Source organism: Klebsiella sp. C283, assembly GCF_048822555.1.
In the GTDB taxonomy this organism is placed as follows: Bacteria; Pseudomonadota; Gammaproteobacteria; order Enterobacterales; family Enterobacteriaceae; genus Klebsiella; species Klebsiella quasipneumoniae.
The window spans coordinates 1-55,769 of sequence record NZ_JBMEZS010000012.1 but is presented as its reverse complement, the minus strand read 5'-3'; the positions used below and the strand labels follow the sequence as shown (position 1 = coordinate 55,769).

Sequence of the window (55,769 nt, the reverse complement as noted above, 5' to 3'; positions counted from 1 at the left end):
CGTTAAACTGGCTGCGAGTGATATCGCCCTGCCAGCCGCCGACCTCAACGTGCGCCACCTCGGCATCGCTAAGGGCGATTTTCGCCGCGATGGCGGCATCCAGCAGCTCACGCTGCAGGCGGTTGTCGCTACGGTCGCTGAAGCCCGCCTGCTCGCGCAGGTAGTCCGCCAGCAGATGATCGAAATCATCGCCGCCGAGGGCCGAGTCGCCGCCGGTGGCCAGCACTTCAAACACCCCGCGGCTTAAGCGCAGAATAGAAATATCAAAGGTGCCGCCGCCGAGATCGTAGACCGCAATCACCCCTTCCTGGCCGGAATCAAGGCCATAGGCGATAGCCGCCGCGGTCGGTTCATTAAGCAGGCGCAGCACGTGCAGACCCGCCAGGCGCGCCGCGTCTTTGGTCCCCTGACGCTGGGCGTCATCAAAGTAAGCGGGGACGGTGATGACCACGCCGTCGAGCTCGCCGGCCAGCGCTTCAGTGGCCCGGGCGGCCAGCGCTTTCAGGATATCGGCGGAGACGCGAATCGGGTTCAGCAGGCCGCCGGCGGTCTGGATCATCGGCAGGCCGTTTTCACTGGCCTGCAGCTGATACGGCAGATGCGGATAGCGGTGTTGGATATCGGCGAGGGAGCGCCCCATCATCCGTTTCACGGAGCTGATGGTATTGGCGGGATCCTGGGCGGCGTTCAGCCGGGCGTCATAGCCGACGGTCAGCCCCGATGCGTGGTAATTCACCACCGACGGCAGCAGATAGCGGCCTTGATGATCGGGCAGAGTCTCGGCCTGGCCGCTACGCACGGTAGCCACCAGAGAATTGGTGGTGCCCAGGTCGATACCGGCCGCCAGACGACGCTGGTGCGGCGCGGCGCTCAGGCCGGGCTCACTAATTTGTAATAAGGCCATAATTGCTTCCGAAAATTAAAAATCGAGCAGTTTTTCTTCGAGTTCTTCAGCACTGCTGCGCAGTTTATCGAGGAAACGGAGCTTACGAACCGTGTCCGCCGCCGCCTCCCAGCTCTCATTATGCAATTGGTCAACCATCAGCTGATGGCGGGTATCAAACAGCGCTTTCACTCGTTTGATAAAGCCTTCCAGCCGCGCTTCGTCTTTCGCCTGGCCGATCTCATCCAGCTCTTCGCGCAGTTCCAGCTGTTCCATCAGGAACGCGGTATCGCGAACGGTATGCTGCTCGCTGGCCAGATCGAAGCCATGCAGCGAGAGGAGGTATTCTGCGCGGGTCAGGGGATGGCGCAGCGTCTGCCAGGCCTGGTTAATGGTGGCGGAATACTGAACCGCCGCAAGCTGTTCCGCAGCGGGCGCGCTGGCAAATTTATCCGGATGGTACTGGCGCTGCAGATCCTGATACCGGACAGCCAGTTGTTCAAGCGAGAGGGTATAGCTGGCTGGTAACCCGAAGAGGGTGAAATAGTCCATAGTAACCTCAGGGTCATGCATCTAAACGAAAACCCCACGCGCGGCGTGACCGCGGTGGGGTTGGGGAGTACCGATTATACGTTAAAGCTTTCGCCGCAGCCGCACTCATCTTTGACGTTAGGGTTAGTGAACTTGAACCCTTCGTTAAGGCCTTCTTTGACGAAGTCCAGCTGCGTGCCGTCGAGGAATTGCAGACTTTTGCCGTCGATCACGACCTTCACGCCTTTGTCTTCAAACACGGTGTCTTCAGCCGCCGGCTCGTCAACAAACTCCAGTACATAGGCCATACCTGAGCAGCCGGAGGTTCTCACGCCCAGGCGCAGACCAAACCCTTTTCCGCGGTTTGCCAGGAAGGCATTGACTCGCGCTGCTGCACTGTCGCTAAGAGTAATCGACATAACAAAACCTCAACTAATTATTTTGCTTCACGTTTGCTTTTGTAATCCGCAATCGCGGCTTTAATCGCGTCTTCCGCCAGAATAGAGCAGTGAATTTTCACCGGCGGCAGCTCCAGTTCATCGGCGATATCGGTGTTCTTGATCGCCTGCGCTTCGTCCAGGGATTTGCCCTTCACCCACTCGGTAACCAGAGAGCTGGAAGCGATAGCGGAACCGCAGCCGTAGGTCTTGAAGCGCGCGTCTTCAATGATACCTTCATTGTTGACTTTAATCTGCAACTTCATCACGTCGCCGCAGGCCGGCGCGCCGACCATGCCGCTGCCGACGTTCTCGTCGCTGTTGTCAAAAGAGCCGACGTTGCGCGGGTTCTCGTAATGATCGATAACTTTTTCGCTGTAAGCCATGATGAATTCTCCTTATTGGTGCCGAATTAGTGATGTGACCATTCAATACTGTTCAGATCCACGCCCTGTTTGAACATTTCCCACAGTGGAGAAAGCTCGCGCAGACGGCCAATGGATTTACGAATCAGGTTGATGGCGTAGTCAATCTCTTCTTCGGTAGTGAAACGACCTAAAGAGAAACGAATAGAACTGTGCGCCAGTTCATCAGTCATGCCTAACGCGCGCAGCACGTAGGATGGCTCAAGGCTCGCGGAAGTACAGGCTGAACCGGAGGAAACCGCCAGGTCTTTCAGCGCCATAATCAGCGACTCGCCTTCAACATAGTTGAAGCTGACGTTAAGAATGTTCGGCGCGCCCTGCTCGAGGTCGCCGTTGAGGTACACTTCTTCCATATCCTTCACGCCGTTCCACAGACGGTTGCGCAGCGTGCGCAGACGCGCCATCTCGCTTTCCATCTCTTCTTTGGCGATACGGTAAGCTTCACCCATGCCGACGATCTGGTGAACAGGCAGAGTACCGGAACGCATACCGCGCTCGTGGCCGCCGCCGTGGATTTGCGCTTCGATACGAATACGCGGCTTACGACGCACGTACAGCGCGCCGATGCCTTTCGGACCGTAGATTTTGTGACCGGAGAAGGACATCAGGTCAACTTTCAGCTGGCTCAGATCGATAGGCAGCTTGCCCACGCTCTGGGTGGCGTCTACGTGGTAAATGATACCGCGGGCGCGACACATCTCGCCGATGGTAGCGATATCCTGCACCACGCCGATTTCGTTATTCACATGCATGATGGAAACCAGGATGGTGTCGTCACGCATCGCCGCTTCCAGCTCTTTCAGATCGATAATCCCGTTGCTCTGCGGCGCCAGGTAGGTCACTTCGAAGCCTTCGCGCTCCAGCTGACGGCAGGTATCCAGAACCGCTTTATGCTCGGTTTTGCTGGTGATGATGTGCTTGCCTTTTTTCTGATAAAAGTTGGCTGCACCCTTGATCGCCAGGTTGTCGGATTCAGTCGCACCAGAGGTAAAGACGATTTCGCGCGGGTCGGCACCGACCAGCTCGGCAATCTGATTGCGGGCGATATCAACCGCCTCTTCAGCCTGCCAGCCAAAACGGTGGGAACGGGAGGCCGGGTTACCAAAGGTCCCGTCCATGGTCAGGAACTGCATCATTTTCTCGGCAACACGCGGGTCCACCGGCGTGGTTGCGGAGTAATCGAGGTAAATCGGTAATTTCATTGCTCTTAAACTCCGTACATCACTCAATGCAAGGAATCAGGCAACCGGCTTGATGTACGACCGAGTACACGGAATGTCGGAGCATCCCGGCCTGATTCTGAAAGCTCTTTATAATCGTTGTCCCGCCGTTTCGCGCTGCCTCGCCCTGTCAGCCGCAGCCCGAAACGGGACGGGTCACTCAGGCGCGCAGTTTAACGTCGATCGCGTCCTGGGTGCGCGCATTGCGCTGGGTTTCGTGCTGATGCTGACGACCGGAAACATCGAGGATCTCCTGGTTATTCACCAGTTCTCCGAGGGTGATATTGTTCAGGAAGCCGGTCAGGCGTTCGCTCAGATCGCGCCACAGCGCGTGAGTCAGGCATTTATCGCCGCCCTGACAGCCGCCCTTGCCCTGGCAACGGGTAGCGTCAACGGATTCGTCCACGGCGCTAATGACTTCGCCGACGGCGATACTGCCGGCATCTTTACCTAACAGATAACCGCCGCCTGGGCCACGAACGCTGGAAACCAGGCCATTTTTACGCAGGCGAGAGAACAGCTGTTCCAGATAGGAAAGCGAAATTCCCTGACGCTCTGAAATATCTGCCAACGGCACCGGGCCCGTTTCAGAGTTGAGCGCAACGTCAAGCATCGCGGTCACGGCATAACGCCCTTTAGATGTCAGTCTCATGTCTTACTTAACCTCAAACTCGCCCCTGGCCGGGCTTTTTATTAATATGGGTATTGCATAGCAGGGCCAAGTCTGACATTCCCGAGTAATTTGGTCAACTATTTACTTGACTGTTTTAGTCAGGTATTTGGCTTTCCGTGCCGTTTTCCTTCCGCGTTGCCGGGCGCCCTCACCCCGGCCCTCTCCCACCAGGAGATAGCAAGGGCCGCGTGATTTGCATGCCGGATAAGCGCAGCGCCATCCGGCATCAACGCGGTTACTTGCCTTTATTCTGCTGGTCAATCGAGGCCAGCATGCCGCGCAGGATGTTCAGCTCCTGGCTTTCCGGGCGCGCACGAGTGAACAGACGACGCAGTTTGTTCATCACCTGCCCCGGATGATTCGGGCGAATAAAGCCCGTCGCCAGCAGCGTCTGCTCAAGATGACCGTAGAAACGCTCCAGGTCATCCACCAGCGGGTACGGCGCTTCTTCGTGCTCAACCGCTGGCTGCGCTTGCTCCTGCGCAGCCAGCCAGGCCATCCGCACTTCGTAGGCGATAACCTGCACCGCCATCGCCAGGTTCAGCGAGCTGTACTCCGGGTTGGCGGCGATGGCCACATGGTAGTGACACTTCTGCAGTTCGTCGTTGGTCAGGCCAACGCGCTCGCGGCCAAACACCAGCGCCACCGGCGCATGCTGGCCTTCGGCGATGCTTTTCAGGCCGCATTCGCGGGGATCGAGCATCGGCCACGGCAGCGTGCGGGAGCGCGCGCTGGTGCCAACCACCAGGCTACAGCCCGCCAGCGCTTCATCAAGGGTATCGACGATCTGCGCGTTGCCAATGACGTCGCTGGCGCCCGCGGCCAGCGCAATGGCCTGGGAATCAGGTTTCACCAGCGGATTGACCAGCCACAGGTTGGTTAAGCCCATGGTTTTCATCGCGCGGGCAACGGAGCCCATATTGCCGGTGTGGGAGGTTTCTACCAGTACGATTCGAATATTTTGCAGCATTATGGTTCTTCGGCTAAAGATTATTCGGGCATGCTACCATAAAACGGAGACATAAGCAGAATTCGCTGTTATTATATGCGCCGTTTTTTCCCGTTCTTTAACATCCAGTGAGAGAGACCGATGCATCCGATGCTGAACATCGCCGTGCGCGCCGCGCGCAAGGCGGGTAATTTAATTGCCAAACACTACGAAACGCCAGACACCGTAGAAACCAGCCAGAAAGGCAGCAATGATTTTGTGACCAACGTCGATAAAGCCGCCGAAGCGATTATTATCGAAACCATTCGCAAATCTTACCCGCAGCACACCATTATCACCGAAGAAAGCGGTGAACACGCTGGTGAAGAGCAGGATGTTCAATGGGTTATCGATCCACTGGATGGCACCACCAACTTCGTTAAACGTCTGCCGCACTTCTCTGTTTCCATCGCCGTACGCATCAAAGGCCGTACTGAAGTCGCGGTGGTTTACGATCCGATGCGTAACGAACTGTTCACCGCGACCCGCGGCCAGGGAGCGCAACTGAACGGCTACCGTCTGCGCGGCAGCAACGCTCGCGACCTCGACGGCACCATCATCGCGACCGGTTTCCCGTTCAAGGCGAAGCAGCACGCCACCACTTACATGAATATTCTCGGCAACATGTTCACCGAATGCGCCGATTTCCGCCGCACCGGCTCCGCCGCGCTGGATCTGGCCTACGTTGCCGCCGGCCGCGTTGACGGTTACTTTGAAATTGCCCTGAAACCATGGGATTTCGCCGCAGGCGAGCTGATCGCCCGTGAAGCAGGCGCTATCGTTTGCGACTTCACCGGCGGTCATAACTATATGCTGACGGGCAACATCGTTGCCGGTAACCCGCGTGTGGTGAAAGCGATGCTGGCGAATATGCGCGAGCAGCTGAGCGACGCGCTGAAGCGTTAATCTCTTGCAGATGTAAAAAGGAAGCCGCGGCTTCCTTTTTTTATGTTCTAAAACGGCCGCAAACCGCCGCCTGGCGCGATCGCGCTACTCCACATCACGACAGCGGCCACCAGCAGCGCCACGCCGCCGGCCAGCGCCAGCGTCAGCCAGCCCACCTGGCGCCACAGCGGCGGCGCCTGATGCCGACCCAGCTTCACCGCCAGCTGGCGAAAACTATGCACCAGCAGCGCCAGCGCCGTGATAGTCAATGAGGTCCCTGCCGCCATCGCCAGCGCCGCCGCCATCCCCCAGTTGAACACCCCGATCACCTTGCTGAACAGCAGGACCATGATCGCCCCCGAGCAGGGACGCATGCCCATCGACAGGACAATCACGGACCGAGCCCGCCAGTCGTCGCCGGCCTGCAGCTGCTCCGGGGCCGGGAGATGCTGATGCCCGCAGCCGCAATGTTCGTTATGAACATGATGCGGGGTAAACGCGGTAAACGTTGGCCGGCTCAGCAGCAGACGCAGCTTTTTCAGCGCCCGCCAGCAGAGCAGCAGACCTAACGCGCCCACCAGCAAATAGCTCCCCTTCTCCAGCCAGAAACTACTGAGATGCAGCTGGCGCGCCGGCAGCTGCAGCAGCGCCAGCACCACTACCACCAGCGCGATAGCCACCAGCCCCTGCAATAAAGAGGCGGCTAGCGTCAGGTTAATACTCGATTTCAACTTCGAAGGATGGGTGGCAAGCCAGGTGGTAATGACAATTTTGCCGTGGCCGGGCCCTAAGGCATGGAGCACCCCGTAAACGAAGCTGAACCCAAGCAGCGACAGCCCCGCCGCCGCCGGGTTCTCCGCCACCGCCTGCAGCAGGCGGCTGAGCTCCAGATTGAGCGCGCGCTGCCAGACCGCGCTCTGCATCAGCACCTGCGGCCAGGCCTGCCACAGCCAGAAGCCGCCCGTGACGCTCACGGCCAGCAGTAGCGCCAACGGCCACAGCGCTTTCCAGCGCGACGCGCGCGTGCGCGGGGTAAAAATTACTGACATGTCAGGGTCACCTTCTGGGCAAAATAGCTGCCCAGCGCCATATCCTCCGGCGGCGCATCCGCTTTATCCAGCGACTGGGCGTATGAGAGCATTTTGTCATTCGGTTTTGGCGTCATTACCGTTGCCTTACAGTCGGCCTGCAGCCCTGCGGGCAGGGAAAAATCGCTATCTTTGTCATAAAACATGTCGACATAGTAGGTTGGGTCGAAAGTGGAAAAGGTAAATGTCTGTCCGGCAACGGGTTGCGGCGTCGCCAGCGGCAGGGTGAAGGTCAGTACCGCCTGCAGGCCGTCGCGCTCAAGACCGTAGCCGTCGGGGCGATTTTCAAATTTCACCCGCTGGCCGTTGTGCCACAGCTCGCTGAAATAGTGCTGGCCGAGCACGTTGGCCATCACCTCCGCCGCCAGTTTTTTCCATACTTCGCTGCCCGGTTTCGCGTTTCCGGCGTCGTAGAGCAGATCCGATGAGGTAATTTCATCCATCGTCCAGCGCATTTTAAACCCGCTCAGCAGGCCGTCTTTGACCACCGGCTCGCTCTGCAAACTGATGAAGCTATGCGGATGCGCGGCGGCTGTCCATGATAAAACCATGAAAAATGCCGCGCTGGTGCATTGTTTCACTCTGTTCATCTGTTCCTCACGTGAAAAATTCTGTGAACTTCGCCAGCAATCCTGAGCTAAAGCGGGCGCACTTCCCTGCCCCCGCCGCTGTCATTGTCTATTCTTAGCGGAAACCCTAACTGGAACTTACCAGATGATGACCGTCATTGAACCACCATCTGCGCTTTCCAGTCCACAGCGCCGTAGTCAGGTGCTCCTGATGTTTTATCTGCCCGGACAGTCGGTAACGACTGAACGGCTTGGCAGAATCAACCTCGTTGATGAGACCACGGCCCGGCAGGATATTGAGGAGACCGGACGCGAAATTCAGCGTTACCACCGCCTGACCCTTCGGTCACAGGTGGACGGCAGCTATCGGATTGAAGGCGCCGCGCTCGACCAACGTTTATGCCTGCTGCATGCGCTGCGGCGGGGCCTGCGCCTGTGCCCGCAGTTCGTTAACCATCATTTTACCCCGGCGCTGAAAACGCAGCTTAAACAGGAAGGCATCGCCCGTACTCTGTACGATGATACTAACCTGCAGGCGCTGGTGAACCGCTGCGCGCGAGCGCTCAATCGCCAGTTCGACTGCCGGGACGTTCAGTTTCTGCGCCTGTACCTGCAGTACTGTCTGCTTGAGCATCACCGGGGATATTCACCCGACTTCAATGATGAACAGCAACGCTGGGCGCAGACCGCCGCCGAGTTCACGCTGGCGCAGGAGATTGTCCGCCACTGGCAGCGTCGGGTCGGCGCGACGCCGCATGTCGGAGAGCCTTTTTTCCTCTCGCTGCTGTTTATGATGCTCAAAACCCCCGATCCGCTTCGCGATGGTCACCCGCAGGATCGACGCCTGCGGCTGGCTATTTCCGGCCTGATCCACCGCTTCCAGATGCTCGCCGGCAGGTCGTTCAGTGACGAGCAGGGGCTGAGCGATCAGCTTTATATTCACTTGTCGCAGGCGTTGATCCGCAGCGTGTTTGCTATCGGCATCGATAACACGCTCACAGAGGAAGTGAGTCGGCTCTATCCTCGCTTACTGCGTACCACCCAGGCGGCATTGAGCGAATTCGAAGAGGCCTGGCACGTCCGTTTTAATGAGGAAGAGACCGGCTTAATTGCGGTGATCTTTGGCGCCTGGCTGATGCAGAAAAGCGACCTGCATGAGAAGCAGGTCCTGCTGCTGACCGATGATAATCCGGATATGGAGGCGGCCCTGGAGCAGCAGTTGCGCGAACTGACGCTGCTGCCGCTGAACATCAAATACCAGAGCGTAGAGCGCTTTCAGAAAGAGGGGGCGCCCAAAGGGGTGACGCTTATCGTCACCCCCTATGCGACGGCGCTGCCGCTGTTTTCACCGCCGCTGATCCACGCGGAGAACTGCTTCACTGAACGCCAGCAGCAGCATATCTGCGCGATGCTCGAAGACTAGGCCGCCACCGTTTTTGGCCGGATAGCCAGCGCCGGGATGGTCAGCAGCGCCATCACCCAGAACACGCCCTGGTGCAGGTGCTGGTAGAGGAAGCCGGCGAAGACGGTCATGATGGCAATACTGCCGCCCATCGCCACCGCGGAGTAGACGGCCTGCAGGCGGATCACTTCGCTGCCCTGGCGGGCGGCGATATAGCGCATCGCCGCCAGATGACACACCGTAAAGGTGCCGCAGTGAAGGATCTGCGCGAGGATAAGCCCCGGCAGCGCCGTGGTCCAGCCCATCAGCGTCCAGCGGACCAGCCCGCACAGGGCAGAGAGCAGCAGCAGATCCCGCGCGCTGAAGCGGCGGAACACCTTTTTACTCAGCGCGAAGATGACCACTTCCGCCACCACGCCTAGCGACCACAAATAGCCCACCGCCGAGGCCGAATAGCCTGCCTGCTGCCAGTAAATGGCGCTAAAGCCGTAGTAGGCGGCGTGCGCCCCCTGCAGCAGGCAAACGCAGGCGAGAAAGCGCCAGCTCTGGCGCACCAGCGTCAGCCAGGCCGCCAGCCCGGCCCCCTGCTGCTGGCGCGACGCCCCCTCGGGCATCACCGACGGTTTCAGCAGCATGCCGAGCAGCATCGAGGCGACGCCCAGGCTGAGCATCAGCAGGATCGCCCGGTAATCAAACAGGCTCACCAGCTTGCCGGTCAGCGCCGAACCAATCACAAAGGCGATGGAGCCCCATAGCCGCACCCGGCCATAGTCCATGGTGATTTGCTTTTGCCAGGTATTGGCCAGGGCATCCGTCAGCGGCACCAGCGGCGAAAAGAACAGATTGAAGCCCACAATGATCGCCAGCAGCCATGCGACATGGCTGCCGGCCCAGAAGGCCAGCGCGAAGAGCAAGGTTAACAGCGCCAGCACGCGCAGCGCGGCGATCAGCCGGGAGGGGTCGCTCACCCGCGGGGCGATCAGCAGGCTGCCGAGAAAACGGGCTACCAGACCGGCGCCGAGCAAGATGCCGATGGTTTCCGGGGTCAGTCCGTTACCGGCCAGCCAGACGCTCCAGAAGGGCAGAAAAATACCGTAGCTAAAAAAGTAGGTGAAGTAACTGAGCGCCAGCCAGCGCGTGGAGTGCAAGACCATGATTTCCTCCCGAATGGTGGCGACAGTCTGGCGATAAACCCCGGCGGACGCAAGTCAGGCAGAAAGCGGAAAAAGGCGGTTTATTCACCACGGTGCCTCGTTCTCCGGGCGATGCCCCTGGCGGAAAAAATGGCATTCCGGCGGATACCGCGGCTGAAACGCAGTGCCCGAGGCGTTGGAGTTAGCCATGGCGTAGGATGACAGGCCAGACAGGCTGACAGACATAACCCTGAAAGTTTGCGTTAAAATCGTGAAGTTCATCACAGCTCACGACCGACGTTCAGGCGCCGCCGCCCGTCAGCGGTCCGCTAAAGACAGGAGATTATCCTGCAGCCGCATGCTCTCTGGCCGTGGCGATAAAATCGGCCAGCGCCGGCTTGATGGTGCCTTTTTTCCATGCCATCAGCAGCGCAATGGTCGGGGCATTGCCGGCGATAGGACGAAAAACCACCCGGCCAGTATTAAAATGATTCATATAACCGGGTATCAAAGTCACCCCGAGCCCCATCCCCACCAGATTCATGGTCACCAGAATATTGGTCGCCACCTGGACAATACGCGGCTGGCTTTTTTGCTGTTCGAACCACGCCTGGACGATCGGCGCCAGCGCCCCAGAGTACGCCGGGTCAGTGCTGACAAAATCAACGCCGTCCAGCTGGCTGGCGCTCACCTTCTCTGCTTTCGCCAGCGGATGATCTACCGGCAGCACCACCACCAGCGGTTCGTGGAGCAACTCAAGATAGTCAATTTCCGGACTGTAGATCGGTTGGCGCATCAGTCCGATATCCAGTTCACCGCTGCGAATTTTATCTTCCTGCTCGGTGGTGATAAGACTGACCAGCTCAACCCGGGTATTCGGTTGTTTGCGGCGAAACAAGGGCAGAACGCCGGGCAGCAAATTGACTTCGGCCGACGGAACAAAACCAATCGCCAGGTGGTTATCGTGCTGGACGATTTTTCGCGCGCGCATTTTGGCACTCTCTGCCTGGTCGAGTATCGCCTTCGCATCCTGCAGAAAACACTCCCCCGCCGCCGTCAGCGTCACCTTGCGTTTGTCGCGCTCAAGCAACGACACGCCGACGCACTGTTCCAGATCGCGAATTTGACTGCTCAGCGAAGGCTGCGAGGTATGCAGTTTTTCTGCCGCGCGGGTGAAGTTTAGTTCCTGCGCCACCGCGACGAAATAGCGCAGGTGCCTCAATTCCATCAACCCCTCCTTGTTATCGATAAAACATCTCAGCTGGTAGAAATTAACTATTTCACACATTGATAACCCACAAGCAACATAAGGATGACACAAAAAAGAGAAGGTCAATACCTCTTACCCCACAGGATGAAAAAAATGACCATCAAAATGAAAACCGATGTCTACCAACTGGTCGACCCGCAAAACGGTCGCGTCACCCCACGGATCTATACCGACCCTGAGATCTATCAGCTTGAGCTGGAGCGGATCTTTGGCCGCTGCTGGCTGTTTCTGGCCCATGAAAGCCAGATCCCGCGGGCAGGGGATTTCTTTAACACGTACATGGGTGAAGATGCCGTGGTGGTGGTCCGCCAAAAGGACGGCAGCATTAAAGCCTTTTTAAATCAATGTCGTCACCGCGCGATGCGCGTGAGCTACGCCGACTGCGGCAATACCCGAGCCTTCACCTGCCCCTATCACGGCTGGTCTTATGGCATCGACGGCGAGCTGATCGACGTCCCGCTCGAGCCGCGCGCCTACCCGCAGGGGCTGTGCAAGTCCCACTGGGGGCTCAATGAAGTCCCGTGTGTGGAAAGTTACAAAGGCCTTATTTTCGCCAACTGGGATCCTACAGCCCCCACGCTGCGTGACTATCTGGGCGATATGGTCTGGTATCTTGACGGCGTCCTCGACCGTCGTGAAGGCGGGACCGAGATCGTTGGCGGCGTACAGAAGTGGACCATCGACTGCAACTGGAAATTCCCCGCCGAGCAGTTCGCCAGCGACCAGTATCACGCGCTGTTCAGCCACGCCTCGGCGGTGCAGGTGCTGGGCGCGAAAGATGATGGCAGTGAAAAGCGCCTGGGCGAAGGACAGACCGCCCGTCCGGTGTGGGAGACTGCCAAAGACGCGCTGCAGTTTGGTCAGGAGGGGCACGGCAGCGGCTTTTTCTTCACCGAACAGCCGGACGCTAACGTCTGGGTCGACGGCGAGGTCTCCCGCTATTACCGCGATACCTTTGCCGAAGCCGAGCAGCGGCTGGGCACCGTCCGCGCCCTGCGCCTCGCAGGTCACAATAACATCTTCCCGACCCTCTCGTGGCTAAACGGTACCGCCACGCTGCGCGTCTGGCACCCGCGAGGACCGGATCGGGTTGAGGTCTGGGCATTCTGTCTCACCGATAAAGCCGCCTCCGATGAGGTCAAAGCGGCGTTCGAAAACAGCGCCACGCGCGCCTTTGGTCCGGCTGGTTTCCTCGAGCAGGATGACTCGGAAAACTGGTGTGAAATTCAAAAACTGCTGAAAGGACACCGGGCGCGTCACACCAGCCTGTGCCTGGAGATGGGATTAGGCGAGGAAAAACGCCGCACAGACGGCATTCCCGGGATAACCAACTATATCTTTTCCGAAACTGCCGCCCGCGGTATGTACCAGCGCTGGGCCGATCTGTTAAGCAGCGAAACGTGGCAGGAAGTGCAGGAAAAAACCGCCGCTTACCAGCAGGAGGTGATGAAATGAGCGCCTTAGTCTCTGCTGAACTGCACTACCGCATCAGCCAGTTCCTCTACGAGGAGGCGCGTCTGCTGGACGACTGGCAGTTTCGCGACTGGCTGACGCAGCTGGACGACGAGATCCGCTACACCATGCGCACGACCGTCAACGCCCAGACCCGCGACCGTCGCAAAGGGGTCCAGCCACCGACCACCTGGATCTTTAATGACAACAAAGACCAGCTTGAGCGCCGGATTGCTCGCCTGGAGACCGGCATGGCATGGGCAGAGGAGCCGCCATCCCGCACCCGCCATCTGATTAACAACCTGCAGATCAGCGAAACCGGACAACCGGATCGCTTCGCCGTGCGCCTTAACTATCTGCTATATCGCGCACAAAAGGAGCGTGACGAGACCTGCTACGTCGGCACGCGGAGGGACACCGTCCGCCGTCTGCCTGGCGGCGAGTGGCGCCTGACGGCAAGAGAGATCGTGCTCGATCAGGCAGTGATCGCGTCCCACAACCTGAGCGTACTCTTCTGATGAATCGAATATTCGCCTGCTCCACCGTTGAGCTGCCGGAGGGGGAAGCCCTCCGCCTGGAGACCTCTCCCGTTATTGCCCTGTTCCATATTGGCGGAGCGTTTTATGCCGTTAACGATCGCTGCAGCCATGGCAACGCGTCGATGTCCGAAGGCTACCTGGAAGACGACGCGACGGTGGAATGTCCACTACACGCCGCCAGTTTCTGCCTGAAAACCGGCAAAGCGCTGTGTCTGCCCGCCACCGAGCCGCTGACCACCTATACGGTGCACGTGGAAGGCGGTGAGGTGTTTATTGATATTCCTGAGGAGGCCTGATGAGCGATTTACGCGATAACATGGTGTTGATTACCGGCGGCGGTTCCGGCCTGGGTCTGGCGCTGGTTGAGCGCTTTATTGACGAGGGGGCGAAGGTCGCGACCCTCGAACTGTCCGGCGCGAAAGTCGCCAGCCTGCGCCAGCGCTTTGGCGATCGGGTGCTGGCGGTGGAAGGTAGCGTAACCCGCTACGGTGATTATCAGCGCGCAGTGGATCAGATCCTCACCACCTATGGCCGTCTGGACTGTTTTATCGGCAACGCCGGCATCTGGGATCATAACGCCTCCCTGATGGACACCCCGGCGGAGGCGCTGGAGAATGGCTTCCATGAGCTGTTCAACGTCAACGTGCTGGGCTATCTGCTCGGCGCCAAGGCCTGCGCCCCGGCATTAATCGCCAGCGAAGGCAGCATTATTCTGACCCTCTCCAACGCGGCCTGGTATCCGGGCGGCGGCGGCCCGCTCTACACCGCCAGCAAACATGCGGCGACCGGCTTAATTCGCCAGCTGGCCTACGAGCTGGCGCCGAAGGTGCGGGTCAACGGCGTTGGCCCCTGCGGGATGGCGACCGATCTGCGCGGCCCGCAGGCGCTGGGGCAAAGCGACACCACGATAATGCACTCCCTAACGGCGGAGAAGATCGCCGCCATCCTGCCACTGCAGTTTTTCCCCGAACCGGTCGATTTCACCGGCCCGTACGTCATGCTGGCTTCCCGACGTAATAATCGGACGCTGAGCGGGGTGATGATCAATGCCGATGGCGGGCTGGGGATCCGCGGGATCCGCCATGTCGCCGCCGGACTAAACCTGTAAGGAGTGATGATGAGCGAACCGATGATTGCCATAATCGGCGGTGGACAGGCCGGGGCGATGGCCGCCGCGGCCCTCCGCCAGCAGGGTTACCAGGGTCCCCTGCACCTGTTTTCTAATGAACCCCATTTACCCTATGAGCGCCCGCCGCTGTCGAAAGCGATGCTGCTGGATGCAGATCCGCAGCGACAGCCGGTGCTCCCCGCCAGCTGGTGGCAGGACAACAACGTCCAGCTGCATCTCGGTGTGACGCTGCGCGATATCGATCGTCAGGCGCAGAGCCTGACGCTGGCAGACAATCGCGTCTTTCACTGGCGACAACTGCTGCTGGCGACCGGAGCCGCCGCCAGGCCGCTGCCGCTGCTTGACGCGCTGGGGGAACGTTGCCTGACCCTGCGACACGCCGGCGATGCTGCGCGTCTGCGCGCGGCGCTGCAGCCAGGGAGCGAGGTGGTTATCATCGGCGCAGGCACCATCGGCCTGGAGTTGGCCGCCAGCGCTATTCAGCGCGGCTGTCGCGTCACGGTGGTGGAGCAGGCATCGACGGTGATGGGTCGCAACGCCCCGCCGCCGGTCCGCGATTACCTGCTGGCCCACCATCGCCAGGCCGGGGTACGGGTGCTGTTGAACAGCGCCATCGAACAGGCGGAACAGGGAACTCACCTCACCCTCACTTTACAGAGTGGCGAAACCCTGCGCGCCGGGACGGTCGTATATGGCATTGGCATCGTGGCTAACGATGCTCTCGCGCGCCGCGCCGGGCTGGAGACCGACAATGGCATCGTCGTGGATGCCGACGGCAGGACCTCGGACCCGGCTATTTTTGCCGCCGGCGACGTCACGCTGACGCGGCAATCAGATGGTTCGCTGTCGCGTGTCGAGAGCTGGGAAAATGCTAATATCCAGGCGCAGATTGCCGCTGCGGCCATGCTTGGCAAACCACGCCCCGCCAGGGCGCCAGGCTGGTTCTGGACCGATCAGTACGAAGATAACCTGCAGTTTATTGGCGATATGCAGGGCGAAAAGTGGTGGTGTCGGGGAGCGCCCGCCGATCGCAAAGCGATCTGGTTCCAGCTGCGCGACGGCGTGTTAACCGGCGCGGTCACCCTCAATCACGGTCGCGAGATCCGCACGCTACGCAAGCTCATCCAGAGTGGTAAAGCGGTGAATGCCGAAACGCTATGCGATGAAAACGTCCCGTTAAAAATGCGGTAATTTCGTTGTTCAGCGGACCGGGGATGTTGCCAGGACTAACGTGGCGGGAAGCAAAAACGTGTATTACGTTTAAAGGACACTTCTCTCATAACGAGCTGATTATGAACACACTCCGCTATTTTGATTTTGGCGCATCCCGCTCTCTGCTACTGCTTATCGCCCGCATCGCCGTGGTAGTTCTGTTTATTCTTTTTGGCTACCCCAAACTGCTGGGCTTTGACGGTACGGTGCAGTACATGGCCGCCTCCGGCGCGCCGATGCCGACCCTGGCGGCGATTATCGCCGTCATTATGGAAGTGCCTGCCGCCATTTTAATTGTGCTGGGCTTTTTCACCCGCCCGCTGGCGGTCATCTTTATCTTCTACACCCTGGGCACCGCGGTGATTGGCCATCACTACTGGGATATGACTGGCGATGCGGTATTGCCGAACATGATTAACTTCTGGAAAAACGTCAGCATCGCCGGCGCTTTCCTGCTGCTGGCGGTAACCGGCCCCGGAGCGATTTCGCTCGACCGCCGCTAATCTCCAGACGCAAAAAAGGCCGCAAACGCGGCCTTTTTGATGTCAACGCTAACGCTTACGCATAAACCGGGAAGCGGGCGCAGATATCCAGGACTTTGCCTTTCACGCGCTCAATGACCGCGTCGTCATTGATATTGTCCAGCACATCACACATCCAGCCAGCCAGCTCTTTGACTTCCGCTTCTTTAAAGCCACGGCGAGTCACCGCCGGAGAACCGATACGGATACCGGAGGTTACGAACGGGCTCTTCGGATCGTTCGGCACGCTGTTTTTGTTGACGGTGATGTTGGCGCGGCCCAGGGCAGCGTCAGCTTCTTTACCGGTCAGGTTTTTATCCACCAGGTCCAGCAGGAACAGATGGTTCTCAGTACCGCCAGACACCACTTTGTAGCCGCGGTTCAGGAACACTTCCACCATTGCTTTGGCGTTTTTCGCAACCTGCTGCTGGTAAACTTTAAACTCTGGCTCCATCGCTTCTTTCAGCGCCACCGCTTTCGCTGCGATAACGTGCATCAGCGGGCCGCCCTGCGCGCTTGGGAATACCGCAGAGTTCAGTTTCTTGTACAGCTCTTCGCTACCGCCTTTCGCCAGGATCAGGCCGCCGCGCGGACCCGCCAGGGTTTTGTGGGTGGTGGTGGTCACGACGTGAGCATGCGGAACCGGGTTCGGATACACGCCAGCGGCAATCAGGCCTGCCACGTGCGCCATATCGACAAACAGGTATGCGCCGATGCTGTCAGCGATTTCACGCATTTTTGCCCAGTCAACGATACCGGAGTAAGCGGAGAAACCACCGATGATCATCTTCGGTTTATGTTCCTGAGCCTGCTTCGCCATGTCGTCATAGTCAATTTTGCCGGACTCATCAATACCGTAAGGGATGATGTTGTACAGTTTGCCGGAGAAGTTAACCGGAGAGCCGTGAGTCAGGTGCCCGCCCTGCGCCAGGTTCATCCCCAGCACGGTATCGCCCGGCTGCAGCAGCGCGGTGTAAACGGCAAAGTTAGCCTGGGAGCCGGAGTGCGGCTGGACGTTAGCATAGTCAGCGCCGAACAGCTCTTTCGCGCGGTCGATAGCCAGCTGCTCAACCACGTCGACATATTCGCAGCCGCCGTAGTAACGCTTGCCCGGATATCCTTCAGCATATTTGTTGGTCAGCTGAGAGCCCTGCGCTTGCATCACGCGCGGACTGGTGTAGTTTTCGGAGGCGATCAGTTCGATGTGCTCTTCCTGACGTACTTTTTCCTGCTCCATAGCCTGCCACAGTTCGGCATCATAATCGGCAATGTTCATTTCACGCTTTAACATCCGCATCTCCTGACTCAGCTAACAATAAAATTTCGGCCTAAAAAGGCGGTCCGATTGGACAACGGCCCACAGTATAACCGAATCATTCTGTGATAACAGGTCTTGACAAAGGATTTTACGCAAACGTTTGGCTCCGCATGACACAAGGCTTTGAGCAATAACGCCTCTCTCAGTATCAACGGATTTCTTTTCAGGATTGTGATGCAAATTCTTCATGTTGTAACTGCAACGGCGGAAAGTGTTAAAGAACCATTTACAACGCAGGGTTATTTCCTTAAGATGTATTTAAAATACATCATTAAAGTAACACACAAGGAAGCACGCTATGCTCGACGCTCAAACCATCGCTACGGTCAAAGCCACCATCCCCCTGCTGGTAGAGACTGGACCAAAATTAACCGCCCATTTCTACGATCGTATGTTTGCGCATAACCCGGAGCTCAAAGAGATCTTCAATATGAGCAACCAGCGCAACGGCGACCAGCGAGAAGCGTTGTTCAACGCCATTGCCGCCTACGCCAGCAATATCGATAACCTGCCCGCCCTGCTGCCGGCGGTGGAAAAAATCGCCCAGAAACACACCAGTTTCCAGATCAAACCGGAGCAGTACAACATCGTGGGCAGCCATCTGCTGGCGACCCTCGATGAAATGTTCAGCCCGGGTCAGGAAGTCCTTGATGCCTGGGGGAAAGCTTACGGCGTGCTGGCGAACGTCTTTATCGGCCGCGAAGCCGAGATCTATCAGCAAAACGCCAGTAAAACCGGCGGCTGGGAAGGGACCCGCGCGTTCCGCATCGTGAAGAAAACCCCGCGCAGCCAGCTTATCACCAGCTTTGAGCTCGAGCCGGTCGACGGCCAGCCGGTCGCCGATTACCAGCCTGGCCAGTATCTGGCCATCTGGCTGAAGCCGGAAGATTTCGAATATCAGGAAATTCGCCAGTACTCCCTGACCCGCAAAGCGGACGGCAAGGGCTACCGCATCGCGGTTAAACGCGAAGAAGGCGGCCAGGTTTCCAGCTGGCTGCATAACCATGCCAGCGAAGGCGATGTGGTCTATCTGGCGGCGCCGGCCGGGGACTTCTTCCTTAACGTTGAGCCGCAGACGCCGGTCACTCTGCTCTCCGGCGGCGTCGGGCAAACGCCGATGCTGGCGATGCTGGATGCGCTGGCGAAGAGCCGCCATCAGGGTCAGGTGAACTGGTTCCATGCGGCAGAGAACGGCGACGTGCACGCCTTCGCGGACGAAGTTAAAACACTGGGTGAAACTCTGCCGAAGTTTACATCTCACGTCTGGTACCGCAGCCCGAGCGAAGCGGACCGTGAATCCGACGCGTTTGATAGCGAAGGTTTGATGGATTTAACGGCCCTGGCCGGCAAGATCGGCGACCCGCAAATGCAGTTCTATCTCTGCGGCCCGGTGGCGTTTATGCAGTTTGCCGCGAAGCAGCTGGTAGATCTGGGCGTGAGCAGCGGCAACATTCATTACGAATGCTTCGGGCCGCATAAGGTGCTGTAAGCCCCGACGACGCGGGGATTTGTAGGCCGGGTAAGCGCAGCGCCACCCGGCAATACTGCAGCGAGCGGCGAGCGTTAAATCGCCGCGTCGTCTTCTTCGCCGGTACGGATACGAATCACGCGCGCGACATCAAAGACAAAGATTTTACCGTCACCGATTTTGCCGGTCTGCGCGGTACGGATGATGGTATCCACACAGGTATCGACGATATCGTCGGTCACCACGATTTCAATTTTCACTTTCGGCAGAAAATCGACCATATACTCCGCGCCGCGGTAGAGTTCGGTGTGCCCTTTCTGGCGGCCAAAGCCTTTCACTTCCGTTACCGTCATCCCGGTGATGCCGACTTCGGCCAGCGCTTCACGCACGTCATCCAGTTTGAAAGGTTTAATAATCGCATCAATCTTTTTCATGGTGTTCCTGTCTTAGTCGCGTAACCGGTTGCTTACCGTATCATAACTTGCGCTATGTTGCGGAGCTACTCTTTAAAGTCGTTGGCGTCGAGCTCATGGCGCGACAGCAGCTTATAGAATTCAGTGCGGTTGCGTCCAGCCATCCGCGCGGCGTGGGTGACGTTGCCCCTGGTAATCTGCAGCAGCTTGCGCAGGTAGTTCAGCTCAAACTGATTGCGCGCCTCCACGAAGGTCGGCAGGGCGGTGTTCTCGCCCTCCAGCGCCTGCTCCACCAGCGCATCGCCGATCACCGGCGACGAGGTCAGGGCCACGCACTGCTCAATCACGTTCACCAGCTGGCGCACATTGCCCGGCCAGTTGGCGGCCATCAGCCGCTTCATCGCATCGCTGGAAAACGCCCGTACGAACGGCTTATGGCGATCGGCGGACTGACGCAGCAGATGATTGGCCAACAGCGGAATATCTTCCGTGCGTTCGGAGAGCGGCGGGATCTTCAGGTTAACCACATTGAGGCGATAGAACAGATCTTCGCGAAACTCGCCGCGAGCCATCGCCTTCGGCAGGTCGCGGTGGGTGGCGGAGATGATCCGCACGTTGATCTCGATATCGCGGTTGCTGCCGAGCGGGCGTACCTTACGCTCCTGCAGGACGCGCAGCAGCTTCACCTGCAGGGCGACCGGCATATCGCCAATCTCATCGAGAAACAGCGTACCGCCTTCGGCGGCCTGGAATAACCCTTCTCGGTTGCTGACCGCGCCGGTAAAGGCGCCCCGCACATGGCCGAACAGTTCGGACTCGAGCAGCTGTTCCGGCAACGCGCCGCAGTTAATCGCCACGAACGGCTTGTCATGACGCGGGCTGGCGTTGTGGATCGCCTGGGCGACTATCTCCTTCCCGGTCCCGCTCTGGCCGTTAATCAGCACGCTAACGTCGGATTGCGCCACCATCCCGGCCTGCTCGAGCAGGCGCAGCATCAGCGGGCTGCGGGTGACAATGGCCTGACGCCAGGCTTCGTCGGTGGCTGGCGAGCGCTGCTCCAGCGCCTCATCAATGGCTTGATACAAGGCGTCTTTATCAACCGGCTTAGTCAGGAAGCTGAAGACGCCCTGCTGGGTGGCCGCCACCGCGTCGGGGATCGAGCCATGGGCGGTGAGAATGATCACCGGCATGCCGGGCTGCCCCTTCTGGATCTCACTGAACAGCTGCAGACCGTCCATTTCATCCATCCGCAGATCGCTAATCACCAGATCCACCTTCTCACGCCCCAGCACGCGCAGCGCTTCCGGGCCGCTCTCGGCGGTGACCACGCTATAGCCTTCGCTGACCAGGCGCATGCCCAGCAGCTTCAGCAGCCCCGGATCGTCATCCACCAGCAGCAAACGCGCCGGTTTACGGATCGTCATGGATCACCTCCGGCACTTTTTCGCTGCCGAAATTGCCGCCCGGCTTGCGGCTGGAGAGCTGGCGTTCAATATCCGTCAGATTCTCCAGCTTACGGGTGGTCAGCTCCAGCTGTTCGCGCAGCGACTGCTCCTGCTGGCGCAACGTCTCCAGCTCGCTATCGCTGGACTGCTGAAGCTTCGCGTAGCGGGCTCGCTCCTCCACCAGCTGCAGCTGACGGGCCTGCCCGTCGCGCCAGAGCTGATACAGCGGGCGGACCTGAACGGCGATTTGCGGGCTGAAGGTGTCGAGACGCGCCACCAGCTCGCGGCGCTCGTCAGGGGTAATTTTGGCATCGGCAAGCAGAATGCCGCGGCGGAACGCGTCCTGCCAGCTGTCGTCGGTATGGCGTTTCGCCTCCGCTCGCGCCTGCGCCGGCGCGAGACGATCGGCGCAGTCAATGCCCCGCAGCCAGTAGAGGGGGTTTTTGTCGCTGGCATCGCTGCTGTGCGCCCAGATATCGGCGCAGTCCACCGCGACAAAATCGGCCACCTGATGCTGCGCCTGCCCGGGGGCGGCGGCACCTTCCGCACTATGCGGCGAGAAGCCGGCGGAACACCCCGCCAGCGTCAGACAAGCAATGCCTGAGAGCAGCCATCCGCTAAGGGAACGGCGCCAGGCCAGGATTTGGGACATAGTTCCCCGATATCGATTCATTAGTTGGATTATTCCGGCGCTGAGGGAAGCGTAATGCGAAAACAGACCTGCCCGGCGGGGGCGTCAACCAGACTGAGCTCCCCTTGCATCTGACGGACGCAGTCGCGGGCGATGCTTAACCCCAGCCCACTGCCTTTCACGGCCCCTTTACGCTGGTGACTCCCCTGGTAAAAGGGCTCAAAAATCATATTCTTTTCCGCGGCCGGGATCGGTTCGCCGCTGTTGGCGACATCAATACGCACCTGCTCTCCGTGCCGGTAGCTATGGATACGAATGTTACCGGATTCAGCGCCATAGTGCACCGCATTGGAGTAGAGATTATCCATTACGCTTATCAATAGCGCAGGCTCTGCCAGACAATGCCGCGCCCGCAGCGCCAGCTCGGTATGCATCAGTTTAGCCCGCGCGGGCAAACTGTGCGCCGCCACGACGTTTTCCACCAGCTCCACCAGGTCCACTTCTTCCCGGGCTACCGGGCCGTCGGCCTGTTTGCGGTTGTAGTCCAGCAGCTGTTCAATCAGCTTTTGCAGGTTGCGGCTGCTGCTGTCGAGGATCTCGACGATCTCCTGCTGCTCCGGCGTCAGCGGCCCGGCGACACGGTCGGCCAACAGCTCGGTGCCTTCACGCATACTGGCCAGCGGGGTTTTCAGCTCATGCGACAGATGGCGAAGAAACTGATGCCGCTGCGACTCCAGCCATGCCAGGCGCTCGCTGAGCCAGATAATGCGCTTGCCCACCGAGCGCAGCTCGCGCGGGCCGGTAAACAATGCCGCGTCGTCCAGCGACTTCCCTGCCCCCAGCTGGTTGATCATTCTTTCGATGCCTTTCACCGGGCCGATGATCATGCGGGTAAAAAGCAGCACCAGCGCCAGGCTCAGCAGAAACAGCACCAGCGCCTGCCAGCCGAAAAACTGGCCGCGCTCGGCAATCTCCTGCTGCAGCTGCTGGCCGCGGGAATAGACCACCGCCCGGGTCGCCTGGACCATGTCGCTGTTATTACTGGCGAACACTTCCAGTCTGGCGGCGGCCTGGGCGTCGGGACCGCTGTTGTTACACTGCAGCTGCGCCAGATCGCTGACATCCTGGCGCAGCGCCTGCCAGAGCTTCTCGTCCGGCAGCACGCCGGCGTGCGCGTCCAGCATCTGGCTGTAGCGCTGCCGCTGGTTTTGATAGACGCGCGCCAGCGTCGGATCGTCCAGCACGCAGTACTGGCGATAGCTGCGCTCCATCTCCAGCGCGGCATTGATCATCGCCTCGCTGCGGCGGGCATCGACCAGCGTAGTGCGGTTGATATGCGCCGCCTGGGCGCTGAGGGCATTGAGGCTCTGCCAGGCCTGCCAGGCCAGCACCAGCAACGGCAGCAGGATCAGCACAAAGGAGAGCGTCACCAGCTGACGCAGCGAACGGGGAAAAAGAGAGAGTCGCTTCAAGGGTGTGGTCTCAATCATTAGCTCTGGTCGATGCTAACTGAGGAGCGCGGCGGAGAAAAGCGATACCCGTCGCCACGGCGCAGCAGAAACAACAAAGCCAGGCGCAAGGCCTGGCTTTGTTGAGAAATGAGGCGGTGCCTTACTCGACGTTTCGCCCGATGTCTGATAAAGCCAGGCTGTTATCAGGAGTTGGACGGCAGGCACCTGTTTGTGCGTCATTCGAAGTTTATGTAGCGCGTCCCGAAGGGGCTGACATAAGAAGGTGAATGAGCCACTAGTTAATATTATGCATGAACTATGCCATCTTTCAAAACATTTTATTAACACGTTGATATATATGACTTTCACCATAAAACCCAACCATTCCAGCGCTGTATACTTTTCATCCATGATGTCGCCGATTAACGACACTAAATATGCCCCAGGTTACTTATCATTTAAATCAATAACTTAAGTGTCGCCTTTTGGCGACACCGCAATATGTCAGTTGTCGGTGATTCCCGACACCCTGGCGTGCCGGCCGTCACAGATAAAAAAAAGCCCCCTGCCTGAGCAGGGGGCCGATACGTTCGCGAGACACGCTTCGGGAAGATTAACCCAGCTGTTTACGCGCGTTGCGGAAGATACGCATCCACGGGCTGTCTTCGCCCCAGTTTTCCGGGTGCCAGGAGTTGCTTACGGTGCGGAAGACGCGTTCCGGGTGCGGCATCATGATGGTCGCGCGCCCGCTTTCGCTGGTCACCGCGGTGATACCGTTCGGGGAACCGTTCGGGTTCGCCGGATAGGTTTCGGTCACTTTGCCGAAGTTGTCCACGAAGCGCAGCGCTACCAGACCTTTGCTCTCCAGCTGGGCCAGATGCGCGCTGTCGCGCACTTCCACCTGCCCTTCGCCGTGGGAGACCGCAATCGGCATCTGTGAGCCAACCATGCCTTCCAGCAGCAGAGACGGGCTTTGCGTCACTTCCACCAGGCTGAAGCGCGCTTCAAAGCGGTCAGACTGGTTGCGCACAAAGCGCGGCCACAGGTCGCTGCCCGGGATCAGCTCGCGCAGGTTGGACATCATCTGACAGCCGTTGCACACGCCGAGCGCCAGGGTCTGCGGACGATGGAAGAAGGTCGCGAACTCATCGCGCACGCGCTCGTTGAACAGAATCGACTTCGCCCAGCCTTCGCCTGCCCCCAGCACGTCGCCGTAGGAGAAGCCGCCGCAGGCCACCAGGGCATGGAAATCGCCCAGACCGGTGCGGCCCGCCAGCAGGTCGCTCATATGCACGTCGATGGCGTCAAAGCCGGCGCGATGGAAGGCTGCCGCCATTTCAACGTGAGAGTTCACCCCCTGCTCGCGCAGGACGGCCACTTTCGGACGCGCGCCGGTGGCAATGTAAGGCGCGGCGACGTCGTCATTAATATCAAACGAGAGCTTCACATTAAGGCCCGGATCGGCGTCGTTGGCTTTCGCCTCGTGCTCCTGATCGGCGCAGGCCGGGTTGTCGCGCAGACGCTGCATCTGCCAGGTGGTTTCCGCCCACCACATGCGCAGGGTGGTGCGGCTTTCGCTAAACACCGTCTGACCGCTGGCGGTCAGCACGAAGCGATCGCCCTCGACCGCTTTACCGAGGTAATGCACGCAGTCCGCCAGGCCGTTAACCGCCAGAATGGCTTCCACTGCCTCACGGTCTGCGGCGCGGACCTGAATCACCGCCCCCAGCTCTTCGTTGAACAGCGCCGCCAGACGGTCGTCGCCCAGCGCGGCGATATCCGCTTCCAGTCCACAGTGGCCGGTAAAGGCCATTTCCGCCAGGGTGACCAGCAGGCCGCCGTCGGAGCGGTCGTGGTAGGCCAGCAGTTTACGCTGCGCCACCAGGGCCTGCATCGCATCCCAGAAGCCTTTCAGCTGCGCGACATCGCGCACGTCAGCCGGCTTGTCGCCGAGCTGGCGATAGACCTGCGCCAGCGCCGTCGCGCCCAGCGCGTTGTGCCCTTTACCGAGGTCGATCAGCAGCAGGGCGTTATCTTCCGTCGAGATCTGCGGCGTGACGGTATGACGAACATCTTCGACACGAGCGAAGGCGGAGATCACCAGCGACAGCGGAGAGGTCATCTCACGCTGCTCGCTGCCTTCCTGCCAGCGGGTTTTCATCGACATTGAGTCTTTGCCGACCGGAATGGTCAGGCCCAGCGCCGGGCACAGCTCTTCGCCCACCGCTTTCACCGCCTCATACAGACCCGCGTCTTCGCCCGGGTGGCCGGCGGCGGCCATCCAGTTAGCCGACAGCTTCACGCGGTTCAGCTCGCCAATCTGCGTGGCGGCGATATTGGTCAGCGCTTCGCCAACCGCCAGACGGCCGGAGGCGGCGAAGTCCAGCAGAGCAACCGGGGCGCGCTCGCCCATCGCCATCGCTTCGCCGTAGTAGCTGTCGAGGCTGGCGGTGGTGACCGCGCAGTTGGCCACCGGGATCTGCCACGGGCCGACCATCTGGTCGCGGGCGACCATGCCGGTCACGGTGCGGTCGCCGATGGTCACGAGGAAGGTTTTCTCGGCCACCGTCGGCAGGTGCAGAACGCGATTAACCGCATCGGCGATGGTAATCGGTTGGCGATCCAGCGCGCTGCCCTGGGCTTTCAGGGTCTGCACGTCGCGGGTCATTTTCGGCGTTTTGCCAAGCAGGACGTCCAGCGGCAGATCGATCGGCTGATCGTTAAAGTGGCTGTCGCTCAGGCTCAGGTGCTGCTCGGCGGTGGCTTCGCCGATAACCGCATAAGGCGCGCGCTCGCGGCGGCACAGCTCGTCGAACAGCGGCAGTTGCTCCGGGGCGACCGCCAGGACATAACGTTCCTGCGATTCGTTACACCAGATCTCCAGCGGGCTCATGCCTGGCTCATCGCTCAGGATATCGCGCAGCTGGAATTTACCGCCGCGGCCGCCGTCGCTGACCAGCTCCGGCATGGCGTTGGAGAGACCGCCGGCGCCGACGTCGTGGATAAACAGGATCGGGTTGGCGTCGCCCAGCTGCCAGCAGCGGTCGATCACTTCCTGACAGCGACGCTCCATTTCCGGGTTGTCACGCTGGACGGAGGCGAAATCGAGGTCGGCATCGGACTGGCCGGAGGCCATGGAAGACGCCGCGCCGCCGCCGAGGCCGATGTTCATCGCCGGACCGCCCAGCACGATCAGCTTCGCGCCGACGGTAATCTCGCCCTTCTGCACGTGCTCGCCGCGGATGTTGCCGATACCGCCGGCCAGCATGATTGGTTTGTGGTAGCCGCGCAGCTCTTCACCGTTATGGCTGGTGACTTTCTCTTCATAGGTGCGGAAGTAGCCGTTCAGCGCCGGGCGACCAAATTCGTTGTTAAACGCCGCGCCGCCCAGCGGGCCTTCGGTCATGATGTCCAGGGCGGTGACGATGCGATCCGGCTTGCCGAAATCTTCTTCCCACGGCTGTTCGAAGCCCGGGATGCGCAGGTTGGAAACCGAGAAGCCCACCAGGCCCGCTTTCGGCTTCGCGCCGCGGCCGGTGGCGCCTTCATCGCGGATTTCGCCGCCGGAGCCGGTTGCCGCGCCCGGCCATGGGGAGATGGCCGTCGGGTGGTTATGGGTTTCCACCTTCATCAGAATGTGCGCCGGCTCCTGATGGAAGTCATAGCGTCCGGTCTGGTGGTCGGCAAAATAGCGCCCCACTTCAGACCCTTCCATCACCGCGGCGTTGTCTTTATAGGCCGACAGGACGTAGTCCGGCGTTTTTTCGAAGGTGTTTTTGATCATTTTGAACAGCGACTTCGGCTGCTGTTCGCCGTCGATGATCCAGTCGGCGTTGAAAATTTTGTGACGACAGTGCTCTGAGTTCGCCTGGGCGAACATATACAGCTCGATATCGTTCGGATTGCGTCCCAGACGGGTAAAGGCGTCCTGCAGGTAGTCAATTTCGTCATCTGCCAGCGCCAGCCCCAAACGGAGGTTGGCGTCAATCAGCGCCTGACGCCCTTCGCCCAACAGGTCAACGCTGGTCACCGGCGTCGGCTGATGGTGAGCGAACAGCTTTTCGCCCGCTTCCAGCGCGTCGAAGACGCTCTCCATCATGCGGTCGTGCAGTTCCGCCGCCACCGCGGCCCACTGTGCTTCGGTCAGAGTCGAGGCTTCAACATAATACGCCACGCCGCGCTCCAGACGCACAACCTGAGCCAGGCCGCAGTTATGGGCGATATCGGTAGCTTTAGAAGACCAGGGAGAGATGGTGCCAGGGCGAGGGGTCACGAGCAGTAATTTACCGGTCGGGGTATGGCTGTTTAAGCTCGGGCCATACTTAAGCAGTCGCGCCAGGCGCTCGCGATTGTCAGCGCTCAGCGGGGCGTTCAGATCGGCAAAATGAATATACTCGGCATATATGGCGCTTACCGGAAGGTTGGCCGCCTGAAATCGTGCCAGCAGTTTATTAATACGGAATGCCGACAGTGCAGGTGAACCACGCAAAATTTCCATCATAAGTCTCTCGTCTTCGAAGCTTTCAGGGTGAGCCAGGGGGGGAAACGGGCGTCATTATAGTGAATCCTGCGCCCCGACGAAACCGTTTGCGTAGAAATAAAATCATTGATGCTGTTTATCAATAAATGTGACGTCCATCGCGAATAAGTTGCCAACTGGCGCATTCTTAAGCAGAATGCCGCTCATTCGACGACAACCTTGCGTTTTTTCCGGACATCGCCTGCTGAGGAACCTGAAGCTGCAGAAGATTAACGCGCTGAAAAAATTAAAGATTAATTATCTGCTCATCGGCATTGTCACCCTTTTGCTGGCGGCTGCCCTGTGGCCGTCGATCCCCTGGTCCGGTAAACCGGAGAACCGGGTGGCGGGCATTATCGCTCGCGGCGAGCTACGCATCAGCACCATCAACTCGCCGATGACCTTCGCCACCATGAACAATAAAACCTTCGGCCTGGACTACGAACTGGCGAAGCAGTTTGCCGACTACCTCGGCGTGACGCTTAAGATAACCGTCCGCCAGAACATCAGCCAGCTGTTTGACGACCTCGACGACGGTCAGGCCGATATGCTGGCCGCCGGGCTGGTCTATAACCAGGAGCGGGTGAAAAACTACCAGGCCGGCCCTGGCTACTACTCCGTTTCCCAACAGCTGGTCTATCGCGTCGGCAATACCCGGCCGCGCAGCCTCGCGGCGCTGACCGCCGAGCAGCTCGCCATCGCCCCGGGTCACGTGGCGATCAACGATCTCCAGGTACTGAAAGCGGAGAAATACCCGGATCTTGCCTGGCGCGTGGACGAAAAGCGCGGCACCACCGCGCTGATGCAGGCGGTGATTGACGGCAAACTCGATTACACCATCGCCGACTCGGTAGCCGTCAGCTTGTTTCAGCGCGTCCATCCGGAGCTGGCGGTAGCCCTCGATATCACCGACGAACAGCCGGTCACCTGGTTCAGCGCTCGGGACGACGATAATTCGCTGTCGGCGGCGATGCTTGATTTCTTCAACAATATTAATGAAGACGGCACCCTGGCGCGCCTGGAAGAGAAGTACCTCGGCCACGGCAACGATTTCGATTATGTCGATACCCGCACCTTCCTGCGCGCGGTGGAAAACATTCTTCCGGAGGTGCAGCCGCTGTTTGAAAAGTACGCCCGCGAGATCGACTGGCGCCTGCTGGCCGCCATCGCCTGGCAGGAATCCCACTGGGATCCGCAGGCCACCTCGCCTACCGGCGTGCGCGGCATGATGATGCTTACGCGTAATACGGCGCAGAGTCTGGGGCTGACTGACCGGACCGATGCGGCGCAGAGTATCGAGGGCGGTATGCGCTATCTCCAGGATATGATGGATAAAGTGCCGGATTCGATCCCGAAAGATGAACGCATCTGGTTTGCGCTGGCCGCTTACAATATGGGCTATGCCCATATGCTGGACGCCATGGCGCTTACCCGCAAACAGAAAGGCAATCCCAACAGCTGGGCAGACGTTAAGCTGCGTTTACCCCTGCTGAGCCAGAAACCCTATTACAGCAAACTTAAATACGGCTATGCCCGCGGCCATGAGGCCTACGCCTATGTGGAAAACATCCGCAAATATCAGATAAGCCTTGTCGGCTATTTGTCAGAAAAGGAGCGCCAGCAGCAGCAAACGCTGGCCCTGGCGGAGGATTACCCGGCGGTGCTCCCCAATGAGCTCGAACAGCCGCAGGAGACCACCCTGCCCTTTTTCAAGTTTCGCGCCGATAAACAGATGGATAATGCCCGGATGAAACTCCCCGGCCACCTGTATTAACTTTCCCCGTTCTGCTCCCGGGCTTTCTTCAGCGCTTTTTTCTCTTCCCGCCGCCAGCGGAAGAAGTCGCTCAGCATGGCAGAGCAGGATCCCGCCAGCACGCCTTCGCTAATCTCAACCCGATGGTTCATTCCCGGGTGGTGCAGAACATCCATCAGCGAGCCGGCGGCGCCGGTCTTGGCATCCCTGGCGCCAAACACCAGGCGGGCGATACGGCTGTGCACCATCGCGCCCGCGCACATCACGCAGGGCTCGAGGGTCACGTACAGCGTGGCGTCGATCAGGCGATAGTTTTGCAGCACCAGCCCGCCCTGGCGTAAGGCCATAATTTCCGCATGGGCGGTGGGGTCGTGACGGCCTATCGGCCGGTTCCAGCCCTCGCCGATGACCTGATTGTTATGCACCAGCACCGCGCCCACCGGCACCTCGCCCTCTTCCCAGGCGCGCTTCGCCAGCGTCAGGGCATGACGCATCCAGTATTCATCATTGAGTTCGAGGTCAGACACAGCGGCCACTCCAGCAGAAAAAGCGGGGCGCATTATACATGGGAGCTATCAATTACACACTATTACTCCAGTTGCTGCAGCTCTCCCTGCGGGGTGACCCGCCAGCGATGCTGGCAAAAGCCGAGCAATGGGTTATCCTGCTCGCTATCGCTATAGCCGCTATACAGCTGCAGCGGAGCGCCAATCTTTTTCTCCAGCTGCACCACCTTTTCATGGCCCAGGCAGCGCAGGGTCAATACCCAGCCGCCCCAGCGGCGCGCGGTGCGGCTGGCTATCAGATTCACCCGCGGCAGCCAGAGGGTATCGCGATAGACCTGTTCCACCAGCGACTGCGGCGAGCCGGTGATCAACCAGACGTCGGCATCGGTACTGGTCAGGTAGGCCGTCAGCCGCGCATGAACCACCGGAAACGCCGTCACATGATGACGAAACCAGCCGACAAACTCCGCTTCCAGCCGCTTCAGTACCGCCTCGCGACGGCCAAAGGTTGACGCCCACAGCAGCAGGCTCATCGGCCAGCGCGCCGCCCGCCCGCACACCGCCAACCCGGCAAGGATCGCCGGCCCCATCGCCACCACCAGCAGCAGGTTCAGCGGCAGATGGCGCAGCAGGTAGCGCAGAAAACTGCCGAACATATCCTGTTGATGCAAGGTTCCGTCCAGATCGAAAAACACCACTCTCCGTTCACTGTGCTGCAAACTGCCTCCTTCTCTCAGGATTCGCTTCTCGTTAGGGTAAGCTTAACAGTCTTATGCCATGAAGAGGGAAAACATCCCTGCCGTTAAGGAAGAATTAAATTAGCAGGCGAAGGAAAAATTGTGGCTTATGAATTTTTAATTCGTGGTATACCCCTTATAATCGAATAAAAATTCTGTCAGTCACGAGCCGGACGGCTCCAGCGGAGCTCCAATGAACTGTTTAACGCGTATTCGTCAGCGCTATCCCACCCTGGCGGCGAGCGACAAAAAGTTGGCCGATTTTATTCTGAGCCAACCCGATGACACCCGGCACCTCAGCTCGCAACAGCTGGCGGTGGAAGCCGGTGTGAGTCAGTCCAGCGTGGTTAAATTTGCCCAGAAACTGGGGTTCAAAGGCTTTCCGGCGCTGAAGCTGGCGCTGAGTGAAGCGCTGGCCAGCAGCCCGGATCCGCACTCCGTTCCGGTACATAACCACATTCGCGGTGACGACCCGCTGCGTCTGGTGGGCGAGAAACTCATTAAAGACAATGTCGCCGCCATGCATGCCTCGCTGGACGTCAACACTGAAGAGACGCTGCGGGAAGCCGTCACGCTGCTGCGCAACGCCCGGCGGGTGATCGTCACCGGGATTGGCGCGTCCGGCCTGGTAGCGCGTAACTTTAGCTGGAAGCTGATGAAGATCGGCGTTAATGCTGTTTCGGAGCAGGATATGCACGCCCTGCTGGCGATGGTGCAGGCCATGTCCAGCGACGATCTGCTGCTGGCGATCTCTTACTCCGGCGAGCGTCGGGAGATCAATATGGCGGCCGGTGAAGCGCTGCGCGTGGGCTCCAGGATCCTGGCGATCACCGGCTTTAGCCCTAACGCCCTGCAGCAGCAGGCGACCCACTGCCTGTACACCATCGCCGAAGAGCAGGCGACGCGCAGCGCGGCCATCTCTTCCACCAGCGCGCAAATGATGCTCACCGACCTGCTGTTTATGGGGCTGGTGCAGCAGGATCTGGAGCGGGCGCCGGAGCGCATTCGCCATAGCGAAGCGCTGGTGAAAAAGCTGGTCTGAGCAGAAAATGGGCGTATAATGCCCGCCCTGTTTGTGTTGTTTCTGAGATTTTCCTGATGGCGCTGTTAATTACCAAAAAATGCATCAACTGCGATATGTGCGAGCCGGAGTGCCCTAATGAGGCCATTTCGATGGGTGACAGCATTTATGAAATTAACAGCGACCGCTGCACCGAATGCGTGGGCCATTACGACACGCCCACCTGCCAGAAGGTGTGCCCGATCCCAAATACCATTCTGAAAGATCCGGCACACGTCGAGAATGAAGAACAGCTGTGGGATAAATTCGTCCTGATGCACCACGCGGATAAAATTTAACCGCTTCCCGGCTTAGCTTTCAACAATCACCGTGGCGCAGGCGTAATGGCGCTCATCGGCGAGCGTGACATGAATATGGCTCACCCCCAGTCGTTCCGCCAGCCGTTGCGCCTCACCCCATAGCCGCAGCTTCGGCTTGCCCAGCTCATCGTTGTAAACTTCGAACTGATTAAAGGCCAACCCGTTGCGGATCCCGGTCCCCAGCGCTTTCGCCGCCGCTTCCTTGACCGCAAAGCGTTTCGCCAGGAAACGCACCGGCTGCTGGTGCTGCTCCCAGATGCTCCATTCATGGTCGCTCAGCACCCGGCGGGCAAGGCGATCGCCGCTGCGGGCGATCACCGCCTCGATGCGGGCGATCTCGACGATGTCGGTACCCAGCCCGAGGATGGCCATTAGCCGCGCGCTTCCAGCATCAGACGTTTCATTTCCGCCACCGCCTCTTTCAGGCCGCTCATTACCGCCCGGCCAATAATCGCGTGGCCGATATTCAGCTCATGCATTTCCGGCAGCGCAGCAATCGCCTTCACGTTGTGATAGGTCAGACCGTGACCCGCATTGACCTTCAGGCCGAGGCTGGCGGCGTAGGTGGCCGCTTTGGCAATACGTTCCAGCTCCTTCGCCTGCTCGGCGTCGGTTTTAGCATCGGCATAGCAGCCGGTGTGGATTTCGATATAGGGCGCGCCAACGTCCGCCGCCGCTTTGATCTGCGCCTCATCCGCATCGATAAACAGGGAGACCAGGATGCCGGCATCCGCCAGGCGTTGACAGGCATCACGCATCTTGTCGCGCTGGCCGGCCACGTCCAGTCCGCCTTCGGTGGTCACTTCCTGACGCTTCTCCGGCACCAGGCAGCAGAAATGCGGTTTGGTTTCGCAGGCGATCGTCAGCATCTCTTCGGTGACCGCCATTTCAAGGTTCATGCGGGTGTGCAGCGTCTGGCGCAGGATACGCACATCGCGATCGGTGATATGGCGGCGGTCTTCGCGCAGATGCACGGTTATGCCGTCGGCGCCGGCCTGTTCGGCAATGAAAGCCGCCTGAACCGGATCCGGGTAAGCGGTGCCGCGGGCGTTACGCAAGGTCGCGATATGGTCAATATTGACCCCTAACAGTAATTCAGCCATGACAATCCTCGTTAATCATTATTCGTATTATCCGCTCGCGCCTTTCGCGCGGGCATAAACTGGCGAAACAATTCCCGGCTCTTGAGCGGTTTGCCGCCGAGATAGGGCTTCAGGGCGATACGGGTAAAGCGCTTCGCGGCGCGTAACGTATCAACATCAGGAAACTCGCGACTCGCCAACGCTTTCAAATGGTGCCCGGTAAACGTGTTGTTATCAATCACCAGGCTGGCAATAAAGCCTTTTTCTTCGCGATAGCGGTAGGTCATGGTGTCGTCCACCGGCTCGCCGCTCCCGGCACAGTGGAGAAAATCCACGCCATAGCCCAGGTGTCCGAGCAGCGCCAGCTCAAAGCGCCGCAGCGCAGGCTCCGGCGAGCCGCTGGCCCCGGCGAGCGCCTGAATGCAGTGCAGATAGTCAAAAAAGAGTTCGGAGAAGCGCGTTTCGTGCTCAAGCACGCGGGAGATAAGCTCGTTAACGTAAAGACCGCTGTAGAGGGTGATGCCGCTGAGCGGCAGCGCCAGCGAGACAGCTTCCGCGCTGCGCAGGGTTTTGACTTCGCCGCGGCCGCCGAAGCGAACCAGCAAGGGGGTAAAGGGCTGTAAAGCGCCTTTAAGATTCGAGCGTTTGGAGCGTGCGCCCTTGGCAACCAGGCGCACGCGACCGGATTCTTCCGTGAAGACGTCCAGCATCAGGCTGGTTTCGCTCCACGGTCGGCTATGCAGGACAAAGGCGCGCTGCCATCCATCCACGTTGCGTTAACTCAGAGGTCGTCAACATAACCGAGACTGCGCAGGGCGCGCTCGTCATCGGCCCAGCCGGATTTCACTTTGACCCACAGTTCGAGGTGCACCGGCGCTTCAAACATCTCCTGCATGTCCTTACGCGCTTCGATGCCGATGGTTTTGATTTTGGCGCCTTTGTTGCCAATCACCATCTTCTTCTGCCCTTCACGCTCGACAAGGATCAAGCCGTTGATGTCGTAACCGCCACGCTCGTTGGTCACGAAACGTTCGATTTCCACGGTGACGGAGTACGGTAGCTCAGCGCCGAGGAAACGCATCAGTTTTTCACGGATGATTTCGGAAGCCATAAAGCGCTGAGAACGATCGGTAATATAATCTTCCGGGAAGTGGTGGATCGCTTCCGGCAGATGCTTACGCACGATCGACGCAATGGTGTCGACGTTGGTCCCCGTTTCCGCCGACATCGGCACGATATCAAGGAAGTTCATCTGGCTGGCGAGGAACTGCAGATGCGGTAACAGATCCGCTTTTTCCTGCACGTTATCCACTTTGTTGACCGCGAGGATCACCGGCGCTTTGGCGTCGCGCAGCTTGTTGAGCACCATCTCGTCGTCCTGCGTCCAGCGGGTGCCTTCCACCACGAAGATGACCAGCTCAACATCGCCAATAGAGCTGCTGGCCGCTTTGTTCATTAAGCGGTTAATGGCGCGCTTTTCTTCCATATGCAGGCCCGGGGTATCGACGTAAATCGCCTGATACGGCCCTTCGGTATGGATGCCGACGATGCGGTGACGGGTGGTCTGCGCTTTACGGGAGGTGATCGAGATCTTCTGCCCAAGCAGCTTATTCAACAGCGTGGATTTGCCAACGTTTGGACGACCCACGATGGCGACAAACCCACAATAACTTTTTTCTTCGCTCATTCCAGCTCCAGCTTTTTCAGCGCCTGTTCGGCGGCAGCCTGCTCCGCCTTACGACGGCTGGAACCTGTGCCAACCACCGGTTCACTCAGGCCACTGACCTGGCAGTGGATAGTAAATTCCTGATCGTGCGCTTCGCCGCGCACCTGGACTACCAGGTAGGACGGCAGCGGCAGATGACGACCCTGCAGATACTCCTGCAGACGCGTCTTCGGATCCTTTTGCTTATCGCCCGGGCTGATTTCGTCCAGACGAGTCTGGTACCAGGAGAGGATTAAGCGTTCAACGTTCTGAATATCACTGTCGAGGAAAACCCCGCCAATTAACGCTTCAACGGTGTCCGCGAGAATCGATTCGCGACGGAAACCGCCGCTTTTCAGTTCGCCCGGCCCGAGGCGCAAGCATTCGCCCAGTTCAAACTCGCGGGCGATTTCCGCCAGCGTGTTGCCACGCACCAGCGTCGCGCGCATACGGCTCATGTCGCCTTCATCCACGCGAGGAAAGCGATGATACAGCGCATTAGCGATCACGAAACTTAAAATGGAGTCGCCTAAAAATTCCAGGCGCTCATTATGTTTGCTGCTGGCACTGCGGTGAGTTAATGCCTGTTGCAACAGCTCCTGATGATGAAAAGTGTAGCCCAGCTTTCGTTGAAGCCGATTAATTACGATGGGGTTCATGCGTTACCAATAAATGAATGCGTCAAAGATGCAGCACACGAAACCGACCTGAGCATACGCTTCAAACAGTAAGTTGAAACAGACCAATACGCTTTCGTGTGCAGTGTCACCCGGCAGAGCGACAACCAAAAACTTCGGGGGGATATTCTATACGCAACGACACGGGATGTCGTTAGTTTGAATGGATTTAAATACTAAATAATTCGCGCCGCTGCGATAACAGCAGCGGCGTGAATTCAGCAGATGAAATTAATGAATTCCACCAATGCGCGATAACCGCACGCCGGTCGGCCATTCACCTTCCTGCTTTTCAAAACTCATCCAGATAGCGGTGGCCTTCCCGACCAGGTTTGCTTCCGGCACAAAGCCCCAGTAACGGCTGTCGGCGCTGTTATCCCGGTTGTCGCCCATCATGAAGTACTGACCCGGCGGCACAATCCAGGTGGCCAGCGGCAGACCGCTCTGATGGTAATACATGCCAGCCTGATCCTGAGCAATCGGCACCATCAGAATACGATGCGTGACGTCGCCCAGCGTCTCCTGACGCTCGGTGAGGCGAATGCCGTCGGCTTTGGTTTCACCCTTCGGCAGCTGCCAGAAACCGCTGCTCGCTTCGCCGCCGTTGCTGCGGGAGAAGGTCTGAACGAAATCGCTCGGCTCCACGTTGGAGTAAGTCACCGGCAGCGCGTTGCCGCAGGCCTGTCCGGAGCTGCAGCCCGGCTGAATGGTGACCTGCTTGGCAATCGGATCGTAGGTGACTTTATCCCCCGGGAGCCCCACCGCGCGCTTGATGTAGTCCAGGCGCGGGTCTTCCGGATATTTAAACACCACGATATCGCCGCGCTTCGGATGGCCCGTCTCGATCAGCGTTTTCTGGTAGATAGGATCTTTAATGCCGTAGGCAAATTTCTCCACCAGGATGAAATCGCCAATCAGCAGAGTCGGCATCATCGAACCTGACGGGATCTGGAACGGCTCATAAATGAATGAACGTACCACCAGAACGATCGCCAGCACCGGGAAAACCGATGCGCCGGTTTCCAGCCAGCCCGGTTTCGGGCCGACTTTCTTCAACGTCTTTTTGTCCAGCTGCTCGCCGGTCGCTGCCTGAGCAGCGGCCTGACGCTCACGACGTTTCGGTGCAAAAATGAACTTGTCCAGGCACCATAAAACGCCCGTCACCAGGGTTGCAATCACCAGGATCAGGGCAAACATGTTCGCCATGCCAACTCCTTAGGGTTATTTGCCGTCTTTACCAACGTGCAGAATGGCGAGGAACGCTTCCTGCGGCAGTTCAACGTTACCGACCTGCTTCATACGCTTCTTACCTTCTTTCTGCTTCTGCAGCAGCTTTTTCTTACGGCTGACGTCACCGCCGTAGCATTTCGCCAGCACGTTTTTACGCAGCTGTTTCACGGTAGAGCGCGCGATGATGTGGTTGCCGATGGCCGCCTGAATCGCGATGTCGAACTGCTGACGCGGAATAAGATCTTTCATCTTTTCCACCAGCTCGCGGCCGCGATACGGCGCGTTATCGTTGTGGGTGATCAGCGCCAGCGCATCGACGCGCTCGCCGTTGATCAGCACATCGACGCGTACCATGTTCGACGCCTGGAAGCGTTTGAAGTTGTAGTCCAGCGACGCATAGCCGCGGGAGGTAGACTTCAGACGGTCGAAGAAGTCGAGCACCACTTCCGCCATCGGGATTTCGTAGGTCAGCGCCACCTGTTTACCGTGGTAAACCATGTTGGTCTGCACGCCGCGCTTCTCCACGCACAGGGTGATCACGTTGCCGAGGAACTCCTGCGGCAGCAGCATGTGACACTCGGCGATCGGCTCACGCAGCTCCTGAATATTATTCAGCGGCGGCAGCTTGGACGGGCTGTCGACGTAGATAACTTCTTTGGAGGTGGTCTCCACTTCGTAAACTACCGTCGGCGCGGTGGTGATCAGGTCAAGATCGTATTCACGCTCCAGACGCTCCTGAATGATCTCCATGTGCAGCAGGCCGAGGAAGCCGCAGCGGAAGCCGAAGCCCAGCGCGGTAGAACTTTCCGGCTCGTAGAACAGAGAGGCGTCGTTGAGGCTCAGTTTGCCCAGCGCGTCGCGGAAAGCTTCATAATCATCGGAGCTCACCGGGAACAGGCCGGCATACACCTGCGGTTTCACCTTCTTAAAGCCAGGCAGCGCTTTGTCTGCCGGGTTGCGGGCGGCGGTCAGGGTATCGCCCACCGGCGCGCCAAGGATGTCTTTGATCGCGCAGACCAGCCAGCCTACCTCGCCGCATTTCAGCTCGGTACGGTCAACCTGTTTCGGCGTGAAGATGCCCAGACGGTCGGCGTTATAGACCTGGCCGGTACTCATGACCTTGATCTTGTCGCCCTTGCGCATGGTGCCGTTTTTAATTCGTACCAGCGACACTACGCCGAGGTAGTTATCGAACCAGGAGTCGATAATCAGCGCCTGCAGCGGCGCGTCCGGATCGCCTTCCGGCGGCGGAATATCGCGCACCAGACGCTCCAGCACCTCGGTCACGCCGACGCCGGTTTTCGCCGAGCAGCGCACCGCGTCGTGGGCGTCGATCCCGACGATATCTTCAATTTCGTCCGCTACGCGCTCAGGGTCGGCCGCAGGCAGGTCGATCTTGTTGAGTACCGGAACGACCTCCAGGTCCATCTCCATCGCGGTGTAGCAGTTGGCCAGGGTCTGGGCTTCTACGCCCTGCCCGGCGTCAACCACCAGCAGCGCGCCTTCGCACGCGGCGAGGGAACGGGAAACTTCATAAGAGAAGTCCACGTGGCCCGGGGTGTCGATAAAGTTCAGCTGATAGGTCTCACCGTCGTTGGCCTTATAGTCCAGGGTGACGCTCTGCGCCTTGATGGTGATCCCGCGTTCGCGCTCAAGATCCATGGAGTCCAGAACCTGGGCTTCCATTTCACGATCAGAAAGGCCACCGCAAATCTGGATGATACGGTCAGACAGCGTCGACTTACCGTGGTCGATGTGAGCGATGATCGAAAAGTTACGTATATTCTTCATATTTAGAGTTAATTATGCCTTACGAGTATCATGAGGCCGCTGTACTGTGCCTGACGTTTTTTAATCCGAAAACGCCGCATTCTACACTACATCCTTGAAACCAGGAAATGCTGTTAGATCCAGCATAACCGCAGAAATTGTGGCGTTGTAACAGGAAGGGTAAATAAAGATAAGGGCCAGTGAAATCACTGACCCATGTCGGAGGAAGGCGTTTCGATACGCACCAGATCCGGCGGCAACGCGACGCTCAGAATCACCGGCTGCCACGACTGGCGCGCTGCCAGCTGCGGCGACAGACCGCGCGCCACCAGAAACCCGCCGACGCCGCCCAGCAGCGCGCCGCACAGCGAAGCGATATCGCTGGCAAACAGCACCTGGAAAATCGACGCCATCACAAACAGACCCACCAGCGGCGCCATGTAGACCAACAGCGCCGAACCCAGCAGACTGCTCTCGGCGATCCCCAGCTCCACTTTTTGCCCCGCCGTCAACGGCTGCTCGCAGGGCACGCTGATGGTATGGCTGGTCTGCGGCCCCAGCTTGTTTAATACCCGGCTGCCGCAGCCGGCGCGGGAGGCGCAACTGCTGCAGGAGGCTTTAACGTCGCAGTGCACCTGCGCCACGCCGTTATGCCAGGAAACCACGGTGGCCCACTCTTTGATCATTGTACTGCCTTGAATTTAATGCTGTCTGAGATACGCTTCGCCGTCTGCGGCGGCAGTTCGCCCACCACGGTGATCTCCGCGTTATCGCGTACCGTCGTGCTGACGGTGCGTCGGCCGGTGCGCAACAGCTGGTCGCTGCTGGCCGCGGTGGCGCGGTTGATATTGATCGAGAAGCTGAACAAGCCGTCGGAATAGAGACGTGATTCTACCGGACCATCAAAGGTGGGCAGACGACGCTGGCTGCTGGAGACCTCAGTCATGCCCTGCGGGAGCCACGTTGGCGCCCAGTTGAAGTTGGCTTTGTCGCCCCCTTCAGGCACCGACAGCTGCGGCGGCAAATTCGCTTTCGCCAGCGTCTCCATGCTGGCGCTGACGTTATCGCCAACGTTGAAAGAGACGACCCGGAACTGCTCCAGCGTTTCACCGTCGCGGTCGAGCAAATCGACGCGCAGCGGCAGCTTGGTCTCAGCGTCCAGCCAGGCGATAAAGCTATAGCGCGTGCCGTCGCGAGCCACGACGCGGATCACGTCGCAGAGGCGGTCGGCGATACGGGTACGGCCCACGGAGATAAAATCATAGGCTGCGCTGAGACGTTTGAAATCGCTGTAAACCAACGACGGCAGCGAATCGACGATATAGTCGCCGTTCAGGGTGAACGGATCGAGGCCGGGTTCAAAATAGCTGATTTCCGTACCGCGCAGGACCACTTCCCGGCGCGGACCGTCCAGCTGCAGAAGCTGCGCCAGCGGTTGATTGTTCAGTCGAGCGTGACGATAGCGCAGCGACTCAACGCCTTGTTTGCTGATGCTGACGAAAGACAGCTCATAATTGAGGGACTGGCTGGCCAGGTTCATCTGCTGCAACAACGCCCCGGACGATGTATCAGCCGAGGCGTTGACAGAGAACAACAGACTGCCTGCCATGAGCGACATGGCACACCAAAGTTGCTTCATTACTGCGATTGCGTTCCTAAAGTTTGATAACCCGGCACCTGGACTGCGGCCTGCTGAGTCTGGGCCTGGCCAAACTGAAGCTGCTCAGCGTGCAGGCGGCGCTGCAGTTCGTAGTCCTGCAGCATGGCGTTAATCCGCCGACGCTGTTCCTGGACCTGAGCCTGCTGGCCGCTACCTGCTGATACGTCAGCCGGTACGCCAAGGCTTACCGGGCTCGCTTTACCCATCATCGGCAGCGTATTGAACACCGGCGCCTCTGGCTGCTGAGCGGCATCAGACTGCCCATTATAGTGCTGGACGCCGACGATAACCGCAAGCGATACGCAGGCGGCAACACCCATCTGGGTCAGTGAGCTGGCCCACGGACGCACTTTGTTCCAGAACGGCATCTGCCGCCACTGGTGCGGTGCGGGCTGAGATTCAGGAATAAGCGGCGCCGTCTGACGAACGGGCTCATTTTCAATGGCGGCCATCACCCGGGCGGAGATATCAAATTGCAGCACCTCTGCGGTATCGCCACGCAGCGTATCGCGGATAAGGTGATAACTCTCCCAGGTTTTTTGCATCTCAGAAGAACGACTCAGCTCGTTGAGCAGTTCGTTATCCAGCGTTTCACCATCCATTAAAGCCGAAAGTTTTTCTTTCTGCATGCCTGATACCCTTTTCCAGTATTCCGCTATCGTCAACGCCTGATAAGCGGTTGAACTTTATTATCAATAGCTTCTCGCGCCCGGAAGATACGCGAACGCACCGTCCCAACCGGACAATCCATGATAGCGGCTATCTCTTCATAGCTTAGGCCATCCAGCTCCCGTAACGTAATTGCCATGCGTAAATCTTCCGGAAGCGATTCAATGGTACGAAAAACTATTTGTCTCAGTTCTTCTGACAACATTAAGTTCTCAGGGTTCGAAATTTCTTTCAACGCCCCGCCGCTTTCGAAGTTTTCCGCCTCGTTGGCGTCAACATCGCTGGACGGCGGACGGCGTCCCTGAGCAACCAGATAATTCTTCGCCGTATTGACGGCGATACGGTATAACCAGGTGTAAAAAGCGCTATCTCCCCGGAAAGAGTCCAGCGCACGCCATGCCTTAACGAACGATTCCTGAACGACGTCAGCGATATCGCCCGGCGGTACATAGCGGGAAACCAGGCTCGCGACCTTATGCTGATAGCGCACTACCAGCAAATTAAACGCTTTCTGATCTCCTTTCTGGACCCGTTCAACAAGGACCTGATCCGTTAACTGCTCGCTCATCCGAGGTAATGTCTCCCCAAACCCAATTCCCATGCGTCTTCAAAACACCACCCAAAATCTGCATTATGAGCAAGCTGACTCTTGGAGTGTATGAAAACAATAAAGTTCCGTTACGCTTTTGTTTTTTGTCTGGCAACGGCGGCAGATCGTTATCAATCATTATATGCCCAGGTTGCTAAACGATAGGTTAGTCAATAAGAAAAAGCGCAGGCCCGTCTGAAGGGTATCGTAACACGGCGTTTATTTCACTATAAAATCCAATGCCATCAACATGCCACGCGTCTCATTTTCGCCGTGCTCCAGACCGTTTCCGCTCGCCTGCTGTTTAGCCGTCACAACGCCAGTTAAAAAAAATTGTACGATTCCTCACGAGCTGGTGCTATTGTGAGCTAAATGTGTTTAGTAAATTAAACAAAGACGATGAATACCACTCCTGACTTCTCTTGTGATGTGTTGATTATCGGCAGCGGCGCTGCCGGCCTCTCTCTTGCGCTGCGTCTGGCAGAGCACAGTTCGGTGACGGTGTTGAGCAAAGGGCCGATCAGCGAAGGTTCAACGTTCTATGCGCAGGGCGGGATTGCCGCCGTCTTCGACGAGACCGACAGTATTGAATCCCATGTCGAAGATACCCTGATCGCCGGCGCAGGGTTATGCGATCGCCATGCGGTCACCTTCGTCGCCAGCAACGCCAGACCATGCGTCCAGTGGCTTATCGATCAGGGCGTATTGTTTGACACCCAGGTCCAGGCCAATGGCGAAGAGAGCTATCATCTCACGCGCGAAGGGGGCCACAGCCATCGGCGCATTCTTCACGCCGCCGACGCTACCGGCAAAGCGGTGGAGACGACGCTGGTCGATAAAGCCCTCGCCCATCCCAATATCCGCATCCTTGAGCGCAGCAATGCCGTCGACTTGATCGTATCGGATAAGATTGGCCTGCCGGGCACGCGCCGGGTGGTCGGGGCATGGATCTGGAACCGCAATAAAGAGCGCGTGGAAACCTGCAGCGCGAAGGCGGTGGTGCTCGCCACCGGCGGAGCCGCCAAGGTTTATCAATACACCACTAACCCCGACGTCTCTTCCGGAGACGGTATCGCGATGGCCTGGCGGGCGGGCTGCCGGGTGGCGAATCTGGAATTCAACCAATTTCACCCCACCGCGCTGTATCATCCGCAGGCGCGCAATTTCCTGCTGACCGAAGCGCTGCGCGGCGAAGGCGCCCACCTTAAACGCCCGGACGGCACCCGCTTTATGCCGGACTTTGACGAACGCGGCGAGTTGGCCCCACGCGATATCGTCGCCCGCGCCATCGATCATGAGATGAAGCGCCTTGGCGTTGACTGTATGTTCCTTGATATCAGCCATAAACCCGAGGCGTTTGTTCGCCAGCACTTCCCGATGATTTACGAAAAGCTGCTCGGTCTGGGAATTGATTTAACCAAAGATCCGGTGCCGGTCGTCCCTGCCGCGCATTACACCTGCGGCGGCGTGATGGTGGATGATAATGGCCGCACCGACGTCGATGGGTTATACGCCATCGGCGAAGTCAGCTATACCGGGCTGCACGGCGCGAACCGTATGGCCTCGAACTCGCTGCTGGAGTGTCTGGTTTACGGCTGGTCCGCCGCAGAAGATATTGCCCGTCGCCTGCCGCTGGCCCAGAAGGTCAGCACCCTGCCGGCGTGGGATGAAAGTCAGGTGGAGATCCCGGATGAACTGGTGGTTATCCAGCATAACTGGCACGAGCTGCGCCTGCTGATGTGGGATTACGTGGGGATTGTGCGCACCACCCGCAGGCTGGAGCGCGCCCTGCGGCGCATTACCATGCTGCAGCAGGAGCTGGATGAGTATTACGCCCGCTTCCGCGTCTCGAATAATCTGCTGGAGCTGCGCAATCTGGTGCAGGTGGCGGAACTCATCGTACGCTGCGCGATGTTGCGCAAAGAGAGCCGGGGACTGCATTACACCCTCGACTATCCGCAGCCGCTGCCGAACAGCGGTCCGTCGATACTGTCGCCCCTGGCTCACATAAAAAGATAAAAATCCTCGGTCAGAGCGGTAAAGCCTTCTGAATACTGCTGCTCTGGCCCGCGGATCGCCAGCCTGTCGCTGAAACACTCCCCCGCCGTCGGGGAGAAAGCCAGCAGCACCCGATGCGGCGGCCGCAGCTCGGTCTCCGCCACGTCAGTGCGCAGTCGCAGGTGCCAGCCCATCGCGGTTGCCCGTTCGATAAACGCATTACCGATATCGACCGGCAGCACCACGCAAAAAAAGCCTTCTTCGGTGATATGCTCAGCGGCACAGGTCAGCAGAGAAGCGTGATCGAGCGTCGTGGTATACCGCGCCTGCTCCCGCTGCGAGGTGGCGCAAGGCACCCCTTCCGCAAAAAAGGGCGGGTTACTGATTATCAGTTGATAGCGTCGGGTCTGCGGCGGCTGCCACTGATGGATATCGGCCTGACAGACCTCAACCCGCGAAGCCCATGGCGACGCAAGGGCATTTTCCTGCGCCTGGGCGGCGGCCTCCTCATCCAGTTCGACCGCATCGACACGCACATCATCGCCGGTACGCTGCGCGAGCATTAGCGCCAGCAGGCCGCTGCCGGCGCCAATATCCAGCACATGTTTCACCCCGGCAATCGGCGCCCAGGCGCCGAGCAAAATGCCGTCGGTACCTACCTTCATCGCGCAACGATCGTGGGCGACAAAAAACTGTTTGAAGGTAAAACCATTGCGCGGCAGCGCAAACTTCGACTGAGACATCCTCAATAACCTTGCCGACAAAAAACTCCTGAACGTAAGGCTATGCACAATACCGGAGAACAGATAGCCTTACAAACAGATGAACATTACGTCAGTAACGTCTATAATCGGCGGCCCACTCAGAGGTAGAACATGACTGTAACGACTTTTTCCGAACTTGAACTCGATGAAAACCTGCTGGAAGCCCTCCAGGATAAAGGTTTCACTCGCCCGACAGCCATTCAGGCCGCCGCTATTCCGCCTGCGCTCGATGGCCGTGACATTCTCGGTTCAGCGCCGACCGGCACCGGTAAAACGGCGGCGTATCTGCTGCCAGCGTTGCAGCACCTGCTCGATTTCCCGCGTAAGAAATCCGGCCCGCCGCGTATTCTTATCCTGACGCCGACCCGTGAACTGGCGATGCAGGTGGCTGACCACGCCCGCGAGCTGGCGAAGCATACCCATCTGGATATCGCCACCATTACCGGCGGCGTAGCCTACATGAACCACGCGGAAGTGTTCAGCGAAAACCAGGACATCGTTGTCGCCACCACTGGTCGCCTGCTGCAGTATATAAAAGAAGAGAACTTCGACTGCCGCGCCGTCGAGACCCTGATCCTCGATGAAGCCGACCGCATGCTGGACATGGGCTTTGCGCAGGATATCGAAACCATCGCCGGTGAAACCCGCTGGCGCAAGCAGACCATGCTGTTCTCCGCGACGCTGGAAGGCGATGCGATCAAAGACTTCGCTGAGCGCCTGCTGGAAGAGCCGGTTGAAGTTTCCGCTACCCCGTCGACTCGCGAGCGTAAGAAAATCCATCAATGGTACTATCGCGCGGACGATATCGAACATAAGACCAGGCTGCTGGTGAATCTGCTGCAACAGCCGGAAGCTACCCGCGCTATCGTCTTTGTGCGCAAGCGCGAGCGCGTGCATGAGCTGGCCAACTGGCTGCGTGAAGCGGGGATTAACACCTGCTGGCTGGAGGGCGAGATGGTGCAGGCCAAGCGTAACGAAGCCATTAAGCGTCTGACCGACGGCCGCGTAAACGTGCTGATCGCCACCGACGTCGCCGCCCGCGGTATCGATATTCCGGACGTCAGCCACGTCTTTAACTTCGATATGCCGCGCACCGCCGACATCTATCTGCACCGTATCGGTCGTACCGGCCGTGCAGGTAAGAAAGGCACCGCGATTTCGCTGGTTGAAGCGCACGATCACCTGCTGCTGGGCAAGATCGGCCGCTACGTTGAAGAACCGCTGAAAGCTCGCGTGATTGATGAATTGCGACCCAAAACCCGCGCGCCAAGCGAGAAGTTGACCGGTAAACCATCGAAGAAAGTGCTGGCGAAACGCGCCGAGAAAAAAGAGAAAGAAAAAGAGAAGCCGCGGGTGAAGAAGCGCCACCGCGATACGAAAAATATCGGTAAGCGCCGGAAGCCAAGCGCGACCGGGACGCCATCAGCGTCGAGCGAAGAGTAAAAAAAACGCCGGGATATCCCGGCGTTTTCACATCTGGCGTTAGCCTTACAGACTTTCGGTAAAGGTACGAGCGATAACGTCGCGCTGCTGTTCCGGGGTCAGGGAGTTGAAGCGTACCGCGTAGCCGGAAACACGAATGGTCAGCTGCGGATATTTTTCCGGATGCTCAACCGCGTCCAGCAGGGTTTCGCGACGCAGCACGTTAACGTTCAGGTGCTGACCGCCTTCCACGCGAACTTCTGGTTTCACGTCTACCGGGATTTCACGGTATTCGATTTCACCCAGTTTGCTGACTGCCACTACGTCATCTTCCGCAAAACCACCTTTGGCGCACAGGCAACGCGCTTCGCCTTTTTCGCTATCCAGCAGCCAGAAAGAGTTCAGCAGGTCGTCGTTTGCCGCTTTAGTAATTTGGATACCAGTAATCATTTGATGCCTCCCAGGCAGTGTTTATTCGATTTTGGCCTCTTCGCGGCCAATTGGTAAAACCATTGTTGTATGAGTGTATATATATCAGCCGCACCCTCGGCATTCTTTGATGTAAATCAACAAAAACCACTCACTCTAAGTGGGTATGCAAGGATTTTATTGTTTTACATCAAGTTACGCCATAAGCCGATATAAATAATTTTGTAAATTTTCAATTTTTTTTGCATAAAGGCCCGCGTCAAACCGTGCCGATTTTGTTCTGTAGAAAGAAGCCGTTAAGCTATAGCGATGACCCTTTGCAGGAGAGCAAGATGACCACCCCTTTAACCTGGCATGACGTGCTGGCGGATGAAAAGCAACAACCCTATTTTCTCAATACTCTGAAGACCGTCGCCGAAGAGCGCCAGTCCGGGATCACCATCTATCCACCGCAAAAAGATGTCTTTAATGCGTTTCGCTTTACCGAACTGGGCGATGTCAAAGTCGTCATTCTCGGTCAGGACCCCTATCACGGCCCGGGGCAAGCCCACGGTCTGGCGTTCTCGGTTCGCCCCGGCGTCGCGATCCCGCCCTCGCTGCTGAATATGTACAAAGAGCTGGAGACCACTATCCCTGGCTTTACCCGCCCTACCCATGGTTACCTGGAAAGCTGGGCGCGCCAGGGGGTGCTCCTGCTTAATACGGTCCTGACCGTCCGCGCCGGGCAGGCGCACTCGCACGCCAGCCTCGGCTGGGAGACGTTTACCGATAAGGTAATCGCGTTAATCAATGAGCACTGCGAGGGGGTGGTCTTTCTGCTGTGGGGCTCCCATGCGCAGAAGAAAGGCGCGATTATCGATCGCCAGCGCCACTGCGTACTGAAGGCGCCGCACCCTTCACCGCTCTCCGCACATCGCGGCTTCTTTGGCAGCAACCATTTCGTGCAGACCAATCAGTGGCTGGCCGATCGCGGCGAAGCGCCGATTGACTGGATGCCGGTCCTTCCCGCCGAAAGCGAGTGATCGACAGCCATAAAAAAAGCCAGCATCAGCTGGCTTTTGTATTCAGGGACAGGTATTACGCCTTGTTCTGACGCCACCATTCCGCCAGCAGGACGCCGGTCGCCACAGAGACGTTCAGGCTTTCGACATTGCCGGTACCATCGATGGCGACGCTGAGGTCCGCGCTGGAGATGGCTGCATCCGACAGGCCATCGCGCTCCTGGCCTAACACCAGCACCATTTTCTTCGGCAGCTCGGCTTTAAACAGCGGGGTACCATTATGGCTGGAGGTCGAGACAATCGCGTAGCCCGCCTGACGGAACTGATCCAGAGTATCGATGAAGCTGTCGCCGGTGATCGGTTCAACATGTTCCGCACCGCCTTCCGCCGTACGGATCGCCGCGCCGGACTCCAGCACGCCGGCATCCTGAACCACAACACCCTTCACGCCGAAGTGCGCGCAGCTGCGCATGATCGCCCCGAGATTATGTGGGTTACCCACGTCCTCCAGCGCCAGAACGCAATCTTCTTCTGCCGCCTTCGCGACCCACTGGGCAACAGAGGTACCGTGGCGTTTTTTGATCAGGAAGCAGACGCCGCCGTGGTGATCGGTCCCGGAGGCTTTCGCCAGCTCGGCTTCATCAACCACATGATAGGCTTTACGGTTAGCCGCCATCCAGCGCAGCGCCTCTTTAAAGCGCGGCGTCACGCTCTGGATAAACCAGGCGCGGACAATGGCTTCCGGGCGGCTCTGGAACAGGGCCTGACAGGCGTTTTCACCATACACGCGGGTCTCTTCCGCACGCTGGCGACGCAGTACTTCCGGATCGATAAAGCTCTTCCCGCTGATCCCGCCGTGATCCTCTTTTACCGGCGTCTCATCGCCAGGAGCGCGAGAAACGGTACGCCACGGGGACGCATCGTCACGATTAAAATCATCGCGCTTGCGCTCATCACGCTTGCGGTCATCGCGTTTACGATCGTCACCGCGGCTGTTTCGTTCGTCACGCGCAGGGCGGCTGCGGCCGTCAACACGAGATTTTCCTGGACGACCTCCCCCTTTCCCGGTACGTGGGTTATGGGTGCGTTTGTCAGAATCATCATCACTGCGGACATACATCACTTTGACCTTGCCGCTTTTATTTTTCAGTTCGTCGCTCATCAATTTTCTCCACCTGCGCTGCGCGAAGCGCGCAGATTACCCGATGTGTCATCGCTTCGCCATGATTTCGTTTAAAAGACGGCCTCTATTGCACTCATCGAACAAAACGCATTGTCCTTAAATAACACTTAATCGATAATATGTAACATCACAGAAACATATTGGCCACGTGCCACGTTGCAACCCATCACCAGAGGTTAGTTATGAATACCGTTTGTGCCAGTTGTCAGGCTCTGAACCGCCTCCCGGACGATCGTAGCGCGGATGGCGCAAAGTGCGGACGCTGCGGTCACGATCTTTTTGATGGCGACGTCATCAACGCGACCGGGGCAACGCTGGATAAACTCTTAAAGGACGATCTGCCGGTCGTTGTCGATTTCTGGGCGCCATGGTGCGGTCCCTGCCGCAGCTTCGCGCCGATCTTTGAAGACGTCGCGGAAGAGCGTAGCGGGAAGATGCGTTTTGTGAAAGTTAACACCGAAGCGGAACGTGAGCTTAGCGCACGGTTTCGTATCCGCAGCATCCCGACCATTATGATGTTCAAAAATGGCGAAGTGATCGACATGCTCAATGGCGCGGTGCCAAAAGCGCCATTTGATAGCTGGCTGAACGAAGCCGGACAGCAGTAATCCTTCCGGGGCACCGCTTGTGCCCCGTTTTCGCCTCTGCGACAATAGCGTTTTTCACTAGCGACTCCCATGACTGATAACGCTGTCCTTCGCCTGCGCGCCGAACGTCTCGCGCGAGCCACCCGCCCTTTCCTTGCTCGCGGCAACCGCATCCGCCGCTGCCAGCGCTGTCTGCTGCCGCTCAAGCAGTGCCTCTGCGCCACGTTAACGCCGGCGCAGGCCACCAGCCGTTTCTGCCTGGTGATGTTTGATACGGAGCCGATGAAGCCCAGCAACACCGGCCGGCTCATCGCCGATATTCTGCCGAATACCGAGGCTTATCAATGGTCGAGAACCGAGCCGCCGCAGGGGCTGCTCGATCTGGTCGCCCATCCCGATTACCAGCCGATGGTGGTGTTTCCCGCCTCCTACGCCGCACCGGAGCGCCAGGTCCTGAGCGCGCCGCCGTCCGGCAAACCGCCGCTGTTTATCATGCTCGACGGCACCTGGACCGAAGCGCGTAAAATGTTCCGTAAGAGCCCTTATCTGGACGCGCTGCCGATCATCTCCGTCGATCTGTCGCGCATCTCAGCCTACCATCTGCGCGAGGCGCACGCCGACGGACAATATTGTACCGCGGAAGTGGCTATCGCCCTGCTGGATCTGGCGGGCGATGCGCCGGCCGCCGCCGCGCTTGGCGAACACTTCACCCGCTTTCGGACCCGCTACCTGGCGGGAAAAACCCAGCATAAGGGCAGTATCACAGCGGGCCAGGTGGAAAACGTTTAAAATCATTCGGTCACTGGGATGAAAGGAGACCGGTATGAGCCAACGAGGCCTGGAAGCGCTGCTGCGACCAAAATCCATCGCCGTTATTGGCGCATCAATGAAGCCGCAGCGCGCTGGCTATCTCATGATGCGCAACCTGCTAGCCGGCGGCTTCAATGGCCCGGTACTGCCGGTGACCCCCGCCTGGAAGGCGGTGCTTGGGGTGCTGGCGTGGCCCACCATCGAGAAGCTGCCGTTTACGCCGGATCTGGCGGTGCTTTGTACCAACGCGCGACGTAATCTCGAGTTGCTCGAAGCCCTGGGGCAGAAAGGCTGCAAGACCTGCATCATTCTCTCTTCGCAGCCGGAACAGTATCCGGCGCTGCTCGAATGCGCTGCGCGCTACCAGATGCGCCTGCTCGGCCCAAACAGCCTGGGACTGCTGGCGCCGTGGCAAGGCCTGAACGCCAGCTTTTCGCCGGTCGCGATCCACCGCGGTAAACTGGCCTTTATCTCGCAGTCGGCCGCCGTCTCCAACACCATCCTTGACTGGGCGCAACAGCGCGAGATGGGGTTTTCCTACTTCATCGCGCTGGGCGATAGCCTGGATATAGATGTCGATGACCTGTTGGACTTTCTGGCCCGCGACAGCAAAACCAGCGCCATTTTGCTTTACCTTGAGCACCTCAGCGACGCGCGCCGGTTTGTCTCCGCCGCGCGCAGCGCCTCGCGAAACAAGCCAATCCTGGTGATCAAAAGCGGCCGTAGTCCCGCGGCGCAGAAACTGTTGCACGTCAATTCAGGGATGGATCCGGCATGGGATGCGGCCATCCAGCGTGCTGGTCTGCTGCGGGTCCAGGATACCCATGAGCTGTTCTCCGCCGTAGAAACCCTGAGCCATATGCGCCCGCTGCGCGGTGAAAAACTGATGATCGTCAGCAACGGCGCGGCGCCGGCGGCGCTGGCGCTGGATGAGCTTTGGTTGCGTAACGGTAAGCTGGCGACCCTCAGCGAGGAGACGCGCGACGCCCTGCGCCAGGCGCTGCCGGGCGGCGTTGAGATCGCCAACCCACTGGATTTACGCGATGACGCCAGCAGCGAACACTATCAGCGGGCGGTGAACATTCTGCTTAACAGTCAGGACTACGACGCGCTGCTGGTGATCCACTCGCCCAGCGCCGCCGCGCCGGGCACCGAGAGCGCCCTGGCGCTGATAGACGCCCTGAAGCACCATCCGCGTGGCAAATATGTCACCGTGCTGACCAACTGGTGCGGCGAATTCTCTTCCCAGGAGGCGCGACGGCTGTTCAGCGATGCCGGCCTTCCCACCTACCGTACGCCGGAGGGCACCATCACCGCCTTTATGCATATGGTCGAGTACCGCCGTAACCAGAAACAGCTGCGCGAGACTCCAGTGCTGCCGGACTCGTTAACCGCCAATACCAGCGAAGCGCATGCTCTGCTCCAGCAAGCGATAGATGACGGCGCCACCACGCTGGATACCCACGAGGTCAGCCCGGTGCTCCGGGCCTACGGTATCCACACACTGCCAACCTGGATCGCCGCTGACAGCGCGGAAGCGGTGCATATCGCTGAGCAGATAGGCTATCCGGTTGCGTTGAAGCTGCGTTCCCCGGATATTCCGCACAAATCAGAAGTACAGGGGGTCATGTTGTATCTGCGTACCGCGGCAGAAGTACAGCAGGCAGCGGATGCGATGATCGATCGCGTCAAGCTGGCCTGGCCCCAGGCGCGCATTCATGGCCTGCTGGTGCAGAGTATGGCCAATCGCGCTGGCGCCCAGGAGCTGAGAGTGGTGGTTGAGCACGATCCCCTCTTCGGCCCGTTGATTATGTTGGGCGAAGGCGGCGTGGAGTGGCGGGCCGAGGACCAGGCCGCTGTGGCGCTGCCGCCGCTGAATATGAACCTGGCGCGTTATCTGGTGATCCAGGCGATCAAAAATAAGAAGATCCGCGGCCGCAGCGCATTGCGACCGCTGGATATCGCAGGCTTAAGCCAGCTGCTGGTTCAGGTCTCGAACCTGATCGTCGACTGCCCTGAGATCCAGCGGCTGGATATTCATCCCTTGCTCGCCTCCGGCAACGAGTTTACGGCGCTGGACGTTACCCTGGGGCTTGCTCCCTTTAGCGGCGACAGTGAAAGCCGTCTCGCTATTCGTCCCTATCCGCACCAGCTGGAGGAGTGGGTGGTGATGAAAAATGGCGATCGCTGTCTGTTCCGGCCGATCCTTCCGGAAGATGAACCGCAGTTGCTCGCGTTTATCGCTCAGGTCACCAAAGAAGATCTCTATTATCGCTATTTTAGTGAGATCAACGAATTTACCCATGACGACTTAGCCAATATGACCCAGATCGACTACGATCGAGAAATGGCGTTCGTCGCCGTCAGGACCACCGCGGAACAGAGCGAGATCCTCGGCGTGACGCGGGCGATCTCCGACCCTGACAATATTGATGCCGAGTTTGCTGTGCTGGTCCGTTCAGATTTGAAAGGGTTAGGCCTGGGGCGAAGGCTGCTGGAAAAGCTGATCGCCTATACGCAAAGCCATGGCCTGCAACGGCTGAATGGGATTACGATGCCGAATAACCGAGGCATGATCGGCCTCGCCAGAAAGCTGGGATTCACCGTTGATATTCAGCTGGAAGATGGGATTGTCAGTCTGTCGCTGCCCCTGAATCAGGGATAATCGCGCGACGCTGACCGCAATTGTTGACCACATTAGCGGGTAGTAATGGTATTATTGCCCGCTTACGTCGTCTGCATGGTACAGAAGACCCTTCAATAAACAGAGAAGAAACGCACTGTGATGTTGTCAAAATTTAAGCGTAATAAACATCAACAACACCTTGCCCAACTCCCTAAGCTTTCTCAGTCAGTTGATGATGTAGAGTTCTTTTACGCCCCTGCGGATTTCAGGGAAGCGTTACTGACCCGGATTGCCAACGCCACTCAGCGTATATGCATTATTGCGCTCTACCTGGAGCAAGATGATGGCGGAAAAGGAATTTTGCAGGCCCTTTATGACGCCAAACGTCAGCGTCCGCAACTGGATGTTCGCGTCCTCGTTGACTGGCACCGCGCTCAACGTGGCCGTATCGGCGCCGCCGCCTCCAACACCAATGCTGACTGGTATTGTCGGATGGCCAATGAAAATCCGGGCGTAGAGATCCCCGTTTACGGCGTGCCGATTAACACCCGGGAGGCGCTCGGCGTTCTCCATTTCAAAGGCTTTATTATCGATGACTGCGTCCTCTACAGCGGCGCCAGCCTGAACGATGTTTATCTGCATCAGCATGATAAGTACCGCTATGACCGCTATCAGTGCATCCGTAACGGCAAAATGGCGGACGTCATGTTCGACTGGGTCGACAATAATCTGGTTCAGGGACGCGGCGTGAATCGTCTCGACAGACCGGATCGGCCAAAAAGTCCGGAAATCAAAAACGATATTCGCCAGTACCGTCAGGAGCTGCGCGACCGCAGCTACCATTTTGTCGGCACCGCCGGTGACGAAGAACTCTCCGTCACCCCGCTGGTAGGCCTGGGGAAATCCAGCCTGCTGAACAAAACTATCTTTCACCTGATGCCCTGTGCCGAGCACAAGTTAACGATCTGCACCCCCTACTTCAACCTTCCTGCCGTGCTGGTAAGAAATATCATCCAGCTGCTGCGCGACGGTAAACAGGTGGAGATTATTGTCGGCGATAAAACCGCTAACGATTTCTATATTCCGGAAGATCAGCCGTTTAAAATCATCGGCGCGCTTCCTTATCTGTATGAGATCAACCTGCGGCGTTTCCTCAGCCGGCTGCAGTATTATGTGAATACCGATCAGCTGATCGTCCGCCTGTGGAAGGATGACGATAACAGCTACCACCTGAAGGGCATGTGGGTTGACGACGAGTGGATGCTGCTCACCGGCAACAACCTTAACCCGCGCGCCTGGCGACTCGATCTGGAAAATGCCATTCTGATCCACGATCCAAAGCAGCAGCTGGGAGCCATGCGGGAGAAAGAGCTGAAGCTCATCCGCACCCACACCACGGTGGTGAAACATTATCGGGATCTGCAAAGTATTGCCGACTATCCGGTGAAAGTGCGTAAACTGATCCGCCGACTGAGGCGGATCCGCATTGACCGGCTGATCAGCCGTATTCTCTGACAATCAGCCCCGCCTCGACGGGGCTTTTTTCTGGAAGCGCTATGCGTACGATAATCGTGATTGCTTCGCTGATGTTAACGGGCTGCAGCCACATGGCAAATGATGCATGGTCCGGTCAGGACAAAGCCCAGCATTTTCTGGCCTCGGCGATGCTGTCTGCCGCCGGCAATGAATATGCGCAACATCAGGGTTACAGCCGGGACCGCAGCGCTGCTATCGGCCTGATGTTTTCCGTCAGCCTCGGCGCCTCAAAAGAGCTTTGGGACAGCCGCCCGGCAGGCAGCGGCTGGAGCTGGAAGGATTTCGCCTGGGATGTAGCCGGCGCGACCACCGGCTACGCTGTTTGGCAACTGGCGCACCAGTAACGGCTAAAGACGCAGGCCTTTGCCTTTGCGATGCAGCATCAGGGAGACCAGGAAGGCGATGGCCGCCATCACCGTCACGTACCAGTAGAACGCGTGCTCTATCCCCGCCGATTTCAGCGACAGCGCGACATATTCCGCCGAGCCGCCAAACAGGGCATTCGCGACGGCATAGGACAGCCCTACCCCAAGCGCGCGAACCTGCGCCGGGAACATCTCGGCCTTCAGGATGCCGCTGATCGAGGTATAGAAACTGACAATCAGCAAGGCGCAGATCACCAGGCCGAAGGCAGCATAGGGTGAGCTCACTTTTTGCAAGGCGCTCAGGATAGGCACGGTAAATAATGTCGCCAGCACGCCAAAGCACAGCATGGAGGTACGGCGGCCAACTTTATCCGAAAAGGCGCCGAACAGCGGTTGAACCAGCATATAAACGAACAGCGCCGCGGTCATGATCACGCTGGCGGTGCTGGCCGTCATGCCCGCCGTGTTGACCAGATACTTTTGCATATAGGTAGTAAAGGTATAGAAGGTCAGCGATCCGGCGGCAGTAAAGCCCAACACCATCACGAAAGCCCGGCGATTACGCCACAACCCTTTAAATGAGCCAGCCTCTTTCAGCGCCCGGGTCTCCTGCTTTGAGGTTTCGTCCAGCTGGCGACGCAGCCACAGCGCGACGATAGCCAGTACTGCCCCGAGAGCAAAAGGAATACGCCATCCCCAGGCATGCAAATCTTCGTCGCTCAGCACCTGCTGGAGCGCCACGACCACTAATACCGCCAGCAGTTGACCGCCAATTAACGTGACGTACTGGAAAGAAGCATAGAAGCCTTTCTTTCCTTCAATCGCCACTTCACTCATATAGGTCGCGCTGGTGCCATATTCTCCACCGACCGACAGCCCCTGAAACAGACGGGCCAACAGCAGCAGCGCCGGAGCCCAGGTGCCGATGACCGCGTAGCCCGGCAGGCAGGCAATCACCAGTGAACCAAAGCACATCATACAGACCGAAATAAGCATGGAAGCTTTACGTCCGCGGCGGTCGGCGATCCGGCCAAACAGCCACCCACCGATAGGACGCATCAGAAATCCGGCGGCGAATACGCCTGCCGTTTGTAAAAGTTGAGTGGTGGTATTTCCGGATGGAAAGAAGATATGGGCAAAATAGAGCGAGCAGAATGAGTAGACGTAAAAATCAAACCACTCAACCAGATTTCCCGAGGAAGCGCCAACAATTGCCCAAATACGACGACGGGTATCGGCCTGCTCCGGCGCGGCCCGTTCGGTAATGCTACTCTCTGTCATTGTTATATTGCTCCAGCAAAGACTGCAGTCTGTCTTGTCGGGCGTACCACGTCACGCAGACAAATTAGTTAGTAAACTAAATGTTATATAATTGTTATATCTTTATATGTGATTACATTCACATTTTTTTTCGCAAGCGCGGTTTTCGCGATCAACGCCAGCGCAGAGGCAAGGAAAAAGTGGATTATGGCGAAGGGTTTGCCATGACGGGGTTTTATGTTGCTTTGAATGAAGATAATGGTGCGGGTATGGCGGGATTTTCCCCGGAGGCGGTGCTGCGCACCTTGTCCGGGCTACGGATCAGTAGCCCCGGTAAGCGCAGCGCCACCGGGGGAGGCATACACCACACAGCAAAAAACCCGCACCTTTCGGGACGGGGTTCTTTTTAAACGCAAAAACAAAAAGCC

General features: G+C 58.5%; 56 protein-coding genes (1 of these 56 running past the window's edge). 21 read left to right on the top strand and 35 right to left on the bottom strand.

Features of this window, described 5'->3' with window-relative positions; translation table 11 throughout:
• The 7 genes from hscA to trmJ form a co-directional block, all read right to left on the bottom strand.
• A protein-coding gene (hscA, locus tag ACOI7Z_RS22345; RefSeq protein WP_023290643.1) for a Fe-S protein assembly chaperone HscA crosses the window boundary here: on the bottom strand, window positions 1-904 show its start. The gene continues 947 nt to the left of window position 1, outside the view; 904 of the gene's 1,851 nt are visible here — the first part of the coding sequence; its start codon is at window positions 902-904; the stop codon falls past the left edge of the window.
• A 15-nt stretch (window positions 905-919) separates the two neighbouring features.
• A complete protein-coding gene (gene hscB / locus ACOI7Z_RS22340) occupies window positions 920-1,435 on the bottom strand; it encodes a co-chaperone HscB (RefSeq protein ID WP_023290644.1) in 516 nt (171 codons plus the stop codon).
• Window positions 1,436-1,509: 74 nt separating this feature from the next.
• Entirely contained in the window at window positions 1,510-1,833 is a 324-nt protein-coding gene (gene iscA / locus ACOI7Z_RS22335) for an iron-sulfur cluster assembly protein IscA (protein ID WP_002913979.1), read from the bottom strand.
• A gap of 17 nt (window positions 1,834-1,850) precedes the next feature.
• Window positions 1,851-2,237, bottom strand: a complete 387-nt coding sequence (gene iscU / locus ACOI7Z_RS22330; protein ID WP_002913991.1) for a Fe-S cluster assembly scaffold IscU — start codon at window positions 2,235-2,237, stop codon at window positions 1,851-1,853.
• Window positions 2,238-2,263: 26 nt separating this feature from the next.
• Window positions 2,264-3,478, bottom strand: a complete 1,215-nt coding sequence (gene iscS / locus ACOI7Z_RS22325) for a cysteine desulfurase (RefSeq protein ID WP_017900428.1) — start codon at window positions 3,476-3,478, stop codon at window positions 2,264-2,266.
• A 178-nt stretch (window positions 3,479-3,656) separates the two neighbouring features.
• A complete protein-coding gene (gene iscR / locus ACOI7Z_RS22320; RefSeq protein ID WP_002913993.1) occupies window positions 3,657-4,148 on the bottom strand; it encodes a Fe-S cluster assembly transcriptional regulator IscR in 492 nt (163 codons plus the stop codon).
• A gap of 256 nt (window positions 4,149-4,404) precedes the next feature.
• Entirely contained in the window at window positions 4,405-5,139 is a 735-nt protein-coding gene (trmJ, locus tag ACOI7Z_RS22315) for a tRNA (cytosine(32)/uridine(32)-2'-O)-methyltransferase TrmJ (RefSeq protein WP_023290645.1), read from the bottom strand.
• Window positions 5,140-5,259: 120 nt separating this feature from the next.
• Here trmJ and suhB point away from each other — a divergent pair, with 120 nt between their 5' ends.
• Window positions 5,260-6,063 carry an inositol-1-monophosphatase gene (gene suhB, locus ACOI7Z_RS22310; RefSeq protein ID WP_002913995.1) on the top strand — a complete coding sequence of 268 codons (804 nt, stop codon included), beginning with the start codon at window positions 5,260-5,262 and terminating at the stop codon, window positions 6,061-6,063.
• Window positions 6,064-6,110: 47 nt separating this feature from the next.
• Here the strand turns inward: suhB and ACOI7Z_RS22305 are convergent, their stop codons facing one another.
• Window positions 6,111-7,091, bottom strand: coding sequence for a nickel/cobalt transporter (locus tag ACOI7Z_RS22305; RefSeq protein ID WP_060590176.1), 981 nt, complete (start codon window positions 7,089-7,091; stop codon window positions 6,111-6,113).
• Entirely contained in the window at window positions 7,082-7,720 is a 639-nt protein-coding gene (locus ACOI7Z_RS22300) for a DUF1007 family protein (protein WP_023290647.1), read from the bottom strand. The genes ACOI7Z_RS22305 and ACOI7Z_RS22300 overlap by 10 nt, the downstream gene beginning before the upstream one ends.
• 124 nt (window positions 7,721-7,844) lie before the next feature.
• Here ACOI7Z_RS22300 and csiE point away from each other — a divergent pair, with 124 nt between their 5' ends.
• A complete protein-coding gene (csiE, locus tag ACOI7Z_RS22295) occupies window positions 7,845-9,122 on the top strand; it encodes a stationary phase inducible protein CsiE (protein WP_023290648.1) in 1,278 nt (425 codons plus the stop codon).
• Here csiE and ACOI7Z_RS22290 read toward each other — a convergent pair.
• Window positions 9,119-10,255, bottom strand: coding sequence for a 3-phenylpropionate MFS transporter (locus tag ACOI7Z_RS22290; RefSeq protein WP_048336304.1), 1,137 nt, complete (start codon window positions 10,253-10,255; stop codon window positions 9,119-9,121). The two genes, csiE and ACOI7Z_RS22290, sit on opposite strands and share 4 nt — an antisense overlap.
• A 322-nt stretch (window positions 10,256-10,577) precedes the next feature.
• Window positions 10,578-11,462, bottom strand: coding sequence for a DNA-binding transcriptional regulator HcaR (gene hcaR / locus ACOI7Z_RS22285; protein WP_086075126.1), 885 nt, complete (start codon window positions 11,460-11,462; stop codon window positions 10,578-10,580).
• 135 nt (window positions 11,463-11,597) lie between these two features.
• Between hcaR and hcaE the strand changes: the two genes are divergently transcribed.
• The 6 genes from hcaE to ACOI7Z_RS22255 all read left to right on the top strand — a co-directional run bounded on the left by hcaE (window position 11,598) and on the right by ACOI7Z_RS22255 (window position 16,339).
• Entirely contained in the window at window positions 11,598-12,959 is a 1,362-nt protein-coding gene (gene hcaE, locus ACOI7Z_RS22280) for a 3-phenylpropionate/cinnamic acid dioxygenase subunit alpha (RefSeq protein WP_420702441.1), read from the top strand.
• Complete coding sequence (gene hcaF / locus ACOI7Z_RS22275) at window positions 12,956-13,474, top strand: 3-phenylpropionate/cinnamic acid dioxygenase subunit beta (protein WP_023290652.1); 519 nt, start codon at window positions 12,956-12,958, stop codon at window positions 13,472-13,474. Before hcaE ends, hcaF begins: the two co-directional genes overlap by 4 nt.
• A complete protein-coding gene (gene hcaC, locus ACOI7Z_RS22270) occupies window positions 13,474-13,791 on the top strand; it encodes a 3-phenylpropionate/cinnamic acid dioxygenase ferredoxin subunit (RefSeq protein ID WP_044524356.1) in 318 nt (105 codons plus the stop codon). Before hcaF ends, hcaC begins: the two co-directional genes overlap by 1 nt.
• Entirely contained in the window at window positions 13,791-14,603 is an 813-nt protein-coding gene (hcaB, locus tag ACOI7Z_RS22265) for a 3-phenylpropionate-dihydrodiol/cinnamic acid-dihydrodiol dehydrogenase (RefSeq protein WP_080901520.1), read from the top strand. Before hcaC ends, hcaB begins: the two co-directional genes overlap by 1 nt.
• 9 nt (window positions 14,604-14,612) lie before the next feature.
• A complete protein-coding gene (gene hcaD, locus ACOI7Z_RS22260; RefSeq protein WP_087848833.1) occupies window positions 14,613-15,815 on the top strand; it encodes a phenylpropionate dioxygenase ferredoxin reductase subunit in 1,203 nt (400 codons plus the stop codon).
• Window positions 15,816-15,916: 101 nt separating this feature from the next.
• Window positions 15,917-16,339, top strand: a complete 423-nt coding sequence (locus tag ACOI7Z_RS22255) for a DoxX family protein (RefSeq protein WP_023290656.1) — start codon at window positions 15,917-15,919, stop codon at window positions 16,337-16,339.
• A gap of 55 nt (window positions 16,340-16,394) precedes the next feature.
• On the opposite strand, the gene glyA is transcribed toward ACOI7Z_RS22255, so the two are convergent.
• Window positions 16,395-17,648 (bottom strand): serine hydroxymethyltransferase, encoded by a 1,254-nt coding sequence (glyA, locus tag ACOI7Z_RS22250; protein WP_002914027.1) that lies wholly within the window; start codon window positions 17,646-17,648, stop codon window positions 16,395-16,397.
• A 325-nt stretch (window positions 17,649-17,973) separates the two neighbouring features.
• Between glyA and hmpA the strand changes: the two genes are divergently transcribed.
• Window positions 17,974-19,164 (top strand): NO-inducible flavohemoprotein, encoded by a 1,191-nt coding sequence (gene hmpA / locus ACOI7Z_RS22245; protein ID WP_086075122.1) that lies wholly within the window; start codon window positions 17,974-17,976, stop codon window positions 19,162-19,164.
• Between the two features lie 74 nt (window positions 19,165-19,238).
• Here the strand turns inward: hmpA and glnB are convergent, their stop codons facing one another.
• The 5 genes from glnB to purL form a co-directional block, all read right to left on the bottom strand.
• On the bottom strand, window positions 19,239-19,577 hold the full coding sequence (gene glnB / locus ACOI7Z_RS22240; RefSeq protein WP_002914032.1) for a nitrogen regulatory protein P-II: 339 nt from the start codon (window positions 19,575-19,577) through the stop codon (window positions 19,239-19,241).
• 65 nt (window positions 19,578-19,642) lie between these two features.
• Window positions 19,643-20,980 (bottom strand): two-component system response regulator GlrR, encoded by a 1,338-nt coding sequence (gene glrR / locus ACOI7Z_RS22235; RefSeq protein WP_420702440.1) that lies wholly within the window; start codon window positions 20,978-20,980, stop codon window positions 19,643-19,645.
• A complete protein-coding gene (gene qseG / locus ACOI7Z_RS22230; RefSeq protein ID WP_170927819.1) occupies window positions 20,967-21,653 on the bottom strand; it encodes a two-component system QseEF-associated lipoprotein QseG in 687 nt (228 codons plus the stop codon). Before qseG ends, glrR begins: the two co-directional genes overlap by 14 nt.
• A 29-nt stretch (window positions 21,654-21,682) precedes the next feature.
• On the bottom strand, window positions 21,683-23,104 hold the full coding sequence (locus ACOI7Z_RS22225) for a sensor histidine kinase (RefSeq protein WP_086075121.1): 1,422 nt from the start codon (window positions 23,102-23,104) through the stop codon (window positions 21,683-21,685).
• 592 nt (window positions 23,105-23,696) lie between these two features.
• Window positions 23,697-27,584: a phosphoribosylformylglycinamidine synthase gene (purL, locus tag ACOI7Z_RS22220; RefSeq protein WP_087848832.1), complete on the bottom strand. Its 3,888-nt coding sequence runs from the start codon at window positions 27,582-27,584 to the stop codon at window positions 23,697-23,699.
• A 175-nt stretch (window positions 27,585-27,759) separates the two neighbouring features.
• Here purL and mltF point away from each other — a divergent pair, with 175 nt between their 5' ends.
• The gene (gene mltF / locus ACOI7Z_RS22215) at window positions 27,760-29,376 is read left to right on the top strand and encodes a membrane-bound lytic murein transglycosylase MltF (protein ID WP_050533271.1); all 1,617 of its coding nucleotides are present in this window, start codon (window positions 27,760-27,762) and stop codon (window positions 29,374-29,376) included.
• On the opposite strand, the gene tadA is transcribed toward mltF, so the two are convergent.
• Both tadA and yfhb read right to left on the bottom strand, forming a co-directional pair.
• Window positions 29,373-29,882 carry a tRNA adenosine(34) deaminase TadA gene (tadA, locus tag ACOI7Z_RS22210; protein ID WP_023290663.1) on the bottom strand — a complete coding sequence of 170 codons (510 nt, stop codon included), beginning with the start codon at window positions 29,880-29,882 and terminating at the stop codon, window positions 29,373-29,375. The two genes, mltF and tadA, sit on opposite strands and share 4 nt — an antisense overlap.
• Before the next feature lie 62 nt (window positions 29,883-29,944).
• Entirely contained in the window at window positions 29,945-30,580 is a 636-nt protein-coding gene (gene yfhb, locus ACOI7Z_RS22205; protein ID WP_017900418.1) for a phosphatidylglycerophosphatase C, read from the bottom strand.
• Window positions 30,581-30,791: 211 nt separating this feature from the next.
• Here yfhb and ACOI7Z_RS22200 point away from each other — a divergent pair, with 211 nt between their 5' ends.
• Window positions 30,792-31,640 carry a MurR/RpiR family transcriptional regulator gene (locus ACOI7Z_RS22200; protein WP_087848831.1) on the top strand — a complete coding sequence of 283 codons (849 nt, stop codon included), beginning with the start codon at window positions 30,792-30,794 and terminating at the stop codon, window positions 31,638-31,640.
• A 56-nt stretch (window positions 31,641-31,696) separates the two neighbouring features.
• Window positions 31,697-31,957 (top strand): YfhL family 4Fe-4S dicluster ferredoxin, encoded by a 261-nt coding sequence (locus ACOI7Z_RS22195; protein ID WP_023290665.1) that lies wholly within the window; start codon window positions 31,697-31,699, stop codon window positions 31,955-31,957.
• 12 nt (window positions 31,958-31,969) lie between these two features.
• Here the strand turns inward: ACOI7Z_RS22195 and acpS are convergent, their stop codons facing one another.
• From acpS to rseD, 12 genes are all read right to left on the bottom strand, one after another.
• Entirely contained in the window at window positions 31,970-32,350 is a 381-nt protein-coding gene (gene acpS / locus ACOI7Z_RS22190) for a holo-ACP synthase (RefSeq protein ID WP_004201835.1), read from the bottom strand.
• Window positions 32,350-33,081 (bottom strand): pyridoxine 5'-phosphate synthase, encoded by a 732-nt coding sequence (gene pdxJ / locus ACOI7Z_RS22185; protein ID WP_004201834.1) that lies wholly within the window; start codon window positions 33,079-33,081, stop codon window positions 32,350-32,352. The genes acpS and pdxJ overlap by 1 nt, the downstream gene beginning before the upstream one ends.
• A gap of 11 nt (window positions 33,082-33,092) precedes the next feature.
• Entirely contained in the window at window positions 33,093-33,830 is a 738-nt protein-coding gene (gene recO / locus ACOI7Z_RS22180) for a DNA repair protein RecO (protein ID WP_002914062.1), read from the bottom strand.
• A gap of 11 nt (window positions 33,831-33,841) precedes the next feature.
• Window positions 33,842-34,747: a GTPase Era gene (gene era, locus ACOI7Z_RS22175; protein ID WP_023290667.1), complete on the bottom strand. Its 906-nt coding sequence runs from the start codon at window positions 34,745-34,747 to the stop codon at window positions 33,842-33,844.
• Window positions 34,744-35,424 carry a ribonuclease III gene (rnc, locus tag ACOI7Z_RS22170; protein WP_002914065.1) on the bottom strand — a complete coding sequence of 227 codons (681 nt, stop codon included), beginning with the start codon at window positions 35,422-35,424 and terminating at the stop codon, window positions 34,744-34,746. The genes era and rnc overlap by 4 nt, the downstream gene beginning before the upstream one ends.
• Window positions 35,425-35,673: 249 nt before the next feature.
• On the bottom strand, window positions 35,674-36,648 hold the full coding sequence (gene lepB / locus ACOI7Z_RS22165) for a signal peptidase I (protein ID WP_004201827.1): 975 nt from the start codon (window positions 36,646-36,648) through the stop codon (window positions 35,674-35,676).
• Between the two features lie 15 nt (window positions 36,649-36,663).
• Window positions 36,664-38,463 (bottom strand): translation elongation factor 4, encoded by a 1,800-nt coding sequence (gene lepA, locus ACOI7Z_RS22160; RefSeq protein ID WP_023290668.1) that lies wholly within the window; start codon window positions 38,461-38,463, stop codon window positions 36,664-36,666.
• Window positions 38,464-38,648: 185 nt separating this feature from the next.
• Complete coding sequence (rseC, locus tag ACOI7Z_RS22155; protein ID WP_004201822.1) at window positions 38,649-39,128, bottom strand: SoxR-reducing system protein RseC; 480 nt, start codon at window positions 39,126-39,128, stop codon at window positions 38,649-38,651.
• Window positions 39,125-40,081 (bottom strand): sigma-E factor regulatory protein RseB, encoded by a 957-nt coding sequence (rseB, locus tag ACOI7Z_RS22150; protein WP_004201821.1) that lies wholly within the window; start codon window positions 40,079-40,081, stop codon window positions 39,125-39,127. Before rseB ends, rseC begins: the two co-directional genes overlap by 4 nt.
• Window positions 40,081-40,731, bottom strand: coding sequence for an anti-sigma-E factor RseA (gene rseA / locus ACOI7Z_RS22145; protein WP_032453736.1), 651 nt, complete (start codon window positions 40,729-40,731; stop codon window positions 40,081-40,083). Before rseA ends, rseB begins: the two co-directional genes overlap by 1 nt.
• 32 nt (window positions 40,732-40,763) lie before the next feature.
• The gene (gene rpoE, locus ACOI7Z_RS22140) at window positions 40,764-41,339 is read right to left on the bottom strand and encodes an RNA polymerase sigma factor RpoE (RefSeq protein WP_002914074.1); all 576 of its coding nucleotides are present in this window, start codon (window positions 41,337-41,339) and stop codon (window positions 40,764-40,766) included.
• Window positions 41,336-41,431 (bottom strand): rpoE leader peptide RseD, encoded by a 96-nt coding sequence (rseD, locus tag ACOI7Z_RS22135; protein ID WP_223822583.1) that lies wholly within the window; start codon window positions 41,429-41,431, stop codon window positions 41,336-41,338. Before rseD ends, rpoE begins: the two co-directional genes overlap by 4 nt.
• Window positions 41,432-41,759: 328 nt before the next feature.
• Here rseD and nadB point away from each other — a divergent pair, with 328 nt between their 5' ends.
• Window positions 41,760-43,379 (top strand): L-aspartate oxidase, encoded by a 1,620-nt coding sequence (nadB, locus tag ACOI7Z_RS22130; protein WP_023290670.1) that lies wholly within the window; start codon window positions 41,760-41,762, stop codon window positions 43,377-43,379.
• Here the strand turns inward: nadB and trmN are convergent.
• Window positions 43,364-44,101, bottom strand: a complete 738-nt coding sequence (gene trmN, locus ACOI7Z_RS22125) for a tRNA(1)(Val) (adenine(37)-N(6))-methyltransferase TrmN (RefSeq protein WP_049013876.1) — start codon at window positions 44,099-44,101, stop codon at window positions 43,364-43,366. The two genes, nadB and trmN, sit on opposite strands and share 16 nt — an antisense overlap.
• Window positions 44,102-44,233: 132 nt before the next feature.
• Between trmN and srmB the strand changes: the two genes are divergently transcribed.
• Window positions 44,234-45,565, top strand: a complete 1,332-nt coding sequence (srmB, locus tag ACOI7Z_RS22120; protein ID WP_032453738.1) for an ATP-dependent RNA helicase SrmB — start codon at window positions 44,234-44,236, stop codon at window positions 45,563-45,565.
• A gap of 45 nt (window positions 45,566-45,610) precedes the next feature.
• Here srmB and grcA read toward each other — a convergent pair whose 3' ends face one another.
• Complete coding sequence (gene grcA / locus ACOI7Z_RS22115; protein ID WP_002914084.1) at window positions 45,611-45,994, bottom strand: autonomous glycyl radical cofactor GrcA; 384 nt, start codon at window positions 45,992-45,994, stop codon at window positions 45,611-45,613.
• Between the two features lie 311 nt (window positions 45,995-46,305).
• On the opposite strand from grcA, the gene ung reads away from it, so the two are divergent.
• Window positions 46,306-46,995 (top strand): uracil-DNA glycosylase, encoded by a 690-nt coding sequence (gene ung, locus ACOI7Z_RS22110; protein ID WP_086075116.1) that lies wholly within the window; start codon window positions 46,306-46,308, stop codon window positions 46,993-46,995.
• A gap of 55 nt (window positions 46,996-47,050) precedes the next feature.
• Here ung and ACOI7Z_RS22105 read toward each other — a convergent pair whose 3' ends face one another.
• Window positions 47,051-48,136, bottom strand: a complete 1,086-nt coding sequence (locus tag ACOI7Z_RS22105) for a tRNA/rRNA methyltransferase (RefSeq protein ID WP_023290674.1) — start codon at window positions 48,134-48,136, stop codon at window positions 47,051-47,053.
• A gap of 203 nt (window positions 48,137-48,339) precedes the next feature.
• Between ACOI7Z_RS22105 and trxC the strand changes: the two genes are divergently transcribed.
• From trxC to ACOI7Z_RS22080, 5 genes are all read left to right on the top strand, one after another.
• Window positions 48,340-48,765, top strand: a complete 426-nt coding sequence (gene trxC / locus ACOI7Z_RS22100) for a thioredoxin TrxC (protein WP_002914091.1) — start codon at window positions 48,340-48,342, stop codon at window positions 48,763-48,765.
• Window positions 48,766-48,834: 69 nt separating this feature from the next.
• A complete protein-coding gene (gene tapT, locus ACOI7Z_RS22095) occupies window positions 48,835-49,533 on the top strand; it encodes a tRNA-uridine aminocarboxypropyltransferase (RefSeq protein ID WP_032453740.1) in 699 nt (232 codons plus the stop codon).
• 34 nt (window positions 49,534-49,567) lie between these two features.
• Window positions 49,568-52,219, top strand: a complete 2,652-nt coding sequence (locus ACOI7Z_RS22090) for a bifunctional acetate--CoA ligase family protein/GNAT family N-acetyltransferase (RefSeq protein WP_087848830.1) — start codon at window positions 49,568-49,570, stop codon at window positions 52,217-52,219.
• Between the two features lie 120 nt (window positions 52,220-52,339).
• A complete protein-coding gene (gene pssA / locus ACOI7Z_RS22085; protein ID WP_023290677.1) occupies window positions 52,340-53,695 on the top strand; it encodes a CDP-diacylglycerol--serine O-phosphatidyltransferase in 1,356 nt (451 codons plus the stop codon).
• Window positions 53,696-53,736: 41 nt separating this feature from the next.
• Entirely contained in the window at window positions 53,737-54,060 is a 324-nt protein-coding gene (locus ACOI7Z_RS22080; RefSeq protein WP_004201811.1) for a YfiM family lipoprotein, read from the top strand.
• 3 nt (window positions 54,061-54,063) lie between these two features.
• Here the strand turns inward: ACOI7Z_RS22080 and ACOI7Z_RS22075 are convergent, their stop codons facing one another.
• Window positions 54,064-55,362 carry an MFS transporter gene (locus tag ACOI7Z_RS22075; RefSeq protein ID WP_023290679.1) on the bottom strand — a complete coding sequence of 433 codons (1,299 nt, stop codon included), beginning with the start codon at window positions 55,360-55,362 and terminating at the stop codon, window positions 54,064-54,066.
• An 80-nt stretch (window positions 55,363-55,442) separates the two neighbouring features.
• Between ACOI7Z_RS22075 and ACOI7Z_RS22070 the strand changes: the two genes are divergently transcribed.
• Complete coding sequence (locus tag ACOI7Z_RS22070; RefSeq protein ID WP_205837367.1) at window positions 55,443-55,751, top strand: hypothetical protein; 309 nt, start codon at window positions 55,443-55,445, stop codon at window positions 55,749-55,751.
• Window positions 55,752-55,769 lie beyond the last annotated feature (18 nt).

Bases quoted from the DNA above. Each gene is read 5' to 3' on its own strand.
- purL (WP_087848832.1), bottom strand. From the start codon at position 27,584: ATGATGGAAATTTTGCGTGGTTCACCTGCACTGTCGGCATTCCGTATT.
- ACOI7Z_RS22300 (WP_023290647.1), bottom strand. From the start codon at position 7,720: ATGAACAGAGTGAAACAATGCACCAGCGCGGCATTTTTCATGGTTTTA.
- nadB (WP_023290670.1), top strand. From the start codon at position 41,760: ATGAATACCACTCCTGACTTCTCTTGTGATGTGTTGATTATCGGCAGC.
- qseG (WP_170927819.1), bottom strand. From the start codon at position 21,653: ATGTCCCAAATCCTGGCCTGGCGCCGTTCCCTTAGCGGATGGCTGCTC.
- acpS (WP_004201835.1), bottom strand. From the start codon at position 32,350: ATGGCCATCCTCGGGCTGGGTACCGACATCGTCGAGATCGCCCGCATC.
- ACOI7Z_RS22290 (WP_048336304.1), bottom strand. From the start codon at position 10,255: ATGGTCTTGCACTCCACGCGCTGGCTGGCGCTCAGTTACTTCACCTAC.
- hcaF (WP_023290652.1), top strand. From the start codon at position 12,956: ATGAGCGCCTTAGTCTCTGCTGAACTGCACTACCGCATCAGCCAGTTC.
- rseB (WP_004201821.1), bottom strand. From the start codon at position 40,081: ATGAAGCAACTTTGGTGTGCCATGTCGCTCATGGCAGGCAGTCTGTTG.
- iscS (WP_017900428.1), bottom strand. From the start codon at position 3,478: ATGAAATTACCGATTTACCTCGATTACTCCGCAACCACGCCGGTGGAC.
- iscU (WP_002913991.1), bottom strand. From the start codon at position 2,237: ATGGCTTACAGCGAAAAAGTTATCGATCATTACGAGAACCCGCGCAAC.
- rseC (WP_004201822.1), bottom strand. From the start codon at position 39,128: ATGATCAAAGAGTGGGCCACCGTGGTTTCCTGGCATAACGGCGTGGCG.
- ACOI7Z_RS22305 (WP_060590176.1), bottom strand. From the start codon at position 7,091: ATGTCAGTAATTTTTACCCCGCGCACGCGCGCGTCGCGCTGGAAAGCG.
- srmB (WP_032453738.1), top strand. From the start codon at position 44,234: ATGACTGTAACGACTTTTTCCGAACTTGAACTCGATGAAAACCTGCTG.
- trmJ (WP_023290645.1), bottom strand. From the start codon at position 5,139: ATGCTGCAAAATATTCGAATCGTACTGGTAGAAACCTCCCACACCGGC.
- glnB (WP_002914032.1), bottom strand. From the start codon at position 19,577: ATGAAAAAGATTGATGCGATTATTAAACCTTTCAAACTGGATGACGTG.
- lepA (WP_023290668.1), bottom strand. From the start codon at position 38,463: ATGAAGAATATACGTAACTTTTCGATCATCGCTCACATCGACCACGGT.
- pssA (WP_023290677.1), top strand. From the start codon at position 52,340: ATGTTGTCAAAATTTAAGCGTAATAAACATCAACAACACCTTGCCCAA.
- hcaB (WP_080901520.1), top strand. From the start codon at position 13,791: ATGAGCGATTTACGCGATAACATGGTGTTGATTACCGGCGGCGGTTCC.
- csiE (WP_023290648.1), top strand. From the start codon at position 7,845: ATGATGACCGTCATTGAACCACCATCTGCGCTTTCCAGTCCACAGCGC.
- hmpA (WP_086075122.1), top strand. From the start codon at position 17,974: ATGCTCGACGCTCAAACCATCGCTACGGTCAAAGCCACCATCCCCCTG.
- glrR (WP_420702440.1), bottom strand. From the start codon at position 20,980: ATGACGATCCGTAAACCGGCGCGTTTGCTGCTGGTGGATGACGATCCG.
- ACOI7Z_RS22105 (WP_023290674.1), bottom strand. From the start codon at position 48,136: ATGAGCGACGAACTGAAAAATAAAAGCGGCAAGGTCAAAGTGATGTAT.
- ACOI7Z_RS22200 (WP_087848831.1), top strand. From the start codon at position 30,792: ATGAACTGTTTAACGCGTATTCGTCAGCGCTATCCCACCCTGGCGGCG.
- iscA (WP_002913979.1), bottom strand. From the start codon at position 1,833: ATGTCGATTACTCTTAGCGACAGTGCAGCAGCGCGAGTCAATGCCTTC.
- rpoE (WP_002914074.1), bottom strand. From the start codon at position 41,339: ATGAGCGAGCAGTTAACGGATCAGGTCCTTGTTGAACGGGTCCAGAAA.
- tapT (WP_032453740.1), top strand. From the start codon at position 48,835: ATGACTGATAACGCTGTCCTTCGCCTGCGCGCCGAACGTCTCGCGCGA.
- hcaC (WP_044524356.1), top strand. From the start codon at position 13,474: ATGAATCGAATATTCGCCTGCTCCACCGTTGAGCTGCCGGAGGGGGAA.
- hscB (WP_023290644.1), bottom strand. From the start codon at position 1,435: ATGGACTATTTCACCCTCTTCGGGTTACCAGCCAGCTATACCCTCTCG.
- ACOI7Z_RS22080 (WP_004201811.1), top strand. From the start codon at position 53,737: ATGCGTACGATAATCGTGATTGCTTCGCTGATGTTAACGGGCTGCAGC.
- hcaE (WP_420702441.1), top strand. From the start codon at position 11,598: ATGACCATCAAAATGAAAACCGATGTCTACCAACTGGTCGACCCGCAA.
- hcaR (WP_086075126.1), bottom strand. From the start codon at position 11,462: ATGGAATTGAGGCACCTGCGCTATTTCGTCGCGGTGGCGCAGGAACTA.
- ACOI7Z_RS22090 (WP_087848830.1), top strand. From the start codon at position 49,568: ATGAGCCAACGAGGCCTGGAAGCGCTGCTGCGACCAAAATCCATCGCC.
- lepB (WP_004201827.1), bottom strand. From the start codon at position 36,648: ATGGCGAACATGTTTGCCCTGATCCTGGTGATTGCAACCCTGGTGACG.
- grcA (WP_002914084.1), bottom strand. From the start codon at position 45,994: ATGATTACTGGTATCCAAATTACTAAAGCGGCAAACGACGACCTGCTG.
- ACOI7Z_RS22255 (WP_023290656.1), top strand. From the start codon at position 15,917: ATGAACACACTCCGCTATTTTGATTTTGGCGCATCCCGCTCTCTGCTA.
- trmN (WP_049013876.1), bottom strand. From the start codon at position 44,101: ATGTCTCAGTCGAAGTTTGCGCTGCCGCGCAATGGTTTTACCTTCAAA.
- ACOI7Z_RS22070 (WP_205837367.1), top strand. From the start codon at position 55,443: ATGTTATATAATTGTTATATCTTTATATGTGATTACATTCACATTTTT.
- suhB (WP_002913995.1), top strand. From the start codon at position 5,260: ATGCATCCGATGCTGAACATCGCCGTGCGCGCCGCGCGCAAGGCGGGT.
- mltF (WP_050533271.1), top strand. From the start codon at position 27,760: ATGCCGCTCATTCGACGACAACCTTGCGTTTTTTCCGGACATCGCCTG.
- ung (WP_086075116.1), top strand. From the start codon at position 46,306: ATGACCACCCCTTTAACCTGGCATGACGTGCTGGCGGATGAAAAGCAA.
- trxC (WP_002914091.1), top strand. From the start codon at position 48,340: ATGAATACCGTTTGTGCCAGTTGTCAGGCTCTGAACCGCCTCCCGGAC.
- hcaD (WP_087848833.1), top strand. From the start codon at position 14,613: ATGAGCGAACCGATGATTGCCATAATCGGCGGTGGACAGGCCGGGGCG.
- glyA (WP_002914027.1), bottom strand. From the start codon at position 17,648: ATGTTAAAGCGTGAAATGAACATTGCCGATTATGATGCCGAACTGTGG.
- rnc (WP_002914065.1), bottom strand. From the start codon at position 35,424: ATGAACCCCATCGTAATTAATCGGCTTCAACGAAAGCTGGGCTACACT.
- era (WP_023290667.1), bottom strand. From the start codon at position 34,747: ATGAGCGAAGAAAAAAGTTATTGTGGGTTTGTCGCCATCGTGGGTCGT.
- pdxJ (WP_004201834.1), bottom strand. From the start codon at position 33,081: ATGGCTGAATTACTGTTAGGGGTCAATATTGACCATATCGCGACCTTG.
- rseA (WP_032453736.1), bottom strand. From the start codon at position 40,731: ATGCAGAAAGAAAAACTTTCGGCTTTAATGGATGGTGAAACGCTGGAT.
- ACOI7Z_RS22075 (WP_023290679.1), bottom strand. From the start codon at position 55,362: ATGACAGAGAGTAGCATTACCGAACGGGCCGCGCCGGAGCAGGCCGAT.
- iscR (WP_002913993.1), bottom strand. From the start codon at position 4,148: ATGAGACTGACATCTAAAGGGCGTTATGCCGTGACCGCGATGCTTGAC.
- ACOI7Z_RS22195 (WP_023290665.1), top strand. From the start codon at position 31,697: ATGGCGCTGTTAATTACCAAAAAATGCATCAACTGCGATATGTGCGAG.